Source organism: Bacillus sp. FSL H8-0492 (genome assembly GCF_038006145.1).
Lineage (GTDB): Bacteria > Bacillota > Bacilli > Bacillales > Bacillaceae_G > Bacillus_A > Bacillus_A mycoides.
In genome coordinates this window covers 263,015-307,500 of record NZ_JBBOUP010000001.1, presented here as the reverse complement: position 1 = coordinate 307,500, position 44,486 = coordinate 263,015, and the positions used below count along the sequence as shown (strand labels likewise).

The 44,486-nt window shown below is 42.0% G+C and carries 23 protein-coding genes, 12 rRNA genes, 2 pseudogenes and 2 riboswitches (2 of these 39 running past the window's edge); of the genes and pseudogenes, 14 read left to right on the top strand and 23 right to left on the bottom strand.

Going from position 1 to position 44,486, the window contains the following annotated elements; translation table 11 throughout:
* Nucleotides 1-659, top strand: the 3' portion of a protein-coding gene (locus MHH66_RS01710; RefSeq protein ID WP_078186030.1) for a sulfotransferase family 2 domain-containing protein. 133 nt of this gene lie to the left of the window's left edge; 659 of the gene's 792 nt are visible here — the last part of the coding sequence; its start codon lies beyond the left edge, outside the window; its stop codon occupies nucleotides 657-659.
* A 93-nt stretch (nucleotides 660-752) separates the two neighbouring features.
* On the opposite strand, the gene MHH66_RS01705 is transcribed toward MHH66_RS01710, so the two are convergent.
* From MHH66_RS01705 to MHH66_RS01690, 4 genes are all read right to left on the bottom strand, one after another.
* On the bottom strand, nucleotides 753-1,673 hold the full coding sequence (locus MHH66_RS01705; RefSeq protein ID WP_002140184.1) for a DMT family transporter: 921 nt from the start codon (nucleotides 1,671-1,673) through the stop codon (nucleotides 753-755).
* 359 nt (nucleotides 1,674-2,032) lie between these two features.
* Nucleotides 2,033-2,148: ribosomal RNA gene (gene rrf / locus MHH66_RS01700) — 5S ribosomal RNA — on the bottom strand.
* Between the two features lie 50 nt (nucleotides 2,149-2,198).
* A 23S ribosomal RNA gene (locus tag MHH66_RS01695) occupies nucleotides 2,199-5,120 on the bottom strand.
* Nucleotides 5,121-5,266: 146 nt separating this feature from the next.
* Nucleotides 5,267-6,818, bottom strand: a 16S ribosomal RNA gene (locus MHH66_RS01690).
* Together the 16S, 23S and 5S rRNA genes form the textbook arrangement of a ribosomal RNA operon.
* A 558-nt stretch (nucleotides 6,819-7,376) precedes the next feature.
* On the opposite strand from MHH66_RS01690, the gene MHH66_RS01685 reads away from it, so the two are divergent.
* The 7 genes and pseudogenes from MHH66_RS01685 (at nucleotide 7,377) to MHH66_RS01655 (ending at nucleotide 12,747) form a co-directional block, all read left to right on the top strand.
* Nucleotides 7,377-8,090 (top strand): response regulator transcription factor, encoded by a 714-nt coding sequence (locus tag MHH66_RS01685; RefSeq protein ID WP_078186021.1) that lies wholly within the window; start codon nucleotides 7,377-7,379, stop codon nucleotides 8,088-8,090.
* Nucleotides 8,080-9,093 (top strand): sensor histidine kinase, encoded by a 1,014-nt coding sequence (locus tag MHH66_RS01680; RefSeq protein WP_002167061.1) that lies wholly within the window; start codon nucleotides 8,080-8,082, stop codon nucleotides 9,091-9,093. The genes MHH66_RS01685 and MHH66_RS01680 overlap by 11 nt, the downstream gene beginning before the upstream one ends.
* Nucleotides 9,094-9,161: 68 nt before the next feature.
* Nucleotides 9,162-10,091 (top strand): ABC transporter ATP-binding protein, encoded by a 930-nt coding sequence (locus MHH66_RS01675; protein WP_078186020.1) that lies wholly within the window; start codon nucleotides 9,162-9,164, stop codon nucleotides 10,089-10,091.
* Nucleotides 10,084-10,821, top strand: a complete 738-nt coding sequence (locus tag MHH66_RS01670; RefSeq protein ID WP_063219507.1) for an ABC transporter permease — start codon at nucleotides 10,084-10,086, stop codon at nucleotides 10,819-10,821. Before MHH66_RS01675 ends, MHH66_RS01670 begins: the two co-directional genes overlap by 8 nt.
* A gap of 17 nt (nucleotides 10,822-10,838) precedes the next feature.
* Entirely contained in the window at nucleotides 10,839-11,636 is a 798-nt protein-coding gene (gene bacA, locus MHH66_RS01665) for an undecaprenyl-diphosphate phosphatase (RefSeq protein ID WP_078186019.1), read from the top strand.
* Nucleotides 11,637-12,060: 424 nt separating this feature from the next.
* Nucleotides 12,061-12,261: pseudogene (locus MHH66_RS01660) on the top strand (peptidase M20); the annotation flags it as partial.
* 27 nt (nucleotides 12,262-12,288) lie between these two features.
* Entirely contained in the window at nucleotides 12,289-12,747 is a 459-nt protein-coding gene (locus MHH66_RS01655; RefSeq protein ID WP_002124849.1) for an ASCH domain-containing protein, read from the top strand.
* 151 nt (nucleotides 12,748-12,898) lie between these two features.
* Here the strand turns inward: MHH66_RS01655 and rrf (MHH66_RS01650) are convergent.
* The 3 genes from rrf (MHH66_RS01650) to MHH66_RS01640 form a co-directional block, all read right to left on the bottom strand.
* Nucleotides 12,899-13,014, bottom strand: a 5S ribosomal RNA gene (rrf, locus tag MHH66_RS01650).
* Nucleotides 13,015-13,063: 49 nt separating this feature from the next.
* Nucleotides 13,064-15,985 (bottom strand): 23S ribosomal RNA (locus tag MHH66_RS01645).
* A 145-nt stretch (nucleotides 15,986-16,130) separates the two neighbouring features.
* A 16S ribosomal RNA gene (locus MHH66_RS01640) occupies nucleotides 16,131-17,682 on the bottom strand.
* 623 nt (nucleotides 17,683-18,305) lie between these two features.
* On the opposite strand from MHH66_RS01640, the gene MHH66_RS01635 reads away from it, so the two are divergent.
* The 4 genes and pseudogenes from MHH66_RS01635 to MHH66_RS01620 all read left to right on the top strand — a co-directional run bounded on the left by MHH66_RS01635 (nucleotide 18,306) and on the right by MHH66_RS01620 (nucleotide 22,229).
* Nucleotides 18,306-18,479: a hypothetical protein gene (locus MHH66_RS01635; RefSeq protein ID WP_154696945.1), complete on the top strand. Its 174-nt coding sequence runs from the start codon at nucleotides 18,306-18,308 to the stop codon at nucleotides 18,477-18,479.
* Between the two features lie 1,442 nt (nucleotides 18,480-19,921).
* Nucleotides 19,922-20,496: pseudogene (locus MHH66_RS01630) on the top strand (recombinase family protein).
* Nucleotides 20,497-20,559: 63 nt separating this feature from the next.
* Nucleotides 20,560-21,522 (top strand): helix-turn-helix transcriptional regulator, encoded by a 963-nt coding sequence (locus MHH66_RS01625; protein ID WP_078186023.1) that lies wholly within the window; start codon nucleotides 20,560-20,562, stop codon nucleotides 21,520-21,522.
* 74 nt (nucleotides 21,523-21,596) lie between these two features.
* On the top strand, nucleotides 21,597-22,229 hold the full coding sequence (locus tag MHH66_RS01620; RefSeq protein ID WP_002139367.1) for a type 1 glutamine amidotransferase family protein: 633 nt from the start codon (nucleotides 21,597-21,599) through the stop codon (nucleotides 22,227-22,229).
* A 319-nt stretch (nucleotides 22,230-22,548) separates the two neighbouring features.
* On the opposite strand, the gene rrf (MHH66_RS01615) is transcribed toward MHH66_RS01620, so the two are convergent.
* From rrf (MHH66_RS01615) to MHH66_RS01545, 15 genes are all read right to left on the bottom strand, one after another.
* Nucleotides 22,549-22,664: ribosomal RNA gene (gene rrf / locus MHH66_RS01615) — 5S ribosomal RNA — on the bottom strand.
* Between the two features lie 50 nt (nucleotides 22,665-22,714).
* A 23S ribosomal RNA gene (locus tag MHH66_RS01610) occupies nucleotides 22,715-25,636 on the bottom strand.
* Nucleotides 25,637-25,781: 145 nt separating this feature from the next.
* Nucleotides 25,782-27,333, bottom strand: a 16S ribosomal RNA gene (locus MHH66_RS01605).
* Between the two features lie 349 nt (nucleotides 27,334-27,682).
* A complete protein-coding gene (locus tag MHH66_RS01600) occupies nucleotides 27,683-28,414 on the bottom strand; it encodes a DsbA family oxidoreductase (protein ID WP_002035454.1) in 732 nt (243 codons plus the stop codon).
* A 191-nt stretch (nucleotides 28,415-28,605) separates the two neighbouring features.
* On the bottom strand, nucleotides 28,606-29,565 hold the full coding sequence (locus tag MHH66_RS01595; RefSeq protein ID WP_078186031.1) for an alpha/beta hydrolase: 960 nt from the start codon (nucleotides 29,563-29,565) through the stop codon (nucleotides 28,606-28,608).
* 241 nt (nucleotides 29,566-29,806) lie between these two features.
* Nucleotides 29,807-29,922 (bottom strand): 5S ribosomal RNA (rrf, locus tag MHH66_RS01590).
* 50 nt (nucleotides 29,923-29,972) lie between these two features.
* Nucleotides 29,973-32,894: ribosomal RNA gene (locus MHH66_RS01585) — 23S ribosomal RNA — on the bottom strand.
* A 146-nt stretch (nucleotides 32,895-33,040) separates the two neighbouring features.
* Nucleotides 33,041-34,592: ribosomal RNA gene (locus MHH66_RS01580) — 16S ribosomal RNA — on the bottom strand.
* A gap of 295 nt (nucleotides 34,593-34,887) precedes the next feature.
* Nucleotides 34,888-36,393 (bottom strand): sensor histidine kinase, encoded by a 1,506-nt coding sequence (locus MHH66_RS01575; protein ID WP_078185965.1) that lies wholly within the window; start codon nucleotides 36,391-36,393, stop codon nucleotides 34,888-34,890.
* Nucleotides 36,377-37,078, bottom strand: coding sequence for a response regulator transcription factor (locus MHH66_RS01570; RefSeq protein ID WP_002009978.1), 702 nt, complete (start codon nucleotides 37,076-37,078; stop codon nucleotides 36,377-36,379). The genes MHH66_RS01575 and MHH66_RS01570 overlap by 17 nt, the downstream gene beginning before the upstream one ends.
* Before the next feature lie 145 nt (nucleotides 37,079-37,223).
* Nucleotides 37,224-38,549 (bottom strand): NCS2 family permease, encoded by a 1,326-nt coding sequence (locus tag MHH66_RS01565; RefSeq protein WP_078185966.1) that lies wholly within the window; start codon nucleotides 38,547-38,549, stop codon nucleotides 37,224-37,226.
* Nucleotides 38,550-38,676: 127 nt separating this feature from the next.
* Nucleotides 38,677-38,778: riboswitch (purine riboswitch) on the bottom strand.
* A gap of 155 nt (nucleotides 38,779-38,933) precedes the next feature.
* Nucleotides 38,934-40,472, bottom strand: a complete 1,539-nt coding sequence (gene guaA, locus MHH66_RS01560; protein WP_012260212.1) for a glutamine-hydrolyzing GMP synthase — start codon at nucleotides 40,470-40,472, stop codon at nucleotides 38,934-38,936.
* A 165-nt stretch (nucleotides 40,473-40,637) separates the two neighbouring features.
* A riboswitch (purine riboswitch) is annotated at nucleotides 40,638-40,739 on the bottom strand.
* 139 nt (nucleotides 40,740-40,878) lie between these two features.
* Nucleotides 40,879-42,513 (bottom strand): chaperonin GroEL, encoded by a 1,635-nt coding sequence (groL, locus tag MHH66_RS01555; protein ID WP_002029451.1) that lies wholly within the window; start codon nucleotides 42,511-42,513, stop codon nucleotides 40,879-40,881.
* 37 nt (nucleotides 42,514-42,550) lie between these two features.
* Nucleotides 42,551-42,835, bottom strand: a complete 285-nt coding sequence (gene groES, locus MHH66_RS01550; RefSeq protein WP_002009985.1) for a co-chaperone GroES — start codon at nucleotides 42,833-42,835, stop codon at nucleotides 42,551-42,553.
* A gap of 74 nt (nucleotides 42,836-42,909) precedes the next feature.
* Nucleotides 42,910-43,038 (bottom strand): hypothetical protein, encoded by a 129-nt coding sequence (locus tag MHH66_RS01545; protein WP_340866606.1) that lies wholly within the window; start codon nucleotides 43,036-43,038, stop codon nucleotides 42,910-42,912.
* A 199-nt stretch (nucleotides 43,039-43,237) separates the two neighbouring features.
* On the opposite strand from MHH66_RS01545, the gene MHH66_RS01540 reads away from it, so the two are divergent.
* Together MHH66_RS01540 and MHH66_RS01535 are read left to right on the top strand one after the other, a co-directional pair.
* Nucleotides 43,238-43,987 (top strand): CPBP family intramembrane glutamic endopeptidase, encoded by a 750-nt coding sequence (locus tag MHH66_RS01540; protein WP_002063533.1) that lies wholly within the window; start codon nucleotides 43,238-43,240, stop codon nucleotides 43,985-43,987.
* Nucleotides 43,984-44,175, top strand: coding sequence for a YdiK family protein (locus tag MHH66_RS01535; RefSeq protein WP_001246201.1), 192 nt, complete (start codon nucleotides 43,984-43,986; stop codon nucleotides 44,173-44,175). Before MHH66_RS01540 ends, MHH66_RS01535 begins: the two co-directional genes overlap by 4 nt.
* Before the next feature lie 29 nt (nucleotides 44,176-44,204).
* On the opposite strand, the gene MHH66_RS01530 is transcribed toward MHH66_RS01535, so the two are convergent.
* Nucleotides 44,205-44,486, bottom strand: partial view of a redox-sensing transcriptional repressor Rex gene (locus tag MHH66_RS01530; RefSeq protein WP_000372704.1) — the 3' portion only. It continues 348 nt past the right edge of the window; only the last 282 of its 630 coding nucleotides appear in the window; its start codon lies off the right edge, out of view; the stop codon is at nucleotides 44,205-44,207.

Sequence of the window (44,486 nt, the reverse complement as noted above, 5' to 3'; positions counted from 1 at the left end):
AGATTGATTTATTACAAACAGCTTTAAACTATCACCCCTTCATCCATAATTTCGAGTATGAAATATACAAAAGTACACCTGCCTATAATATACGGCTGAGTTTAGCACTACGAGATAAACAAAAGGAAACTTTCAAACTGGTTCGCAATCCGTTTAGAAGAGCAGTCAGTTCTTTCGTGTCCTTAATTGCACCTCCTTATGTAGAAAATGAAGAATGGAAACCCATTCGAAAGTTTTTATATCAAAATGAAAATTCTCCTAAAGGAATCTCATTCAAACAATTTTTATACTACCTATTTACTAAAGGTGCTCATGCAAATGATATTAACGCTCACTTTACACAACAATATATAGCAGGTGAAGAAGAGTATGTAACCAATTATATATACTTAGAAAATTTCGATCAGGAAATGAAAGAATTAGAAAAACGTTTCGAATTAAAACCTGCACCGATAAATGAGTTTTCAACATCATGGCATCATCAAACCCCTGCCATGATTTATAAAGGGAATTTCAGCGATGCCGATATTACTGGTCCTTTATTCCCTCGTCACCCGACTTTTGAAAGCTTTTATGATGATGAATGTATACAGCTCGTCAAAACAATATTTCAAAAAGATTTCGATACATATAGATATAACAAAGAATATCCCTACTAATTTAAGTCCATTATCTTCGCTAAATATAAAAAGATACCTTATACATATATATGAGGTATCCTTTTAACATTTAAACTATATAAAACGTACAATTTAACAGTCCCTACTATCCATTTTATTACCCTTTAATAGATTACGTAACTTTTGCTTATCCGCCCATCCTACTCCAATTAAAACTAGACTCCCTCCCATTATTATCTTCCATGTCAGAGATTCATTTAATAGGATAATTGAAGTAATGATACTTATTAACGGCAATCCATTTAAGTACAGTCCACTTATTGATGCTGAGACCGTCTCTAGCGCTTTATTCCAGAACCAATATGCTAAAATTGTTGCCCCGATAACAAGGTATACTACACTAAATCCAATCTTCCATGTTTCGATTTTTGGGAAACCGTAGTAAAAAATTTCTATCATTGCAAATGGCAACACAATAGCTGCACCTATCATTAGTGTTACTGTAGTGAAAACTTTATTAGATAAACGTCGTTCTTGTTTTGGCCGTTTTAACAAAACTGTGTAGAACGCAAATAAAAAGGTACTTAATAAAATAAGTATATCTCCTATTAAAGACACCTCTTGATTAGTATCGCTAGATGGAATTGTAATAAAGAGCACTCCTATAGCGCCCAACATAATTCCGATCCAATAATCCATCTGAATTTTCTCTTTCAGAAAGAACGCTGAAAAAAGAATTGTAACTAATGGCAATGCAGCATCAATAATACTAACATGTAATCCACTTGTTAAAGAAATACCATAGGATGTGAACATAAAGTACCCAGCTACACCAGTAAAAGACAGTAAACTCATTCTTTTCCACGGAATATGTTTATGTATAACTGCTTTTTGTAGTTCGTTAAATGAGAAAAACATACAAATTCCACCCGCAAAGAAAAGACGAATAAATAACAAAGTAAACGGTTGAATGGATTCTAATGCCCATTTCGTTGGTGCAATGGCTGTTCCCCATAATATAACAGCCACTAATAACATGCATATTTCTTTCATAATCCCCCACACCCATCAAAAAATATATGTTAACTACCTTAATTATAGATTTTTTCTTATGTAAAATCCTTTAAAACCACAAAAAGGTTATGCAAAAAATAGCCATCCAGCTCTTTTTTACATAACCTTTTCATATTAAACCAAAACATTATTGTTCATTCGACAACTAAATTAACATAAAAAGGAAATCCTTACCTTCAATTTATATTTAAACGTATTACTTTATCATCCGAATTTTATTTTATACCGTTTCTATTTCATTCTTTTTTCGTCTTTAGGGTTATTAAATTTATGGATTTTAACCTTCGGTAAATAAAAATAAACACAAAAAAACCTAAGTCGAAACGACTTAGGTTTTTGCTTGGCGACGTCCTACTCTCACAGGGACAAGGTCCCAACTACCATCGGCGCTAGAGAGCTTAACTTCCGTGTTCGGTATGGGAACGGGTGTGACCTCTCTGCCATCATCACCAAACTGATGAAGGCATATTCCTTCAAAACTAGATAACATTAGCTTCATATTATATGGTTAAGTCCTCGATCTATTAGTATTCGTCAGCTCCACATGTCACCATGCTTCCACCTCGAACCTATCAACCTGATCATCTTTCAGGGATCTTACTAGCTTACGCTATGGGAAATCTCATCTTGAGGGGGGCTTCATGCTTAGATGCTTTCAGCACTTATCCCTTCCGCACATAGCTACCCAGCTATGCCCTTGGCAGAACAACTGGTACACCAGCGGTGCGTCCATCCCGGTCCTCTCGTACTAAGGACAGCTCCTCTCAAATTTCCTGCGCCCACGACGGATAGGGACCGAACTGTCTCACGACGTTCTGAACCCAGCTCGCGTACCGCTTTAATGGGCGAACAGCCCAACCCTTGGGACCGACTACAGCCCCAGGATGCGATGAGCCGACATCGAGGTGCCAAACCTCCCCGTCGATGTGGACTCTTGGGGGAGATAAGCCTGTTATCCCCGGGGTAGCTTTTATCCGTTGAGCGATGGCCCTTCCATGCGGAACCACCGGATCACTAAGCCCGACTTTCGTCCCTGCTCGACTTGTAGGTCTCGCAGTCAAGCTCCCTTATGCCTTTGCACTCTACGAATGATTTCCAACCATTCTGAGGGAACCTTTGGGCGCCTCCGTTACACTTTAGGAGGCGACCGCCCCAGTCAAACTGCCCACCTGACACTGTCTCCCGGGTCGATGAGACCCGTAGGTTAGAATTTCAATACAGTCAGGGCGGTATCCCACCAGCGCCTCCACCGAAGCTAGCGCTCCGGTTTCAATGGCTCCCGCCTATCCTGTACAAACTGTACCAAAATTCAATATCAGGCTACAGTAAAGCTCCACGGGGTCTTTCCGTCCTGTCGCGGGTAACCTGCATCTTCACAGGTACTATAATTTCACCGAGTCTCTGGTTGAGACAGTGCCCAAATCGTTACACCTTTCGTGCGGGTCGGAACTTACCCGACAAGGAATTTCGCTACCTTAGGACCGTTATAGTTACGGCCGCCGTTTACTGGGGCTTCAGTTCAGAGCTTCGCTTACGCTAACCCCTCTCCTTAACCTTCCAGCACCGGGCAGGTGTCAGCCCCTATACTTCGCCTTACGGCTTCGCAGAGACCTGTGTTTTTGCTAAACAGTCGCTTGGGCCTATTCACTGCGGCTTTCCGTTAAGAAAGCACCCCTTCTCCCGAAGTTACGGGGTCATTTTGCCGAGTTCCTTAACCAGAGTTCTCTCGCACACCTTAGGATTCTCTCCTCGCCTACCTGTGTCGGTTTGCGGTACAGGCACCTTTTATCTCGCTAGAAGCTTTTCTTGGCAGCGGGGAATCAAAGACTTCGCTCCATAAGGAGCTTCCCCATCACAGCTCAGCCTTCACGATAAGCGGATTTGCCTACTTATCAGCCTAACTGCTTGGACGTGCACAACCAATCGCACGCTTCTTCTATCCTTCTGCGTCCCTCCATTGCTCAAACGATAAAGAGGTGGTACAGGAATATCAACCTGTTGTCCATCGCCTACGCCTGTCGGCCTCGGCTTAGGTCCTGACTAACCCTGAGCGGACGAGCCTTCCTCAGGAAACCTTAGGCATTCGGTGGACGGGATTCTCACCCGTCTTTCGCTACTCATACCGGCATTCTCACTTCTAAGCGCTCCACCAGTCCTTCCGGTCTGACTTCACTGCACTTAGAACGCTCCCCTACCACTGATACCATTGGTATCAATTCGCAGCTTCGGTGGTGTATTTAGCCCCGGTACATTTTCGGCGCAGAGTCACTCGACTAGTGAGCTATTACGCACTCTTTAAATGGTGGCTGCTTCTGAGCCAACATCCTAGTTGTCTAAGCAACTCCACATCCTTTTCCACTTAATACACACTTTGGGACCTTAGCTGGCGATCTGGGCTGTTTCCCTCTTGACTACGGATCTTATCACTCGCAGTCTGACTCCTAAGGATAAGTCATTGGCATTCGGAGTTTGACTGAATTCGGTAATCCGATGAGGACCCCTAGTTCAATCAGTGCTCTACCTCCAAGACTCTTACACTTAAGGCTAGCCCTAAAGCTATTTCGGGGAGAACCAGCTATCTCCAGGTTCGATTGGAATTTCTCCGCTACCCACACCTCATCCCCGCACTTTTCAACGTGCGTGGGTTCGGGCCTCCATTCAGTGTTACCTGAACTTCACCCTGGACATGGGTAGATCACCTGGTTTCGGGTCTACGACCACGTACTAAACGCCCTATTCAGACTCGCTTTCGCTGCGGCTCCGCCTCTTCAGCTTAACCTCGCACGGGATCGTAACTCGCCGGTTCATTCTACAAAAGGCACGCCATCACCCATTAACGGGCTCTGACTATTTGTAGGCACACGGTTTCAGGATCTCTTTCACTCCCCTTCCGGGGTGCTTTTCACCTTTCCCTCACGGTACTGGTTCACTATCGATCACTAGGGAGTATTTAGCCTTGGGAGATGGTCCTCCCAGATTCCGACGGAATTTCACGTGTTCCGCCGTACTCAGGATACATTCAAGAGAGAACGAAGTTTCGACTACGGGGTTATTACCCTCTGTGACGGACCTTTCCAGGTCGCTTCGTCTACCTCGTTCCTTTGTAACTCCGTATAGAATGTCCTACAACCCCAAGAGGCAAGCCTCTTGGTTTGGGCTAGATTCCGTTTCGCTCGCCGCTACTCAGGAAATCGCATTTGCTTTCTCTTCCTCCAGGTACTTAGATGTTTCAGTTCCCTGGGTCTGTCTTCCATACCCTATGTATTCAGGTAAGGATACCATACCATTACGTATAGTGGGTTTCCCCATTCGGAAATCTTCGGATCAAAGCTTACTTACAGCTCCCCGAAGCATATCGGCGTTAGTCCCGTCCTTCATCGACTCCTAGTGTCAAGGCATCCACCGTGCGCCCTTTCTAACTTAACCAAACTAAAATTAAAAAAATATGAGCTACACTGTTATCTAGTTTTCAAAGAACATACATTTAAACTTGAGAGATAGTTCTCTCAAAACTGAACGAAACAAAACAAGTCAACGTTTATTGATGAACTGCGTTCATCAATTCTCCATAGAAAGGAGGTGATCCAGCCGCACCTTCCGATACGGCTACCTTGTTACGACTTCACCCCAATCATCTGTCCCACCTTAGGCGGCTGGCTCCATAAAGGTTACCCCACCGACTTCGGGTGTTACAAACTCTCGTGGTGTGACGGGCGGTGTGTACAAGGCCCGGGAACGTATTCACCGCGGCATGCTGATCCGCGATTACTAGCGATTCCAGCTTCATGTAGGCGAGTTGCAGCCTACAATCCGAACTGAGAACGGTTTTATGAGATTAGCTCCACCTCGCGGTCTTGCAGCTCTTTGTACCGTCCATTGTAGCACGTGTGTAGCCCAGGTCATAAGGGGCATGATGATTTGACGTCATCCCCACCTTCCTCCGGTTTGTCACCGGCAGTCACCTTAGAGTGCCCAACTTAATGATGGCAACTAAGATCAAGGGTTGCGCTCGTTGCGGGACTTAACCCAACATCTCACGACACGAGCTGACGACAACCATGCACCACCTGTCACTCTGCTCCCGAAGGAGAAGCTCTATCTCTAGAGTTTTCAGAGGATGTCAAGACCTGGTAAGGTTCTTCGCGTTGCTTCGAATTAAACCACATGCTCCACCGCTTGTGCGGGCCCCCGTCAATTCCTTTGAGTTTCAGCCTTGCGGCCGTACTCCCCAGGCGGAGTGCTTAATGCGTTAACTTCAGCACTAAAGGGCGGAAACCCTCTAACACTTAGCACTCATCGTTTACGGCGTGGACTACCAGGGTATCTAATCCTGTTTGCTCCCCACGCTTTCGCGCCTCAGTGTCAGTTACAGACCAGAAAGTCGCCTTCGCCACTGGTGTTCCTCCATATCTCTACGCATTTCACCGCTACACATGGAATTCCACTTTCCTCTTCTGCACTCAAGTCTCCCAGTTTCCAATGACCCTCCACGGTTGAGCCGTGGGCTTTCACATCAGACTTAAGAAACCACCTGCGCGCGCTTTACGCCCAATAATTCCGGATAACGCTTGCCACCTACGTATTACCGCGGCTGCTGGCACGTAGTTAGCCGTGGCTTTCTGGTTAGGTACCGTCAAGGTGCCAGCTTATTCAACTAGCACTTGTTCTTCCCTAACAACAGAGTTTTACGACCCGAAAGCCTTCATCACTCACGCGGCGTTGCTCCGTCAGACTTTCGTCCATTGCGGAAGATTCCCTACTGCTGCCTCCCGTAGGAGTCTGGGCCGTGTCTCAGTCCCAGTGTGGCCGATCACCCTCTCAGGTCGGCTACGCATCGTCGCCTTGGTGAGCCGTTACCTCACCAACTAGCTAATGCGACGCGGGTCCATCCATAAGTGACAGCCGAAGCCGCCTTTCAATTCCGAACTATGCAGTTCAAAATATTATCCGGTATTAGCCCCGGTTTCCCGGAGTTATCCCAGTCTTATGGGTAGGTTACCCACGTGTTACTCACCCGTCCGCCGCTAACTTCATAAGAGCAAGCTCTTAATCCATTCGCTCGACTTGCATGTATTAGGCACGCCGCCAGCGTTCATCCTGAGCCAGGATCAAACTCTCCAATAAAGTTAGTTTGTCTAGCATCTAAAAATAAAAATTGACGTTCACGTTGTTTGTTTCGTTCAGTTTTCAAAGAACTTGTCTGTCGCTCATTTGCGACTCCCTTATGTTAACATTTTCATATTTCAATGTCAACCAAGTTTTTTTATTTCTTTTGTCGCTTTCTGCGTTGTTGCTATCGGCGACTTGTCCTATATTACACCTCTATATACTAATCGTCAATACCTTTTTATAAAGAAATTTAATTTAGTACCTTTGCACTCTTTTAACTCTAGATAAGGACCTACAAAGATCTCATTAAAATAGAAACCATCGTCTACTTTTCTTTACCAATCTATCCTTCTAAATACTATTCAATCTAGGCACTTCTCTATTTCAAAGGACTCGCTTCCCCCATCTTACCGAACTCATACAATTGATTCTTTTCAGCTAAACTAGCAACCTTATTTTAACAATTAATAGTATATAATTAGAAAGTTGCTTTATTTTTTATTACCGCTCCCTATCCCCCTTTGTTTATCAAGTTGTAATATCAATAACATTCTATTAGAAACAGGTGACGATATGAAAGATATACGTATTCTTATAGCAGATGACGATAAAGAAATTCGAGACTTATTAAAAAGATATTTAGAACGAGAATTATATATGGTAGATACTGCAATTAATGGAGAAGAAGCGTTGTGCTTATTTAACCAAAATAACTACAACCTCGCTATATTAGATCTTATGATGCCGAAAGTAGATGGTATCGAAGTGTGTAGAAAACTTAGAGATACAACCAACATTCCTATATTAATGCTAACTGCTAAAGATCACGAAGTTGATAAAATTTTGGGCTTAAGCATAGGTGCTGATGATTATATTACGAAACCTTTCAGTATTCACGAAGTGGTTGCAAGAGTAAAAGCTCTTATGCGACGTTTTTTAGTTCTTGGAAGTAACACTAATGTACAAGAGAAAACAACTTTAACATTTAAAGGACTAACTATCGATTTAAAAAAATACACAGTCCATACGAACGGAAAAGAAATCAACTTAACTGGAAAAGAACTTGAACTGTTAAGATTCTTCGCTTCAAACTCAGAGCAAGTATTTACGAAAACACAACTCTTTCGGAATGTATGGGACGATAATTATATAGAAGATGATAATACAGTTATGGTGCATATTAGAAAGCTTAGAAAGAAAATAGAAATCGATTCTTCCAATCCAAAATTCATTCAGACTGTATGGGGAATCGGTTATAAGTTTGTAGGTGAACAGGTTGAAAAATGATAAGGTCCTCTTTCTTATTTCATTACAACTTATCATTTGCGGACTTTTAAATATAGATATGGGATACCATGTGAAAATATCTTTATTTATTGCTCTTATCATAATCACAATATATCTTTTCTTTTCAAGAGTTCACTTTATTCAAAGCAACGAATCGATGGTTACTAAATTAAGCCGTGCACTTAAAGGGAATTTACAAACGAGGCTATTCACAAATAACGACCGTTCACTAAATAGTATCGTGTTTTCAATAAACGACTTAATAACTGCATTAGAAAAGGGTCAGATCGAAGCAAGGAAATCTCAAGAAGCTAGAAAACAACTTTTATCTAATATCTCACATGATATCCGGACACCACTTACTTCTATTATTGGATATATTGATGCTTTAAAAGATGATGTCGCTGCTTCTGAAGTAGAAAAGCAAGAATATCTTGAAATACTTTATAAGAAATCGAATGACTTAAAACATCTGGTCGATGAAATCTTTAATATGGCCAAGCTAGATGCTGATGAGTTTCCATTAAAAGAAGAAGAACTCGATTTTTCTGAGGTTACTAGAGAAGTATTAATCGAATTTTTACCCGAGCTATCAAAACATAACATTGAACTACAGGTTCTCATACCAGAATCTACTTCCCCTATTATTGCAGATCACCTTAGCCTTATACGAATTATAGGTAATCTAATAAAAAACGCTATCCATCACGGAAAAGCTGGGAAAATAGTAGGAGTCGAACTACTAGAAACCAATACAGAATATGAGATTCTTATTTGGGACAAGGGACCCGGTATTCCAAAACATGATTTACAAAACGTATTTAAGCGGATGTACCGCAGCGAACAATCAAGAAATCCTTCTTACGGTGGTAGTGGCCTCGGACTTTCTATTTCTAAAGCCCTCGTTGAAAAAAATGGTGGGCGTATATGGGTTGACAGTATTCCCTGGGAACGAACTACTTTTGGTTTTTCCGTCCCAAAACACACTACTTTTAAGAAATAGTTAAGAAATGATTAATATGCAGTTAAACCTTCCTTTTTATTATGTAATTAAGAACTTATAGAAAGTAGGTGCCCCCTATAAATACAATTATAAAAACGACAAACCTTACTAAAGTTTATGGGAACCAAAAGTCAGTAGATAATCTGAATATAAATGTACAGCAAGGAGAGATTTATGGATTCATAGGGCGTAACGGTGCTGGTAAAACAACTACAATCCGTATGCTGCTTAGTCTTATAAAACCTACAAGTGGAAATATAGAAATATTCGGTGAGGATTTACTTCGGAATCCAAAAGACATTTTAAGAAGAATTGGTTCTATCGTTGAAGTCCCAGGATTTTATGAAAACTTAACTGCAAGAGAGAACTTATTAATTAATGCAAAGATAATTGGAGTTCACAAAAGGAATGCAATTGAAGAAGCATTAGAAATTGTAGGCTTGCAGCACGAAACAAAAAAATTAGTAGGAAAATACTCTTTAGGAATGAAGCAACGCTTAGGAATTGCACGTGCTCTTCTCCATTATCCTGAACTACTCATACTAGATGAACCAACTAACGGACTAGACCCAATCGGTATTAAAGAAATGCGAAAACTCATTAAATCTTTAGCTCAAGACAGAAATATAACGATACTCATTTCTAGTCATATATTAGCTGAGGTGGAACAACTAGTCGATCGTATGGGAATTATTCATGAAGGAAGGTTATTAGAAGAAGTTTCTCTTGATACACTGCGTAAAGCCAATCGTAAGTACATAGAATTCCAGGTAAATAATGATAATAAAGCTGCGATGCTATTAGAAAAGCATTTTCAAATTTTTGATTATGAGGTACATGATGAAGGAAATATTCGCGTTTATTCTCACTTTGGACAGCAAGGACATATTAACAGAACATTAGTTCGTGATGATGTTGAAGTATTAAAAATTGTGATGAGCGAAGATAGACTAGAAGATTATTTCACCAAACTAGTTGGGGGTGGCGCAATTGGTTAATCTTCTTTATACAGAACTATTAAAATTGAAACGATCCAATATGTTTTTGATTAGTATTATCGGAGCAGGTGTCGCGCCATTTTTAGTGGTTGTAGCTTCTTATATACACCTGAAGACAAAGCAGCCTACTCCAACTATTTTATTTGGTCAACTGTTCACTGAAGTTAACCTATACACTACTTTAATTATAGGATTCCCCTTATATGGAGTTGTAATCGCTTATCTATTTACCCGTGAATACACGGAAGATACATTAAAAAACTTGCTAACTATCCCAGTATCACGTATTAGCTTTATTATAAGTAAGTTTATCCTTCTATTCCTTTGGATCATGATGCTAACTTTAGTTGCTTGGGCGCTAACTTTATTATTAGGGCTAGTAGGTAGCTTCCCTGGGTTTAGTATCACCTTACTTTTAGGCTCTCTCGTAAAATTTTTAATATGTGGTGGACTTCTCTTTCTTTTGTCTTCACCTATTGTACTACTAACTCTTGTAATGAAGACCTATGTACCGCCTATTATATTAACAATCATTATTACAATGACTAACCTTATGATCGTAAATTCAAAACATAAAGACCTATTCCCATGGACCGCTACTCTAGATATAGCAAATAACGAATTACAACCGACTTATCCACCAGAGTATTCTTATATCATCATTGCAGTAACAGCTATTTTCGGATTTATTACAACACTATTCTATTTTAAAAGAGTAGATATTCATTAATCTATAGGAGTGAAACTATGAGCGATCTTATCATTGCCTTCATACTTGGCATTGTAGAAGGGTTAGCTGAATTTTTACCCATCTCTTTTACTGGCCATCTTATATTAGTCGGACATTTATTAGGTTTTGAAGGAGAAAGGGCAAAAACGTTTGAAATTGTCATACAGTTAGGGGCAATTTTAGCTATCGCGATTTTATATCACAAACGCCTTGTTTCTTTATGTAATATTAAACCCCTTCTACGGAAAGAGAAAAAATTCAATGCATTACATGTTTTTCTCGGTGTATTCCCAGCAGTAGTTGTTGGCTTATTATTACATGATGTTATTAAAGCATACTTATTCCAGCCGTATACTGTCGTAATCGGACTTGTAGCAGGAGCATTTCTTATGATTTTTGCAGAAGCAAAAAAAGCAGAGGTAACCGCTTTTTCACTAGATGATTTAACATACCGTCAAGCATTAACCATTGGATTATTTCAATGCTTAGCAGTATATCCTGGCTTCTCAAGGGCTGGCTCTACTATTTCTGGAGGTCTATTAGCGAAAGTAAATTATAAGGCTGCATCTGAGTTCTCTTTTCTCATTGCTCTTCCTGTAATGGTTGGAGCTACAGGCTTAGACTTATTAAAAAGTTGGAAGTATTTAAGTGCGGCTGATATTCCTATGTTTGCTATAGGATTCATTACCTCTTTTATAGTAGCAATGCTAGCGGTAGTAACCTTCCTGAAGCTTTTAGAAAAGATAGGTTTAAAACCTTTTGCATATTATCGTATTTTGTTAGCCATTGTATTTACACTTTTCGTATTGCTATAGCTTCATATAAGTCACATATTATTAAACCGATATTCAAGGAATATCGGTTTTTATCTATTTCACCTCTAGTATTACTCACTTCAATATGGCATAGTGGATAATAGATCAATATTAATAATCCGAATATTCTTTACTTCTAATCAACACTTCATTAAAATATGTAACGTTAAAAGCTATATTTGAAATCCGAACCTAGTACTAGCATTTCTTCTTTATACACATATGCTGAAGTAAAAATAAGCACCTCAATTGATTGAGTCTACCCATTACACCACGATAGAACTAATGTTCTCACTCCTTTGTTATACATCACTTCTTCCTTGTTTCTATATTTATGGAAGCGAAGTACGTGTAGGTGATCGGGCATTGACCCTAACTTTATTGCAGCCCAAATCACAAATAGACTACATAACAACTATATCCATTACCATACGAAACAATTCGAAAATTGAACATCCCGTCTATTAATATGGGCGTCTACGGGGAAAATGGTCATAAATGGACAGAACAAGTTTATAAACCATATTCCTTCAGCGTATTACTTGTATTAATCCGTAATACAACAACCCAGATTTTATATGACTACAAAACTATTACAAATAAGCAAGTTGCTCAAGGCTTATAAAAAAATTAAAGCGAGGTAAATATACAAATGAATCCATTAGCACAATCATATTGGGATACTTATTGGGGAAACAATAAAAAACCAGAATCTGTTACAGCTTGGCAATTTGGTGATTCTCCTGATTATCTCGCTCAATTAGTCATTGATGGTGTGAAAACCGCAACATGCTCGGGCCATATTTTTTACGAATTAGAAAATGAACCACTACCAACAACTAACGATTATAGTATTGTACTCAATAGTCAGGATGAACCTGTAGCTATTATTAAGACAATAGAAGTAACTATAATGCCAATGAATGAAGTGACTGAAGAATTTGCTGTAGCTGAGGGTGAAGGCGATCTTACTTATAATTACTGGAGAGACACCCATATACAGTTCTTTACAAAGGAACTAAGCGAACTTGGTCTTAGTTTTTCTGAAGATATGCTGCTCGTTTGCGAACGTTTTAAGCTTATCGATGTAAAAAACAAAGTGAAGCTATAATAAATAACGATTTTACCGGAAGTCCATACTAGATAAATACATTTATTTTTAAACAAATAAGCTTGTTATCAATGGATTTCTTGAGCCATTAATAACAAGCTTATTTCATTAAACACAAAAAAGACGAGTCATTCTGACTCGTCTTAAAGTTGCTTGGCGACGTCCTACTCTCACAGGGACAAGGTCCCAACTACCATCGGCGCTAGAGAGCTTAACTTCCGTGTTCGGTATGGGAACGGGTGTGACCTCTCTGCCATCATCACCAAACTGATGAAGGTATATTCCTTCAAAACTAGATAACAGTGCTTCATATTATATGGTTAAGTCCTCGATCTATTAGTATTCGTCAGCTCCACATGTCACCATGCTTCCACCTCGAACCTATCAACCTGATCATCTTTCAGGGATCTTACTAGCTTACGCTATGGGAAATCTCATCTTGAGGGGGGCTTCATGCTTAGATGCTTTCAGCACTTATCCCTTCCGCACATAGCTACCCAGCTATGCCCTTGGCAGAACAACTGGTACACCAGCGGTGCGTCCATCCCGGTCCTCTCGTACTAAGGACAGCTCCTCTCAAATTTCCTGCGCCCACGACGGATAGGGACCGAACTGTCTCACGACGTTCTGAACCCAGCTCGCGTACCGCTTTAATGGGCGAACAGCCCAACCCTTGGGACCGACTACAGCCCCAGGATGCGATGAGCCGACATCGAGGTGCCAAACCTCCCCGTCGATGTGGACTCTTGGGGGAGATAAGCCTGTTATCCCCGGGGTAGCTTTTATCCGTTGAGCGATGGCCCTTCCATGCGGAACCACCGGATCACTAAGCCCGACTTTCGTCCCTGCTCGACTTGTAGGTCTCGCAGTCAAGCTCCCTTATGCCTTTGCACTCTACGAATGATTTCCAACCATTCTGAGGGAACCTTTGGGCGCCTCCGTTACACTTTAGGAGGCGACCGCCCCAGTCAAACTGCCCACCTGACACTGTCTCCCGGGTCGATGAGACCCGTAGGTTAGAATTTCAATACAGTCAGGGCGGTATCCCACCAGCGCCTCCACCGAAGCTAGCGCTCCGGTTTCAATGGCTCCCGCCTATCCTGTACAAACTGTACCAAAATTCAATATCAGGCTACAGTAAAGCTCCACGGGGTCTTTCCGTCCTGTCGCGGGTAACCTGCATCTTCACAGGTACTATAATTTCACCGAGTCTCTGGTTGAGACAGTGCCCAAATCGTTACACCTTTCGTGCGGGTCGGAACTTACCCGACAAGGAATTTCGCTACCTTAGGACCGTTATAGTTACGGCCGCCGTTTACTGGGGCTTCAGTTCAGAGCTTCGCTTACGCTAACCCCTCTCCTTAACCTTCCAGCACCGGGCAGGTGTCAGCCCCTATACTTCGCCTTACGGCTTCGCAGAGACCTGTGTTTTTGCTAAACAGTCGCTTGGGCCTATTCACTGCGGCTTTCCGTTAAGAAAGCACCCCTTCTCCCGAAGTTACGGGGTCATTTTGCCGAGTTCCTTAACCAGAGTTCTCTCGCACACCTTAGGATTCTCTCCTCGCCTACCTGTGTCGGTTTGCGGTACAGGCACCTTTTATCTCGCTAGAAGCTTTTCTTGGCAGCGGGGAATCAAAGACTTCGCTCCATAAGGAGCTTCCCCATCACAGCTCAGCCTTCACGATAAGCGGATTTGCCTACTTATCAGCCTAACTGCTTGGACGTGCACAACCAATCGCACGCTTCTTCTATCCTTCTGCGTCCCTCCATTGCTCAAACGATAAAGAGGTGGTACAGGAATATCAACCTGTTGTCCATCGCCTACGCCTGTCGGCCTCGGCTTAGGTCCTGACTAACCCTGAGCGGACGAGCCTTCCTCAGGAAACCTTAGGCATTCGGTGGACGGGATTCTCACCCGTCTTTCGCTACTCATACCGGCATTCTCACTTCTAAGCGCTCCACCAGTCCTTCCGGTCTGACTTCACTGCACTTAGAACGCTCCCCTACCACTGATACCATTGGTATCAATTCGCAGCTTCGGTGGTGTATTTAGCCCCGGTACATTTTCGGCGCAGAGTCACTCGACTAGTGAGCTATTACGCACTCTTTAAATGGTGGCTGCTTCTGAGCCAACATCCTAGTTGTCTAAGCAACTCCACATCCTTTTCCACTTAATACACACTTTGGGACCTTAGCTGGCGATCTGGGCTGTTTCCCTCTTGACTACGGATCTTATCACTCGCAGTCTGACTCCTAAGGATAAGTCATTGGCATTCGGAGTTTGACTGAATTCGGTAATCCGATGAGGACCCCTAGTTCAATCAGTGCTCTACCTCCAAGACTCTTACACTTAAGGCTAGCCCTAAAGCTATTTCGGGGAGAACCAGCTATCTCCAGGTTCGATTGGAATTTCTCCGCTACCCACACCTCATCCCCGCACTTTTCAACGTGCGTGGGTTCGGGCCTCCATTCAGTGTTACCTGAACTTCACCCTGGACATGGGTAGATCACCTGGTTTCGGGTCTACGACCACGTACTAAACGCCCTATTCAGACTCGCTTTCGCTGCGGCTCCGCCTCTTCAGCTTAACCTCGCACGGGATCGTAACTCGCCGGTTCATTCTACAAAAGGCACGCCATCACCCATTAACGGGCTCTGACTATTTGTAGGCACACGGTTTCAGGATCTCTTTCACTCCCCTTCCGGGGTGCTTTTCACCTTTCCCTCACGGTACTGGTTCACTATCGATCACTAGGGAGTATTTAGCCTTGGGAGATGGTCCTCCCAGATTCCGACGGAATTTCACGTGTTCCGCCGTACTCAGGATACATTCAAGAGAGAACGAAGTTTCGACTACGGGGTTATTACCCTCTGTGACGGACCTTTCCAGGTCGCTTCGTCTACCTCGTTCCTTTGTAACTCCGTATAGAATGTCCTACAACCCCAAGAGGCAAGCCTCTTGGTTTGGGCTAGATTCCGTTTCGCTCGCCGCTACTCAGGAAATCGCATTTGCTTTCTCTTCCTCCAGGTACTTAGATGTTTCAGTTCCCTGGGTCTGTCTTCCATACCCTATGTATTCAGGTAAGGATACCATACCATTACGTATAGTGGGTTTCCCCATTCGGAAATCTTCGGATCAAAGCTTACTTACAGCTCCCCGAAGCATATCGGCGTTAGTCCCGTCCTTCATCGACTCCTAGTGTCAAGGCATCCACCGTGCGCCCTTTCTAACTTAACCAAACTAAAATTAAAAAATATGAGCTACACTGTTATCTAGTTTTCAAAGAACATACATTTAAACTTGAGAGATAGTTCTCTCAAAACTGAACGAAACAAAACAAGTCAACGTTTATTGATGAACTGCGTTCATCAATTCTCCATAGAAAGGAGGTGATCCAGCCGCACCTTCCGATACGGCTACCTTGTTACGACTTCACCCCAATCATCTGTCCCACCTTAGGCGGCTGGCTCCATAAAGGTTACCCCACCGACTTCGGGTGTTACAAACTCTCGTGGTGTGACGGGCGGTGTGTACAAGGCCCGGGAACGTATTCACCGCGGCATGCTGATCCGCGATTACTAGCGATTCCAGCTTCATGTAGGCGAGTTGCAGCCTACAATCCGAACTGAGAACGGTTTTATGAGATTAGCTCCACCTCGCGGTCTTGCAGCTCTTTGTACCGTCCATTGTAGCACGTGTGTAGCCCAGGTCATAAGGGGCATGATGATTTGACGTCATCCCCACCTTCCTCCGGTTTGTCACCGGCAGTCACCTTAGAGTGCCCAACTTAATGATGGCAACTAAGATCAAGGGTTGCGCTCGTTGCGGGACTTAACCCAACATCTCACGACACGAGCTGACGACAACCATGCACCACCTGTCACTCTGCTCCCGAAGGAGAAGCTCTATCTCTAGAGTTTTCAGAGGATGTCAAGACCTGGTAAGGTTCTTCGCGTTGCTTCGAATTAAACCACATGCTCCACCGCTTGTGCGGGCCCCCGTCAATTCCTTTGAGTTTCAGCCTTGCGGCCGTACTCCCCAGGCGGAGTGCTTAATGCGTTAACTTCAGCACTAAAGGGCGGAAACCCTCTAACACTTAGCACTCATCGTTTACGGCGTGGACTACCAGGGTATCTAATCCTGTTTGCTCCCCACGCTTTCGCGCCTCAGTGTCAGTTACAGACCAGAAAGTCGCCTTCGCCACTGGTGTTCCTCCATATCTCTACGCATTTCACCGCTACACATGGAATTCCACTTTCCTCTTCTGCACTCAAGTCTCCCAGTTTCCAATGACCCTCCACGGTTGAGCCGTGGGCTTTCACATCAGACTTAAGAAACCACCTGCGCGCGCTTTACGCCCAATAATTCCGGATAACGCTTGCCACCTACGTATTACCGCGGCTGCTGGCACGTAGTTAGCCGTGGCTTTCTGGTTAGGTACCGTCAAGGTGCCAGCTTATTCAACTAGCACTTGTTCTTCCCTAACAACAGAGTTTTACGACCCGAAAGCCTTCATCACTCACGCGGCGTTGCTCCGTCAGACTTTCGTCCATTGCGGAAGATTCCCTACTGCTGCCTCCCGTAGGAGTCTGGGCCGTGTCTCAGTCCCAGTGTGGCCGATCACCCTCTCAGGTCGGCTACGCATCGTCGCCTTGGTGAGCCGTTACCTCACCAACTAGCTAATGCGACGCGGGTCCATCCATAAGTGACAGCCGAAGCCGCCTTTCAATTTCGAACTATGCAGTTCAAAATATTATCCGGTATTAGCCCCGGTTTCCCGGAGTTATCCCAGTCTTATGGGTAGGTTACCCACGTGTTACTCACCCGTCCGCCGCTAACTTCATAAGAGCAAGCTCTTAATCCATTCGCTCGACTTGCATGTATTAGGCACGCCGCCAGCGTTCATCCTGAGCCAGGATCAAACTCTCCAATAAAGTTAGTTTGTCTAGCATCTAAAAATAAAAATTGACGTTCACGTTGTTTGTTTCGTTCAGTTTTCAAAGAACTTGTTTGCCGCTCATTTGCGACTCCCTTATGTTAACATTTTCATATTTCAATGTCAACCAAGTTTTTTTATTTCTTTTGTCGCTTTCTGCGTTGTTACTATCGGCGACTTGTTCTATATTACACCTCAATACTCTAATCGTCAACACCTTTTTATAAAGATATTTAATTTAATATGTTCACACCATTTTATCCCGCTATTTGCGGACAGTAAGACTCCCACCTCAAAGTTCGGCTGAAGCAAGGAAGTTAGTAGTGAGCCTGACGATCATAAATTCCCGATTAGTAAAGGTTACATAAGAATCCACAAAGATTTTACTAAATAGCAATCATTGTCTACCTCTATCTACTAATCTCCCCTAACAAACCTCTCTATTTCAAGAGGATTATCCCCCGTACATTACTGGGTTCCACAAGAAATTCTTTTCTAGCAACTTCATTTACTTTCCTTATCTTAATTACAATATCTCTTTCTAACAGTACACACACTCTCCTGAACTATTCATAATAGAATGAACCGACTATAGACTAGATTCAATTAATATTAAAAATTATGATGAGTAAAGGACCATTCGTAGATTATTTCATAAAACCAGTTGGAGATAGAATAATTGGTTCGTTTACAGATTTCACGATACTTTCACAGAAAACACTTATTGTTTTGATACACGTCAACTATAGACTAGAAAAAGACGCTAAAACATATGAACATGCAAAACGGTCATAGCAACGTAGCTCGCGAACCTATACGGTCTATAGTGAGAGTGGTGATGGCACACTACAATCTTGCACGTCAGCGATACCAAAAATGGACTTCGCCTTTGGTAGCAAGAATCACACTGATGTTAATCAGGTTGCCCCTTTAGCAGTGGGAGTGTCAATAAATCCAATATTAATAATTGAAATATACTTTACTGAAGAACCACTTCACTAAAGCATGTAAAGTTACAAGCTATACTGGAAATCCGAACCTAGTATGGCAGCTCTTCTTTAAACACATATATCCAATAGAAAATAAGCGCCTCAATTGATTGAGTATGTCCATTACACCATTCAAGAACGAATGTTCTATTCTCTTGTTATACACCACTACTTCCTTGCATTTAAGTAATCACACTATAATTTTTCACTTACACTTATCTTCTATATAAAAGCTACAAAATTATAAAATTTAAAGAGTTGTATCCTATATCTATAAGTTTTTCCGTTAGAAGAGCAAATAGCATCGCTAACAAAGCATATAGTTTCATTATTTCCAACCAAATTACAAATAGAGTATATAACTACCTACATTTATTCCCGATGAACCCATTCTTCCTCCAACTTATTTATATCAACGTGATAATAAAGACAAATATGCTGTTCAAATAGCAACCAGTGGCCAACTATACTTTAGTTATCTTATTTATAAGGCTACAAAAAAAGATTCTTATCCAACTACTAGAGGAAACAAGTAGAACTTATAAAGAAGCTGAACACTATGTACAAGAGCAGTTCCAATATTACTACTCATAACTGATCTTCCCAATCGAAAATTTTCTTGGGAATTTCGTGTAACAAACTATCCAAACTATAAAAAAGATTATAGAGTCTAAACATTAATCCACACATCTTTATCCAAAATGTTATATGCGAAAGTAATACATAAGATTTTCAAGAATTATATTTTGAAATTATCACCGCTCTTCAAAAGCCAGATTCAGCAAAAAAGAACACGCGCTATTATCTTTTTAACTCCACCACTTTCACCATATAACTGCTTAAAACAAATAAAGTGAAACTTTAATCAATGGGGTTGTTGATCCCCCACTGATTATTAGCCTTCACCAATGGGGCGTTTACAGGCAACAGGGCTCCCACCTAACTTCTTTGCTCCAGCTGAATTTTGAGGTGGGAGTTTTACTGCCCGCAAATAGCGTGATAAATGAAACAAATAGCCTGTTACAATGAACTTTTTTTCTTCAAACTTTTTTCATGTACCACTATTCGGGTTCACTTCAATTTAACATGTGGTAGCTTCTTTGCTATTCACGAATTAAAGCCATTATCATCTCATTTATGTAATTATTCAGTTAATTAGTTTAATTATATATCAATAGAGTTTAGGAGACTGATAAAATCATAGTTAAGAGCGTCTCATAAGACTTGTCTCAAAAATGAGGTGATATTTTGCGAAAAATCGGTTATATACGCGTCAGTTCAACTAGCCAGAATCCTTCAAGGCAATTTCAGCAACTGAACGAAATCGGAATGGATATTATTTTTGAAGAAAAAGTTTCCGGAGCAACAAAAGATCGTGAGCAACTTCAAAAAATGTTAGAGGATATACAAGAAGGTGACATCATTTATGTCACGGACTTAACTCGGATTACTCGTAGTACACAAGATTTATTTGAATTAATCGATAACATACGGAATAAAAAGGCAAATTTAAAATCCTTAAAAGATACATGGCTAGATTTATCAGAAGATAATCCCTACAGCCAATTCTTAATTACGGTTATGGCGGGTGTAAACCAATTAGAACGTGATCTTATCCGTATGCGGCAGCGTGAAGGAATTGAACTGGCTAAGAAAGAAGGAAAGTTTAAAGGTCGGTTAAAGAAGTACCATAAAAATCATGCAGGAATGAATATGCAGTAAAGCTTTATAAAGAGGGAGATATGACTGTAAATCAAATTTGTGAAATTACAAATGTGTCTAGGGCCTCATTATATAGAAAGCTATCGGAAAGGAACAGTTGATGAGTTATATCAAAAATCGGAAATATATAATAGAAAATAAATTTCATATAGAGGTGGAATTATATGCCTAAAATTGACAATATGTTAGCAATTCTATGGATGCTTCGTTCAGGTGAAAAAATTACTGCAAAACAAATTTCAGAAAAGTTAGAGATGAATATAAGGACTGTGTATCGTTATATTGATACAATTTCAACAAGTGGCGTACCTATAATTTCAGAAACAGGACATAACGGTGGATACACTTTATTGAACAATTTTATTGAGGCTCCTCTTTTTTTTGATTTTGAGGAGCAAACTTCACTATTTCACGCTGCTGTTTTTGCAGAAGAAGCCGGATATTATGGAGGTGAAGCACTAAATAGGGCCATTTCAAAACTAAGTAAATACTCAAATCAAGAGCAGGAAACAAAGATAAACCAACATTTAACTAGTCTTGAAGTAATAAGTCGATTAAGTTCACTCTCTATAGAACCTTTTTTGAAGGAGTTGGAACAGGCCGTAGCTGACGGGTACTCAGTAAAAATTCTTTACCATAAAAGTGGCGAAAAGCAATTAAATTATAGATTGGTCGATCCGTACAGAATTATCTATTGGAATAATAAGTGGTATGTGATTGGATTTTGTCATCTTAGGAATGATATCCGTAGTTTTAGAGTAGATCGAATTGAAAGTCTAATGCTAACCGAAAATAAGTTTAACCGGCCAGAAAATTTTTCAGCACGTGACTTTTTTATAAAAAGTCTTCTTCCAACTATAGAAGATAAGGAAGGGATTATTTCTTTGGTTATTAATGGGGATAAAAGTGTATTGGCTGATATTTGCCAACATTGGTTTTTAGGACATTATTTACAAGAACGGACTTCAAATCAAGCAGTTTTTCTTCTTGAAAAAGATATGATACATACATATGTACCTTATTTACTTTTACCGTACAATAAATCTATTAAAGTTATTGAGCCAATAAGTCTTAAGAAAAGACTTATTGAAGTTCTGTCGGAATTAATAAAATTTCATCAAGTATGATAACTTCCCTGACATTAACTGTCAGGGAAGTTATATTATAATAGCTATATTAATCGTGATTGGAGTGTTATTGGATGCAAACAAAAAAAGCTTTTCTATATGTATTTAATACAATGTCGGACTGGGAATATGGATATTTAATTGCTGAACTAAACTCAGGAAGATATTTCAAAAAAGATTTAGCACCTTTAAAAGTAATTACAGTAGGAGCTAATAAAGAAATGATTACTACTATGGGAGGACTGAGCATAAAACCAGATATTTCCCTTGATGAATGTACTCTTGAGAGTAAAGATCTTTTAATTTTACCAGGAGGGACTACTTGGAGTGAAGAAATTCATCAACCTATCTTGGAAAGAATTGGCCAAGCTTTAAAGCTTGGCACTATTGTTGCTGCAATTTGTGGTGCAACTGAGGGCCTCGCGAATATGGGATACTTAGATACTAGAAAGCATACAAGTAATAACTTAGAATATACTAAAATGGTATGTCCTAACTATAAAGGAGAAAAGTTCTATGAGTTGGGATCTGCGGTATCTGATGCGAATTTAGTTACTGCATCAGGAATAGCTCCTCTGGAATTTGCAATGGAGGTACTGAAAAAAATAGATGTATTTACACCAGATGCATTACATTCATGGTATAACCTAAATAAGACTCATAAACCTGAATACTTCTTCCAGTTAATGAATTCAATAAATAAATGAAGTAACTGAAAAGCTCAATTTCTCTATTTTGATTTGTGGAGAAGTTGGGCTTTTTAATTTGGAATTTCCTTATCGTTGTAAATCCGCATTTTCCTGACGCTACCCCCATTACAAATAAACAATATGCTACTTGCTTATGAACGTTTTGAGCTTATCGATGTAAGAAACAAAGTAAAGCCTATAATGAATAACAATTTTATATAAATACGCTTACCTTTAAACAAATAAGCTTGTTATCAATAGGTTTCTTGAACCATTAATAACAAGCTTATTTCATTAAACACAAAAAAGACGAGTCATTCTGACTCGTCTTAAAGTTGCTTGGCGACGTCCTACTCTCACAGGGACAAGGTCCCAACTACCATCGGCGCTAGAGAGCTTAACTTCCGTGTTCGGTATGGGAACGGGTGTGACCTCTCTGCCATCATCACCAAACTGATGAAGGCATATTCCTTCAAAACTAGATAACATTAGCTTCATATTATATGGTTAAGTCCTCGATCTATTAGTATTCGTCAGCTCCACATGTCACCATGCTTCCACCTCGAACCTATCAACCTGATCATCTTTCAGGGATCTTACTAGCTTACGCTATGGGAAATCTCATCTTGAGGGGGGCTTCATGCTTAGATGCTTTCAGCACTTATCCCTTCCGCACATAGCTACCCAGCTATGCCCTTGGCAGAACAACTGGTACACCAGCGGTGCGTCCATCCCGGTCCTCTCGTACTAAGGACAGCTCCTCTCAAATTTCCTGCGCCCACGACGGATAGGGACCGAACTGTCTCACGACGTTCTGAACCCAGCTCGCGTACCGCTTTAATGGGCGAACAGCCCAACCCTTGGGACCGACTACAGCCCCAGGATGCGATGAGCCGACATCGAGGTGCCAAACCTCCCCGTCGATGTGGACTCTTGGGGGAGATAAGCCTGTTATCCCCGGGGTAGCTTTTATCCGTTGAGCGATGGCCCTTCCATGCGGAACCACCGGATCACTAAGCCCGACTTTCGTCCCTGCTCGACTTGTAGGTCTCGCAGTCAAGCTCCCTTATGCCTTTGCACTCTACGAATGATTTCCAACCATTCTGAGGGAACCTTTGGGCGCCTCCGTTACACTTTAGGAGGCGACCGCCCCAGTCAAACTGCCCACCTGACACTGTCTCCCGGGTCGATGAGACCCGTAGGTTAGAATTTCAATACAGTCAGGGCGGTATCCCACCAGCGCCTCCACCGAAGCTAGCGCTCCGGTTTCAATGGCTCCCGCCTATCCTGTACAAACTGTACCAAAATTCAATATCAGGCTACAGTAAAGCTCCACGGGGTCTTTCCGTCCTGTCGCGGGTAACCTGCATCTTCACAGGTACTATAATTTCACCGAGTCTCTGGTTGAGACAGTGCCCAAATCGTTACACCTTTCGTGCGGGTCGGAACTTACCCGACAAGGAATTTCGCTACCTTAGGACCGTTATAGTTACGGCCGCCGTTTACTGGGGCTTCAGTTCAGAGCTTCGCTTACGCTAACCCCTCTCCTTAACCTTCCAGCACCGGGCAGGTGTCAGCCCCTATACTTCGCCTTACGGCTTCGCAGAGACCTGTGTTTTTGCTAAACAGTCGCTTGGGCCTATTCACTGCGGCTTTCCGTTAAGAAAGCACCCCTTCTCCCGAAGTTACGGGGTCATTTTGCCGAGTTCCTTAACCAGAGTTCTCTCGCACACCTTAGGATTCTCTCCTCGCCTACCTGTGTCGGTTTGCGGTACAGGCACCTTTTATCTCGCTAGAAGCTTTTCTTGGCAGCGGGGAATCAAAGACTTCGCTCCATAAGGAGCTTCCCCATCACAGCTCAGCCTTCACGATAAGCGGATTTGCCTACTTATCAGCCTAACTGCTTGGACGTGCACAACCAATCGCACGCTTCTTCTATCCTTCTGCGTCCCTCCATTGCTCAAACGATAAAGAGGTGGTACAGGAATATCAACCTGTTGTCCATCGCCTACGCCTGTCGGCCTCGGCTTAGGTCCTGACTAACCCTGAGCGGACGAGCCTTCCTCAGGAAACCTTAGGCATTCGGTGGACGGGATTCTCACCCGTCTTTCGCTACTCATACCGGCATTCTCACTTCTAAGCGCTCCACCAGTCCTTCCGGTCTGACTTCACTGCACTTAGAACGCTCCCCTACCACTGATACCATTGGTATCAATTCGCAGCTTCGGTGGTGTATTTAGCCCCGGTACATTTTCGGCGCAGAGTCACTCGACTAGTGAGCTATTACGCACTCTTTAAATGGTGGCTGCTTCTGAGCCAACATCCTAGTTGTCTAAGCAACTCCACATCCTTTTCCACTTAATACACACTTTGGGACCTTAGCTGGCGATCTGGGCTGTTTCCCTCTTGACTACGGATCTTATCACTCGCAGTCTGACTCCTAAGGATAAGTCATTGGCATTCGGAGTTTGACTGAATTCGGTAATCCGATGAGGACCCCTAGTTCAATCAGTGCTCTACCTCCAAGACTCTTACACTTAAGGCTAGCCCTAAAGCTATTTCGGGGAGAACCAGCTATCTCCAGGTTCGATTGGAATTTCTCCGCTACCCACACCTCATCCCCGCACTTTTCAACGTGCGTGGGTTCGGGCCTCCATTCAGTGTTACCTGAACTTCACCCTGGACATGGGTAGATCACCTGGTTTCGGGTCTACGACCACGTACTAAACGCCCTATTCAGACTCGCTTTCGCTGCGGCTCCGCCTCTTCAGCTTAACCTCGCACGGGATCGTAACTCGCCGGTTCATTCTACAAAAGGCACGCCATCACCCATTAACGGGCTCTGACTATTTGTAGGCACACGGTTTCAGGATCTCTTTCACTCCCCTTCCGGGGTGCTTTTCACCTTTCCCTCACGGTACTGGTTCACTATCGATCACTAGGGAGTATTTAGCCTTGGGAGATGGTCCTCCCAGATTCCGACGGAATTTCACGTGTTCCGCCGTACTCAGGATACATTCAAGAGAGAACGAAGTTTCGACTACGGGGTTATTACCCTCTGTGACGGACCTTTCCAGGTCGCTTCGTCTACCTCGTTCCTTTGTAACTCCGTATAGAATGTCCTACAACCCCAAGAGGCAAGCCTCTTGGTTTGGGCTAGATTCCGTTTCGCTCGCCGCTACTCAGGAAATCGCATTTGCTTTCTCTTCCTCCAGGTACTTAGATGTTTCAGTTCCCTGGGTCTGTCTTCCATACCCTATGTATTCAGGTAAGGATACCATACCATTACGTATAGTGGGTTTCCCCATTCGGAAATCTTCGGATCAAAGCTTACTTACAGCTCCCCGAAGCATATCGGCGTTAGTCCCGTCCTTCATCGACTCCTAGTGTCAAGGCATCCACCGTGCGCCCTTTCTAACTTAACCAAACTAAAATTAAAAAATATGAGCTACACTGTTATCTAGTTTTCAAAGAACATACATTTAAACTTGAGAGATAGTTCTCTCAAAACTGAACGAAACAAAACAAGTCAACGTTTATTGATGAACTGCGTTCATCAATTCTCCATAGAAAGGAGGTGATCCAGCCGCACCTTCCGATACGGCTACCTTGTTACGACTTCACCCCAATCATCTGTCCCACCTTAGGCGGCTGGCTCCATAAAGGTTACCCCACCGACTTCGGGTGTTACAAACTCTCGTGGTGTGACGGGCGGTGTGTACAAGGCCCGGGAACGTATTCACCGCGGCATGCTGATCCGCGATTACTAGCGATTCCAGCTTCATGTAGGCGAGTTGCAGCCTACAATCCGAACTGAGAACGGTTTTATGAGATTAGCTCCACCTCGCGGTCTTGCAGCTCTTTGTACCGTCCATTGTAGCACGTGTGTAGCCCAGGTCATAAGGGGCATGATGATTTGACGTCATCCCCACCTTCCTCCGGTTTGTCACCGGCAGTCACCTTAGAGTGCCCAACTTAATGATGGCAACTAAGATCAAGGGTTGCGCTCGTTGCGGGACTTAACCCAACATCTCACGACACGAGCTGACGACAACCATGCACCACCTGTCACTCTGCTCCCGAAGGAGAAGCTCTATCTCTAGAGTTTTCAGAGGATGTCAAGACCTGGTAAGGTTCTTCGCGTTGCTTCGAATTAAACCACATGCTCCACCGCTTGTGCGGGCCCCCGTCAATTCCTTTGAGTTTCAGCCTTGCGGCCGTACTCCCCAGGCGGAGTGCTTAATGCGTTAACTTCAGCACTAAAGGGCGGAAACCCTCTAACACTTAGCACTCATCGTTTACGGCGTGGACTACCAGGGTATCTAATCCTGTTTGCTCCCCACGCTTTCGCGCCTCAGTGTCAGTTACAGACCAGAAAGTCGCCTTCGCCACTGGTGTTCCTCCATATCTCTACGCATTTCACCGCTACACATGGAATTCCACTTTCCTCTTCTGCACTCAAGTCTCCCAGTTTCCAATGACCCTCCACGGTTGAGCCGTGGGCTTTCACATCAGACTTAAGAAACCACCTGCGCGCGCTTTACGCCCAATAATTCCGGATAACGCTTGCCACCTACGTATTACCGCGGCTGCTGGCACGTAGTTAGCCGTGGCTTTCTGGTTAGGTACCGTCAAGGTGCCAGCTTATTCAACTAGCACTTGTTCTTCCCTAACAACAGAGTTTTACGACCCGAAAGCCTTCATCACTCACGCGGCGTTGCTCCGTCAGACTTTCGTCCATTGCGGAAGATTCCCTACTGCTGCCTCCCGTAGGAGTCTGGGCCGTGTCTCAGTCCCAGTGTGGCCGATCACCCTCTCAGGTCGGCTACGCATCGTCGCCTTGGTGAGCCGTTACCTCACCAACTAGCTAATGCGACGCGGGTCCATCCATAAGTGACAGCCGAAGCCGCCTTTCAATTCCGAACTATGCAGTTCAAAATATTATCCGGTATTAGCCCCGGTTTCCCGGAGTTATCCCAGTCTTATGGGTAGGTTACCCACGTGTTACTCACCCGTCCGCCGCTAACTTCATAAGAGCAAGCTCTTAATCCATTCGCTCGACTTGCATGTATTAGGCACGCCGCCAGCGTTCATCCTGAGCCAGGATCAAACTCTCCAATAAAGTTAGTTTGTCTAGCATCTAAAAATAAAAATTGACGTTCACGTTGTTTGTTTCGTTCAGTTTTCAAAGAACTACTCGGTCGCCCATTTGCGACTTCCTTATGTTAACATCTTCGTTAGTTAATGTCAACTAAGTTTTTTATTTCGTTTGTCGCTTTCTGCGTTGTTGCTATCGGCGACTTGTTCTATATTACACCTCTAACCTACAATCGTCAATATGTTTTTATAAAAAACTTCATTTTTTTATAAATCCTATTTACGTTATTAATTTATCTATTTATATACCTCTTCTATAAGAATAGAATAGCAACCCATGAAACACTCTATGGGTTGCTATTCCATCATAAAAACTATTGTTCTTTTGAAGGTACAGAACAACTTTCATCCGTACAAGACATATCGCTTCCACCCTCTGAAGAAAGCTCTTGTAACTTAGGTGCAGGATTCTCTTCTTCCCAAACTTGCTGAAGTGCACCAACAAAAGTTTCAAGTGGTTGCGCACCTGAAATAGCATACTTTTGATTAATAATAAAATAAGGAACTCCCGAAATTTGATATTGCTGAGCAATCGCTTCATCAATTCTAACATCATTTGCATATGCGCTTTTATCATTAATAACATGTAGAGCTTCTTGCTTATCTAAACCTGAAGCTTCAGCAATAGTAGCAAGCGTATCCACATCACTTAAATTTTTCGATTCAGTGAAATATGCACAAAGTAGATTTTCCGTAATCTCTTTTTCTTTCCCTTGATCCTTTGCAAATTTGGCAAGACGATGCGCATCAAAAGTGTTCGTCGGCTTCATCTCTTCAAAATTAAAACTTAACCCCATACTAGCTGCATGATTGCCGAGTTGTATATTATTACGCTTAGCTTCTTCAATACTAATCCCATACTTTGATGCAAGTACTTCATTAATACTTGTTCCAGAATAGATTGGAGCATTTTGGTCTAATTCAAAACTTTTAAACTCAACTTCAACATCTTTCTTATGCGGAAATTGCTCTAAAGCCATTTCTAATCTACGTTTCCCAATATAACAAAATGGGCATACAAAATCTGACCATACTTCAATTTTCATAGAAACACCTCATTAACATGTAGTTTTCAATTATTGTAGCACTGGCAATAAGGAATTCAAAAATTTATGCTTCAAACCTTATATACTACAAACTAAAATGAGTTTTTAAATAGAAAAAACGATAATCAAAAGTATAAAAACATTTCCTTCTGATTATCGTATATACAAAATACAAATCTAAAACAATCTAATTACGCTGGAATGTATCTCCCCACGAATTCCCATATGGTATTCCAATATTTATTCGAATCTACCTTCTCGGCTTCTCCATGTCCAGCACCTGGAACAATTAATTTCTCTTTTTCTACTTTTGCAGCATTATATACTTCATCTAACATTTCATAAGGAACGAATGTATCAGCGTCCCCATGAATAAATAGCATCGGTGTTTTACTTTTCGCTACTTGTTTTACAGCTGAAGCTTCTTCTAAATCATATCCAGCTCTTAATTTTGTAACTGTATTTGCCGCATTCATAACAGGAAACTTCGGCAAGTGGAATAAATCGTTTAATTGATAAGTAAATTCATCAATAACAGTTGAGTATCCACAATCTTCAATAATAACTTTAACGTTAGAGGGTAACTCTTCACCTGAAGTCATCATTACAGTTGCTCCCCCCATTGAAACTCCAAAGAGTGCTATTTCAGCATTAGGGTCTTTCTTTGCAATTTGTTGAATCCAAATCAAAATATCTTTACGATCGTGCCAGCCCATCCCTATATAATCACCTTCACTATTTCCATGCCCACGAAGATCTGGCGCTATGACGTTATATCCTTCTTCATAAAAATTCCGGATATATTTCGTCATTTTCGATGCCCTACTATCATATCCATGAACTACAATTGCCCATTTATGGCTAGATTGTTCATTCATATATTCATAACCTGTTAATTTCAACTTATCGAAAGAATTTATGTTTCGTATATTAGGTTTATGATTTGATACAAAGTTCGCATCCTTTTCTTCATTTGTAGCAAACACACCTCCCGATGCATTCACAGTTTCTACTAAGTGAGGATTATCCTCTAAAAACTCTTTCTCTTGTTTCGCATTCAACGCATAATTATAAAAATAATTCCCGACTAACATATAAGTAATTGCTAGAAGGACTAAAACCACTATAGTAATTACACCTATCTTCTTCATATTATCTCCTTAAAAAATTTAAATCTTTCTATATTAAAGTACCTCGAAAAACAACTGTACTATTTTAACACACCGATAGATTGCTTCTACAAAAAATAGAATAGAAAATCTTAAACTACACATCAAAAATGATGAAAGAAAATGAATATGAGAGGATCAAAATAATAAGGATTACTTACTTGAGACTGATAAGAAGTTTAAAACACAAAAAAGACGAGTCATTCTGACTCGTCTTAAAGTCGCTTGGCGACGTCCTACTCTCACAGGGACAAGGTCCCAACTACCATCGGCGCTAGAGAGCTTAACTTCCGTGTTCGGTATGGGAACGGGTGTGACCTCTCTGCCATCATCACCAAACTGATGAAGGCATATTCCTTCAAAACTAGATAACATTAGCTTCATATTATATGGTTAAGTCCTCGATCTATTAGTATTCGTCAGCTCCACATGTCACCATGCTTCCACCTCGAACCTATCAACCTGATCATCTTTCAGGGATCTTACTAGCTTACGCTATGGGAAATCTCATCTTGAGGGGGGCTTCATGCTTAGATGCTTTCAGCACTTATCCCTTCCGCACATAGCTACCCAGCTATGCCCTTGGCAGAACAACTGGTACACCAGCGGTGCGTCCATCCCGGTCCTCTCGTACTAAGGACAGCTCCTCTCAAATTTCCTGCGCCCACGACGGATAGGGACCGAACTGTCTCACGACGTTCTGAACCCAGCTCGCGTACCGCTTTAATGGGCGAACAGCCCAACCCTTGGGACCGACTACAGCCCCAGGATGCGATGAGCCGACATCGAGGTGCCAAACCTCCCCGTCGATGTGGACTCTTGGGGGAGATAAGCCTGTTATCCCCGGGGTAGCTTTTATCCGTTGAGCGATGGCCCTTCCATGCGGAACCACCGGATCACTAAGCCCGACTTTCGTCCCTGCTCGACTTGTAGGTCTCGCAGTCAAGCTCCCTTATGCCTTTGCACTCTACGAATGATTTCCAACCATTCTGAGGGAACCTTTGGGCGCCTCCGTTACACTTTAGGAGGCGACCGCCCCAGTCAAACTGCCCACCTGACACTGTCTCCCGGGTCGATGAGACCCGTAGGTTAGAATTTCAATACAGTCAGGGCGGTATCCCACCAGCGCCTCCACCGAAGCTAGCGCTCCGGTTTCAATGGCTCCCGCCTATCCTGTACAAACTGTACCAAAATTCAATATCAGGCTACAGTAAAGCTCCACGGGGTCTTTCCGTCCTGTCGCGGGTAACCTGCATCTTCACAGGTACTATAATTTCACCGAGTCTCTGGTTGAGACAGTGCCCAAATCGTTACACCTTTCGTGCGGGTCGGAACTTACCCGACAAGGAATTTCGCTACCTTAGGACCGTTATAGTTACGGCCGCCGTTTACTGGGGCTTCAGTTCAGAGCTTCGCTTACGCTAACCCCTCTCCTTAACCTTCCAGCACCGGGCAGGTGTCAGCCCCTATACTTCGCCTTACGGCTTCGCAGAGACCTGTGTTTTTGCTAAACAGTCGCTTGGGCCTATTCACTGCGGCTTTCCGTTAAGAAAGCACCCCTTCTCCCGAAGTTACGGGGTCATTTTGCCGAGTTCCTTAACCAGAGTTCTCTCGCACACCTTAGGATTCTCTCCTCGCCTACCTGTGTCGGTTTGCGGTACAGGCACCTTTTATCTCGCTAGAAGCTTTTCTTGGCAGCGGGGAATCAAAGACTTCGCTCCATAAGGAGCTTCCCCATCACAGCTCAGCCTTCACGATAAGCGGATTTGCCTACTTATCAGCCTAACTGCTTGGACGTGCACAACCAATCGCACGCTTCTTCTATCCTTCTGCGTCCCTCCATTGCTCAAACGATAAAGAGGTGGTACAGGAATATCAACCTGTTGTCCATCGCCTACGCCTGTCGGCCTCGGCTTAGGTCCTGACTAACCCTGAGCGGACGAGCCTTCCTCAGGAAACCTTAGGCATTCGGTGGACGGGATTCTCACCCGTCTTTCGCTACTCATACCGGCATTCTCACTTCTAAGCGCTCCACCAGTCCTTCCGGTCTGACTTCACTGCACTTAGAACGCTCCCCTACCACTGATACCATTGGTATCAATTCGCAGCTTCGGTGGTGTATTTAGCCCCGGTACATTTTCGGCGCAGAGTCACTCGACTAGTGAGCTATTACGCACTCTTTAAATGGTGGCTGCTTCTGAGCCAACATCCTAGTTGTCTAAGCAACTCCACATCCTTTTCCACTTAATACACACTTTGGGACCTTAGCTGGCGATCTGGGCTGTTTCCCTCTTGACTACGGATCTTATCACTCGCAGTCTGACTCCTAAGGATAAGTCATTGGCATTCGGAGTTTGACTGAATTCGGTAATCCGATGAGGACCCCTAGTTCAATCAGTGCTCTACCTCCAAGACTCTTACACTTAAGGCTAGCCCTAAAGCTATTTCGGGGAGAACCAGCTATCTCCAGGTTCGATTGGAATTTCTCCGCTACCCACACCTCATCCCCGCACTTTTCAACGTGCGTGGGTTCGGGCCTCCATTCAGTGTTACCTGAACTTCACCCTGGACATGGGTAGATCACCTGGTTTCGGGTCTACGACCACGTACTAAACGCCCTATTCAGACTCGCTTTCGCTGCGGCTCCGCCTCTTCAGCTTAACCTCGCACGGGATCGTAACTCGCCGGTTCATTCTACAAAAGGCACGCCATCACCCATTAACGGGCTCTGACTATTTGTAGGCACACGGTTTCAGGATCTCTTTCACTCCCCTTCCGGGGTGCTTTTCACCTTTCCCTCACGGTACTGGTTCACTATCGATCACTAGGGAGTATTTAGCCTTGGGAGATGGTCCTCCCAGATTCCGACGGAATTTCACGTGTTCCGCCGTACTCAGGATACATTCAAGAGAGAACGAAGTTTCGACTACGGGGTTATTACCCTCTGTGACGGACCTTTCCAGGTCGCTTCGTCTACCTCGTTCCTTTGTAACTCCGTATAGAATGTCCTACAACCCCAAGAGGCAAGCCTCTTGGTTTGGGCTAGATTCCGTTTCGCTCGCCGCTACTCAGGAAATCGCATTTGCTTTCTCTTCCTCCAGGTACTTAGATGTTTCAGTTCCCTGGGTCTGTCTTCCATACCCTATGTATTCAGGTAAGGATACCATACCATTACGTATAGTGGGTTTCCCCATTCGGAAATCTTCGGATCAAAGCTTACTTACAGCTCCCCGAAGCATATCGGCGTTAGTCCCGTCCTTCATCGACTCCTAGTGTCAAGGCATCCACCGTGCGCCCTTTCTAACTTAACCAAACTAAAATTAAAAAAATATGAGCTACACTGTTATCTAGTTTTCAAAGAACATACATTTAAACTTGAGAGATAGTTCTCTCAAAACTGAACGAAACAAAACAAGTCAACGTTTATTGATGAACTGCGTTCATCAATTCTCCATAGAAAGGAGGTGATCCAGCCGCACCTTCCGATACGGCTACCTTGTTACGACTTCACCCCAATCATCTGTCCCACCTTAGGCGGCTGGCTCCATAAAGGTTACCCCACCGACTTCGGGTGTTACAAACTCTCGTGGTGTGACGGGCGGTGTGTACAAGGCCCGGGAACGTATTCACCGCGGCATGCTGATCCGCGATTACTAGCGATTCCAGCTTCATGTAGGCGAGTTGCAGCCTACAATCCGAACTGAGAACGGTTTTATGAGATTAGCTCCACCTCGCGGTCTTGCAGCTCTTTGTACCGTCCATTGTAGCACGTGTGTAGCCCAGGTCATAAGGGGCATGATGATTTGACGTCATCCCCACCTTCCTCCGGTTTGTCACCGGCAGTCACCTTAGAGTGCCCAACTTAATGATGGCAACTAAGATCAAGGGTTGCGCTCGTTGCGGGACTTAACCCAACATCTCACGACACGAGCTGACGACAACCATGCACCACCTGTCACTCTGCTCCCGAAGGAGAAGCTCTATCTCTAGAGTTTTCAGAGGATGTCAAGACCTGGTAAGGTTCTTCGCGTTGCTTCGAATTAAACCACATGCTCCACCGCTTGTGCGGGCCCCCGTCAATTCCTTTGAGTTTCAGCCTTGCGGCCGTACTCCCCAGGCGGAGTGCTTAATGCGTTAACTTCAGCACTAAAGGGCGGAAACCCTCTAACACTTAGCACTCATCGTTTACGGCGTGGACTACCAGGGTATCTAATCCTGTTTGCTCCCCACGCTTTCGCGCCTCAGTGTCAGTTACAGACCAGAAAGTCGCCTTCGCCACTGGTGTTCCTCCATATCTCTACGCATTTCACCGCTACACATGGAATTCCACTTTCCTCTTCTGCACTCAAGTCTCCCAGTTTCCAATGACCCTCCACGGTTGAGCCGTGGGCTTTCACATCAGACTTAAGAAACCACCTGCGCGCGCTTTACGCCCAATAATTCCGGATAACGCTTGCCACCTACGTATTACCGCGGCTGCTGGCACGTAGTTAGCCGTGGCTTTCTGGTTAGGTACCGTCAAGGTGCCAGCTTATTCAACTAGCACTTGTTCTTCCCTAACAACAGAGTTTTACGACCCGAAAGCCTTCATCACTCACGCGGCGTTGCTCCGTCAGACTTTCGTCCATTGCGGAAGATTCCCTACTGCTGCCTCCCGTAGGAGTCTGGGCCGTGTCTCAGTCCCAGTGTGGCCGATCACCCTCTCAGGTCGGCTACGCATCGTCGCCTTGGTGAGCCGTTACCTCACCAACTAGCTAATGCGACGCGGGTCCATCCATAAGTGACAGCCGAAGCCGCCTTTCAATTCCGAACTATGCAGTTCAAAATATTATCCGGTATTAGCCCCGGTTTCCCGGAGTTATCCCAGTCTTATGGGTAGGTTACCCACGTGTTACTCACCCGTCCGCCGCTAACTTCATAAGAGCAAGCTCTTAATCCATTCGCTCGACTTGCATGTATTAGGCACGCCGCCAGCGTTCATCCTGAGCCAGGATCAAACTCTCCAATAAAGTTAGTTTGTCTAGCATCTAAAAATAAAAATTGACGTTCACGTTGTTTGTTTCGTTCAGTTTTCAAAGAACTTGTTTGCCGCTCATTTGCGACTCCCTTATGTTAACATTTTCATATTTCAATGTCAACTAAGTTTTTCATTTTCTTTTGTCGCTTTCTGCGTTGTTGCTATCGGCGACTTGTCCTATATTACACCTCTAAACTCTAATCGTCAATATGTTTTTCTAAAAAAATATAAAAAGGCTTATCCCTTTTAAAATAAGCCTTTTTATCCTATAACATTCTATTCATTTATTATTTTTCTATAATTGGTAATGAAACGATGAACTGAACGATCCCGTCCTCATACTCAGCTCGAATACTACCACCTTGCAACTCAACAATACTTTTCGCAATAGCTAATCCGAGCCCCGAACCTTCTGTTACTCTACTTCTAGATTGATCTTTCTTATAAAACCGTTCAAACAAGTTCCCTAACTCTTCTCTCGTAAACTCTTCACTATGATTCGCAATAACAATTTGTATATTCCTGCGCTGCCTTTGAAGAGAAACTTTTATCTCTCCGTCATCTTTACTATACTTAATTGCATTCATTAGTAAGTTGTCGAATACACGAACCATCTTTTCCGAATCAATCATCGCATATGCACGTTCCTCAGGAAACTTCTTAACAAACATAAGGCCATGCTCTTCCGCTTGTGGTACTAACTCTTCTATTAATTGCTCCAATAACTCATTTATACAAACCTCTTGTTTTTCCAATATAACTTGCTCATTTGTTAACTTCGTATACTCAAATAAATCTTCTATTAAATTCTTTAACTGCTCCGACTTCGCAAAAGCAATTCTCGTATACTCATCATGTTGTTCTTTACTTTCATATTTAGAATCTCGAAGTAATCGCAAGTAACCCATTATAGAAGTCAGTGGTGTACGTAAATCGTGTGATACATTCGTAATAAGCTCATTCTTTTGCTTCTCTAATTTACGTTCCTTTTCTATATTATTCATAAGCTCTTCCGCCATATTATTAATATTCTCAGTTAAAGACGCAATCTCATCTTCACCTTTTTTCTCAATACGGTACGCTAAGTTTCCTTTTTCTATTTCCTTTACACCTTGTGCCATCGCTTCAATTTGCTTCATCTTTCTCTTTGTTATATAGAAGAAAGAGAAAATAAATACAAGTACACCTATGAAAAACGGAAACGGTCCTTCTTGCGTATCATATATTACTTCACCTTCTGGAATCCCACTAACAAACATGTATAAATTCTTATCTTCTATTGTAATAGGTGCAAAAGCTATAAATTCTTTTCTCGTACTTTCAAATTCTTTTCTACCATTCATATAATTAATCGCAAACGATGATGCATTACGAATTGTATTATGCAAATCAATTTGCTCTTCTTGCGCCTGCTTCGTTTTATATAAAACTTTACCGCTCTCGTCAGTGACCAATACTTTTAAAGCTCTAGAGTTTTGTTCTAAATTTTGATTCTCTATTTCAATCATAGTTGATATAGCTTCTAATTTATTTTCATGAACTGAACTATTTGCCACGCTTTGAGCTTGTTGATTAATTTGTTCCATACCAACCCGATAATCGATCGTCGCCTCTCGATTCGCATTCTCAAAAAACGGCGCTGCTGCCTTCGCTGACAAAATCCCTAACAACGCACAAGCAGTAAACGCAGTAATAAGTTGAATTCGTATACTCCGTTTCACACTCTTCACTATCTTTCCAATTAATTCTCGAATTTTCCTAACATAAGTAAATGGATTAAATATCTTTTTCAATCTTATACCCCACTCCCCATACTGTTTTTATATATATTGGCTTCCTTGGATTCTCCTCAATCTTTTCACGCACTTTCCGAATATGAACCATTACCGTGTTATCCGACTGGAAAGATCTTTCGTTCCAAACCTTTTCATAAATTTGTTCCGCACTAAAGACCATCCCCGGATTACGAACTAGTAATTCTAAAATTGAAAATTCCCTCGGGGTCAGTTTCACTTCTTCTCCATCCACAATGACTGTATGAGTGGAGATGTTTATTTTCATCTCTCCAATTTCTAACTCATCCTCATTTTGAATAGCAAAACCATTCATCTTCATATAACGACGTAACTGAGATTTAATTCTTGCGATTAACTCTAACGGATTAAATGGTTTCGTTACGTAATCATCTGCACCTGTTGTTAATCCTAAAATTTTATCCATATCTTGCGTTTTTGCCGAAAGCATAATAATCGGCATTTCCTTCGCTTCCCTTACTTTCATACACATATGAATACCATCTACTTTCGGCATCATAATATCTAATACGACTAAGTGCACTTCATTTTCTTCTAATATACGTAACCCTTCTTCTCCGTCCCCTGCTTGCAGTACTTTATATCCTTCGTTCTTTAAATAAATTGTAATAAGGTTCCTAATTTCTTTTTCATCATCTACGACAAGTATTGTTTCCCCAGCCATACTATCTCCCCCATCACTTTTTTAATCCCTAACTTCTATTATAAGAAAACTTCTGAAGAAAAACGCTCGGAAATCCTTAAGATTTTCTGAAGACGCAAAAAAGGTCTAGACTCCCCTCAAGTCTAGACCTTTCAAAAAACCCCTTTTATTTACGAACGTAGATGAAATATAGTACGAATAAAACTCCCATAACATACATAATTGGATGAATCTCTTTACGACGACCACTCACAACCATTGTAATTGGATAGAAGATAAACCCGATTGCAATTCCTGTTGCGATACTATACGTAAGTGGCATTGAAATGATAGTAAAGAATGCTGGTACTGCAATCTCGAATTTCTTCCAATCAATTTCGCCTAAAGATGAAACCATCAAGATCCCTACAATAATTAATGCTGGCGCTGTTACAGCTGGTGTCACAACACTTAATAGTGGTGAGAAGAATAGTGCCAGTAAGAAGAACCCTGCTGTTACAACTGCTGTAAATCCAGAACGTCCACCCGCTGCTACCCCTGCAGAAGATTCAATATAAGACGTTGTTGTTGATGTACCTAGAATTGCACCAATTACAGTTGCAATCGCATCTGCAAATAATGCTTTTCCTGCACGTGGTAATTTATTGTTCTTCATTAATCCCGCTTGATTTGCAACGGCTACAAGCGTACCTGCTGTATCAAAGAAATCGATAAAGAAGAACGTTATAATAACAATCGCCATTTGAACAGTAAAAATGTCTCCAAAGTGAGTTAACGCCATACCGAACGTCTGTTCTAGACTCGGTATTGCTCCCACCACAGCTTTCGGAGTATCAATTAATCCTGTTGCTACTCCTAAAATTGCCGTAAGAATCATGCCGTAGAAAACAGCACCATTTATTTTCTTAATCATGAAGATGATTGTAATAACAACTCCGAAAATTGCTAATAACGTTGTGCCCTTCGTTAAATCCCCCAATCCAACAAGGACAGCATCATTCTTTACGATAATTCCGGCATTTTGGAATCCAAGGAAGGCAATGAATAATCCGATACCCGCCGCTACTGCAAACTTTAACTCTACTGGAATTGCATTAATAATTTTTTCACGAATACCTGAAGCAGTAAGAATAATAAAGATAATACCTGACATTAATGTTCCAGCAATCGCCGTTTGCCACGGAATTCCCATCGTTAACACCGCTGTATAAGCAAAGAACGCGTTTATTCCCATACCTGGCGCTAAAGCAATCGGATACTTCGCAAATATCCCCATAATTAACGAACCAATCGCCGCTGCTAATGCTGTAGCAACGAACACTGCACCTGGATCCATGCCTGTACCTGCCGGTAACCCTTTAACATTTCCAAGCGACAGCGTAGCAGGATTGACAAATAGTACGTAAGCCATAGATAGAAATGTCGTTAACCCTGCTATGAACTCTGTTTTATAATTTGTGCCGAGTTCATCAAACTGAAAATAGCGTTTCATCTTACGTTTCCCCCGTTATATGATTACTCGCCGTATTTCCCCTAGCCCTCTTTTATCTATAAAAATAAAAAAGGCTTCCATTGCATATACATGGAAGCGTTCTATGAATAAAGACAAGTTTCCCCTCATCTTTATCAAAACGCCTCGTAGTCAAGCCATTTACGGTAGCTAGGTAGAAACTTTCGGGCCATATCCCCGATATTATACGACGGCATAATATTCACTTTTCGTTTGAATTACATACTCATATTAACTCGAGGAGGTGGTTTTGTCAATTTAAAAACGAACATTTTTATAAACTTTTATATTTTCGTTCGTATTAAGGGTAAAAACAAAAAGATCCATCTATACATGAACGATAGATGGATCTTTTTTATTACAATACTATTCCCACTCAATAGTTGCTGGTGGCTTACTTGTTATATCATACACGATACGGTTAACGTGTTTTACTTCGTTTACGATACGTACAGAGATTTTCTCTAATACGTCCCAAGGGATACGTGCCCAGTCAGCTGTCATACCATCGATAGATGTTACTGCACGGATACCTACTGTGTAATCGTAAGTACGCTCGTCACCCATAACACCTACGCTACGCATACCAGGAAGCGCAGTGAAGTATTGCCAAACTTCGCGGTCTAATCCTGCTTTTATAATTTCTTCACGTAAAATTGCATCAGATTCACGAACGATTTCTAATTTCTCTTCTGTAATTTCACCTAATACACGAATACCAAGTCCTGGACCTGGGAACGGTTGACGCCATACGATTTCATCAGGAATTCCTAGTTCTGATCCTAATACACGTACTTCGTCTTTAAATAAAGTATTTAAAGGCTCAATTAATTTGAACTGCATGTCTTCTGGAAGTCCACCAACGTTATGGTGAGATTTAATTGTTTGTGCAGTTGCTGTACCACTTTCAACGATGTCCGTGTAAAGTGTACCTTGCGCTAGGAAGTCCATTCCTTGCAATTTAGAAGCTTCATCATCAAATACGTAAATGAATTCATTACCGATGATTTTACGTTTTTGCTCTGGATCTTCTACACCTTTTAACTTGTTCATGAAGCGCTCTTGTGCATCCACTTTAATAACGTTCATATGGAAGCCTTCGCTAAATGTTTTCATAACACCTTCTGCTTCATCTTTACGAAGTAAACCGTGGTCCACGAAAATACATGTTAATTGGTCACCAATCGCTTTATGAATTAATACTGCTACAACAGAAGAGTCTACACCGCCACTAAGTGCGCATAATACTTTTTTGTCTCCAACAGTTTCACGGATCTTCTCTAATTCTACTTCGATAAAGTTCTCCATGTTCCATCCTTCAGAACAACCACATACGCCGAATACGAAGTTTTTAATTAAATCGTTTCCGTGCTCAGAGTGACGTACTTCTGGGTGGAATTGTACACCGTATAAGTTTTCCCCTTCATTGCTCATACCAGCAATTGGACAAGACTCACTTGTTGCATCTACTACGAATCCTTCAGGTAAACCAGTTACTAAGTCACCATGGCTCATCCATACAACTTGCTCTTCTGGAAGGTTCGCATATAATTTTGATTCGTTCTCTACTTTAAGAACAGCTTTTCCATACTCACGGTGGTTTGCACGTTCTACTTTACCACCGAAGTGTTGTGTCATAAGCTGCATACCGTAACAAATACCGAAGATCGGTAATCCTAGTTCAAAGATTTTTTCATCACAATGTAATGCGCCTTCACCGTATACACTATTTGGTCCACCAGAGAAGATAATCCCTTTTGGATTCATTGCTTTAATTTCTTCTGCAGTAATTGTATGTGGATGAAGTTCACTGTATACACCGAACTCACGAATTCGACGTGCAATTAACTGATTGTACTGACTCCCAAAATCTAAAACGATAATTGTATCATGCTGCTTCTTCAAAATAATCACCCCAACGTTAGTTCTCGTATATAAATATTTTCACCAATTTGGCGAAAAGCATTACTAATATAATAAAAAAAGCCAGTCCTCCGCCTCTAGTCTCATGACAAAGAAAAGGCAGGGGTCTGGCTTTATAAAGAAAGATAGTCTTCCGCTCTTTATAAATATAAGACGCACTGCCTTCATAGTCAGGTTGTTTACGGTAACCCGGTAGAGACTCTCAAACCATATCATCGAGGATATATGAAGGATTGTTTTATATTATCTTCCTAGATTCTAACAATGAAGTATCAGTATGGTCAAGAGAGAAAGCGACAAAATTCTACAGAAATTATTTTCCTGCGCTCAAAAACATAAAAAAACATCCACTTCTATATAGAAGTGGATGTTTTTCGGGAGAACGGAATTACATCATTCCGCCCATACCACCCATGCCCATGCCGCCCATGTCAGGCATTGCTGGTGCATTTGGTTCTGGTTTGTCAGCTACTACAGCTTCAGTTGTTAAGAACATAGCTGCAACAGATGCTGCGTTTTGAAGTGCAGAGCGAGTTACTTTAGCTGGATCTACGATACCAGACTCAAGCATGTTAACCCATTCGCCAGTAGCTGCGTTGAAACCAACGCCTACTTTTTCGCCTTTTAGACGCTCTACAACTACAGATCCTTCTAGACCAGCGTTGATTGCGATTTGACGAACTGGCTCTTCTAGTGCACGAAGTACGATGTTGATACCTGTTGCTTCGTCGCCTTCAGCTACGATAGAAGCTACTTTTGTGTATACGTTCATAAGTGAAGTACCACCACCTGCAACGATACCTTCTTCTACTGCTGCACGAGTTGAGTTAAGTGCATCTTCAATGCGAAGTTTGCGCTCTTTTAACTCAGTTTCAGTTGCTGCACCTACTTTAATTACTGCTACACCGCCCGCAAGTTTAGCAAGACGCTCTTGTAATTTTTCACGATCGAATTCAGAAGTAGTTTCTTCTAATTGCGCGCGGATTTGACCGATGCGAGCTTCGATTTGTTGTGAATTTCCAATACCTTCAACTACAGTTGTGTTTTCTTTCGTTACAACAATTTTACCAGCACGTCCTAAAGATTCAACTGTAGCAGATTTTAAGTCACGTCCTAATTCTTCAGTGATTACTTCGCCACCAGTTAAGATTGCGATATCTTCTAGCATCGCTTTACGACGGTCACCAAATCCAGGAGCTTTAACAGCAACTACATTGAATGTACCACGAAGTTTGTTCACTACTAATGTAGCTAACGCTTCGCCTTCTACATCTTCAGCAATGATAAGAAGTGGTTTACCTTGTTGTACCACTTGCTCTAATACTGGTAAGATTTCTTGGATGTTAGAAATCTTTTTGTCAGTAATTAAAATGTATGGGTTATCAAGAACTGCTTCCATTTTGTCAGAATCAGTAATCATGTAAGGAGATGCATATCCACGATCAAATTGCATACCTTCTACTACGTCTAATTCTGTTGTGAATCCTTTAGATTCTTCTAAAGTAATAACGCCGTCGTTACCAACGCGCTCCATTGCTTCAGCGATTAATTGACCTACTTCTTCGTCAGCCGAAGAAATAGCAGCTACTTGTGCGATAGAAGATTTACCTTCGATTGGTTTAGAAATCGCTTTTAATTCTTCAATTGCAGCAGTAACAGCTTTTTCGATACCTTTACGAAGACCCATTGGGTTTGCACCAGCTGTTACGTTTTTAAGACCTTCACGAATCATAGCTTGCGCTAATACAGTTGCAGTTGTCGTTCCGTCACCAGCTACATCGTTTGTTTTGCTAGCAACTTCTGCTACTAATTTCGCACCCATGTTTTCGAATGCATCTTCTAATTCGATTTCTTTTGCGATTGTTACACCGTCATTTGTAATAAGTGGTGAACCGAATTTTTTCTCAAGTACAACGTTACGACCTTTTGGTCCAAGCGTTACTTTTACTGCGTTTGCAAGAGTGTCGACACCGCGAAGCATCGAACGACGTGCTTCTTCACTAAATTTAATATCTTTTGCCATAATAATTGACCCCCTTGGATTTTTAAAATGTATATAATTAACCGATAATTGCTAAAATGTCACTTTCACGTAAAATCAAGTAGTCTGTACCTTCGTATTTCACTTCAGTACCTGCATATTTTGAGAAGATGATAAGATCACCTGCTGCTACCTCTAAAGCAACACGCTCACCATTTTCAAGCACTCGGCCTGTACCTACTGCAATAACTTTACCCTCTTGTGGTTTTTCTTTTGCAGTTTCTGGTAATACAATACCACTTGCTGTTTTTTCTTCTGCTTGAACAAGTTCAATTACAACGCGATCACCTAATGGCTTTAGCATGAACAATAACCTCCTCATTTTGTTATGTAAATTTTATTTATTAGCACTCAAGTCACACGAGTGCTAACACACTTCTAATAATAAATAATCTCAATTTCTTTTGCAAGTAAAAAAATCATAATTTTTTCGCAAATTACTTTATGCACTTTCCTATATATCATTACTTCTCCTACTGCCTTTACTATATGAATCGTTGTTCCCACTTCTTGTATGTTACAATATGAAAGACACCCTAAGTTGTTTTCGCTAAACGTACAACTTTTTCCTGTCTCCTATTTTATTTTCAAATACTTATTTACAAAAAAAATATAATTCAAATGAAAGTTTATATCGTAGGTAGCATATTTACATGTTATCCTACCTTATCTCATACACTAGAGTTAGAAAGGATGGTTAAACCATTTGAAGAAACAATATTGGTGGATTATCGTTACATACATTTTAATGCAGTTATCTGGAATTGTTGGCTTACCACTACTCCTAAAAACAGGACTCTATGATAATAGAGGATTTACCATGGAGGAAAAAGGTCAAATCATAACGGGACATTGGGCAATCATTAGCTTCTTTGTTGCATTATGTATCGTGCTTTGGTTACTTAGAATAGATATTCGTGACAGGCATTTAGATAAAATGCGTGTTACGATCCCAGCTACAGTTGGTTGGATTATAATCGGTATTCTCTTAGCTTTCTCTTCCCAAATAATTGCCGGTATGATCGAAATGCGTCTACTAGGAATTAAACAAGGTTCGGAAAATACAATGAAGCTGATGGAAATTGCAAGAACGACACCTTGGTTCCTCATTGTTGTATCTATAATCGGACCTATCTTAGAGGAAATCGTATTTAGAAAAATTTTATTTGGCACACTTTATAAGAGATTTAATTTCTTTGTTGCTGCTATCATTAGTTCACTTGTATTCGCGGCGATTCATTTTGATTTTACTCACTTATTGGTATACACTTCTATGGGGCTTGTATTCGCCTTTTTATATGTACAAACGAAACGCATTATCGTTCCTATAGCAGCCCATGTGGCAATGAATACATTAGTCGCTATTGGACAAATTTTTATGAGCAATGAGCAAATTCAAGAAATGATTAAAGAAGCTGAAAAAATGCAAGGCTTTATCGGAGGATTTTTAGTATGAGAAACTCACCATTGTTCATGGCTGCATTGTACTTTCTTCTTGGATGTATCTTTACACGCTTCGCCATTACGAACGTAACAGATACAATCTGGAATATGTGGACAATACTATTTGCAGTTATGGCAACAATTGATTTTAATTTGGCACTTCGCCTTATCTTAGTTAAATTCACAAAGAAAAAACAATAATAAAACGCAGAGGTCATCTCCTCTGCGTTTTATTGTGGATAATTCTTCAAAAAGTAAACAAGAGTTTGTAACTCTACAGCTAAATCAATGTGATGAATCCTTATATTCTCTGACACATTTAAGCGTGCTGGTGTGAAATTTAAAATACCATGCACGTTCGTTTCTGCCAATCTATCTGCCACAGATTGCGCTACTGTAGCGGGTACCGTTAATATTGCCACTTGTATATCAGTTGATAAACGTTCTTCTAATTCATCCAAATGATATACAGGAATGCCTCCGATTTCTGTTCCAACTTTCTCTTCACTAAC

What these genes read in the sequence shown, in the direction of transcription:
- MHH66_RS01705 (WP_002140184.1), bottom strand. Translation starts at nt 1,673, where the DNA reads ATGAAAGAAATATGCATGTTATTAGTGGCTGTTATATTATGGGGAACA.
- MHH66_RS01685 (WP_078186021.1), top strand. Translation starts at nt 7,377, where the DNA reads ATGAAAGATATACGTATTCTTATAGCAGATGACGATAAAGAAATTCGA.
- bacA (WP_078186019.1), top strand. Translation starts at nt 10,839, where the DNA reads ATGAGCGATCTTATCATTGCCTTCATACTTGGCATTGTAGAAGGGTTA.
- MHH66_RS01655 (WP_002124849.1), top strand. Translation starts at nt 12,289, where the DNA reads ATGAATCCATTAGCACAATCATATTGGGATACTTATTGGGGAAACAAT.
- MHH66_RS01635 (WP_154696945.1), top strand. Translation starts at nt 18,306, where the DNA reads ATGATGAGTAAAGGACCATTCGTAGATTATTTCATAAAACCAGTTGGA.
- MHH66_RS01625 (WP_078186023.1), top strand. Translation starts at nt 20,560, where the DNA reads ATGCCTAAAATTGACAATATGTTAGCAATTCTATGGATGCTTCGTTCA.
- MHH66_RS01620 (WP_002139367.1), top strand. Translation starts at nt 21,597, where the DNA reads ATGCAAACAAAAAAAGCTTTTCTATATGTATTTAATACAATGTCGGAC.
- MHH66_RS01600 (WP_002035454.1), bottom strand. Translation starts at nt 28,414, where the DNA reads ATGAAAATTGAAGTATGGTCAGATTTTGTATGCCCATTTTGTTATATT.
- MHH66_RS01595 (WP_078186031.1), bottom strand. Translation starts at nt 29,565, where the DNA reads ATGAAGAAGATAGGTGTAATTACTATAGTGGTTTTAGTCCTTCTAGCA.
- MHH66_RS01570 (WP_002009978.1), bottom strand. Translation starts at nt 37,078, where the DNA reads ATGGCTGGGGAAACAATACTTGTCGTAGATGATGAAAAAGAAATTAGG.
- MHH66_RS01565 (WP_078185966.1), bottom strand. Translation starts at nt 38,549, where the DNA reads ATGAAACGCTATTTTCAGTTTGATGAACTCGGCACAAATTATAAAACA.
- groL (WP_002029451.1), bottom strand. Translation starts at nt 42,513, where the DNA reads ATGGCAAAAGATATTAAATTTAGTGAAGAAGCACGTCGTTCGATGCTT.
- groES (WP_002009985.1), bottom strand. Translation starts at nt 42,835, where the DNA reads ATGCTAAAGCCATTAGGTGATCGCGTTGTAATTGAACTTGTTCAAGCA.
- MHH66_RS01535 (WP_001246201.1), top strand. Translation starts at nt 43,984, where the DNA reads ATGAGAAACTCACCATTGTTCATGGCTGCATTGTACTTTCTTCTTGGA.